The following is a 56,585-nucleotide window of genomic DNA, read 5'->3' as shown; positions in this document are numbered from 1 at the left end:
CTGCCTGTGGCTTGGCGGGCGCCGCTCCGCGGGCCTACTTCGCGGAACCTGCCATCATGCCCTGCGAAGTAGCGCTGGAACGCGAATAAGAGGATCAGCGGCAGGAAGGCGCCGGACGACAGGGTGTCGACGTTGTTCCCGGCCTGCCGCATCTGCGACTGCAATGCCTTATCTATCGACTGGGCCTCCGGGTTGGCGAAGACCAGGGCGATGAGCAGCAGAGCCACCAACGCCGACCTGGACACCCCGCGATAGATCATCTCTGCGCGGCCGCCTTGCGTGGCTGGCCCGCCCTCGCCGGACCTCGCCGGCGGAAGATCATTCCAAAATTGCAGACTGCCCGGATCGGGGAAGGGTGTAGCTCGAACGCAGTGGAGCGCCATCAAGCCCACAACAGCCCAGCTCACATACTGTCACCATGACGTTCGAGCTAGACCCCGACACATGGGAACGAACGGGCTAGGAGAAGAACTCAGCGAGCTGTGGGGCGATGGCCGTTGCTTCGACATCGTGGGTTTGTCCGGGAAGGACTGTGTGGCGGGCTGCGGGCAGTGCCTGGGTGAGGGCCTCAGCGGACTGGGTCAGCCAGGGGGTCGTTCCGCCTTCGAGGACGAGTGTCGGCACGGTGAGCTCGGGCAGTCCGGCCGGTAGTGACCAGTCGCCGATGATGGTCGCGTCATAGATCAAGGTGTGCGCGATGCGTTCCATGGAGGGCCAGAAGGGCGCGTCGCGCATAGGGGTGACGAACTCGACGGGCATGCCCACAGCGTCGACCATGAAGGATTCGATCATGTCGCCGCGGCGGTTTTCTGTGAGCAGCTTCTCCAGGTTCTGCCGGTAGTCGGCGCGGACCGGCGGACGGCTGCCTTCGAGGATGAACGGGGCCTCCCAGATGGCGAGCCGGCCGATGTCGGCGCCCCACGCGGCGGCCTTGAGGGCGAGGATCCCGCCGCCGGATGAGCCGAAAACCCTGGCGTCACCGCCCGCCTCCGTGATGAGCGCCTGCAGGTCTTCGTACTCGCGCTCGGGGGCGTAGGAGGCGGAGTCTCCGCTGTCGCCCCGGCCGCGCCGGTCGTAGTTGAAGACGGTGAAGTCCTCGGAGAGGAGTTCGGCGATGCCTGCCAGGGCCCAGTGGTCGGTGGGTCCGGCGGCCATCATGATGATTACGGGTCCGCTGCCGGAGCGGTCGTAGGCGATCTCGGTGCCGTCCTTGGAGACGACTGTCTGCATGTTCATCGCGGTGCCTTTCAGGCGCGGGTGTAGGTGAGGTTGGGGACGCCGGTGCTGAGGAGCTTTGGAGGGGCGGTCGGGTAGTGCGGTTCCTCTGGGGACCTCAGATGTTGGGCCGTCACTTGCGGTTTCGGTAGGCGTCACTGACATACCAGGGGGTCCGACTGCTCGGCGGGGTCGCGGCCCTAGGGCCGGTTGTCTTTCCCGTCGATCCAGAGCGTGTCGGTCTCGTCTCGGTGGGTGCCGCTGGTTCCGATGTGCTTGGCGTCGATCTTCACTCCCTTCTTGATCACATGGACCAGAGCCATCGCGTGCCTGCGGCCCAGGCCATGGTCCTTTTTGAGCCATTCCACAATGGCCCCGGCCTTCGTCGCCGGATCATCGAAGCCGCGCTCGTGGGCGAGTGCGATGAACTGCCGGGGTGTCAGCCCGGTCTTGTCCTCGATCGAATCAAGGTATGCCTGGAATGACATGGGATGTCTCCGTTCTTGTGACGTCAGGCCGGCTGATAGGTCATGTCGACCACACCGGTGGAGAAGGTGGCCGAGCGGGCGAGCGTGAGCGGCACCTGCCTCATGCCTTCGGGGAAGAGCCGCTGTCCGGTGCCCAGCACGATCGGGTGCACCAGCAGTCGCAGCTCGTCGATGAGCCCGGCCTCCAGGAGTGCCCGGGTGAGGCTGATGCTGCCGGAGAGGTTGATGTTCTTACCCGGCTGCTCCTTGAGCTGGGTGACTGCGGCGATGACGTCGCCGTCGATCAGGGCCGAGTTGTGCCAGTCGGCCTTGTCCAGGGTGGCCGAGACCACCAGCTTGCGGATGCCGTTGATCTGGTCGGCCAGCTCGCCGGTCCGTCGCGGCCAGGCCGCGGCGAAGGTCTCGTAGGTCACCCGGCCCATCAGCAGGGTGTCGGCCTCGGCGTGCATGGAGCCGACCGCCGCGCCCATCTCCTCGTTCAGGTAGGGGAAGTGCCACTTCTCCGGTGCTTCGACGACGCCGTCCAGCGACATGAACAGCCCGGCCACGATCTTGCGCGCGGAAGTCATCGTTGAGTACTCCTCAAGGGTGCGGTACCAGGGGTTCTTCCTGGTCACCGTCTTTACGATCCACCGTTGCGGTGGAATGGATCAACACATGATCGCGTTACGGTCGTTTAGTTGAGCTCAAGGGTTGGAGGGGCATGCTGGAGCGGCAGGAGGCCGAGGTGTTCCTGACGCTCGCCGAGGAGTTGCACTTCGGGCGTACGGCCGAGCGGGTGGGGATCACCACCGGCAGGGTGAGCCAGACGATCAAGAAGATGGAACGCCTCGTCGGCGCGGTGCTGTTCGAACGCACCAGCCGCCAGGTCCTGCTGACCCCGATCGGCCGGCAGCTGGCCGATGACCTGAGGCCGCTGGTGGACGGCATGAACGACGCGGTGCGCCGGGCCATCGACTCCGGACGCGGGGTCACCGGAGACCTGCACGTCGGATATCTGAGCGCCACCGCCGGGCAGCTGCTGCTCAAGGCGGTCGCGCTGTTCGCCGCCCGCCACCCCGACTGCGAGGTGCACATCCGTGAGGCCCAGGGCCACGACGCCCTCGCCCGGCTCCGCGGCGGCGACATCGACGTCCTGATCACCGACCTGCTCATCGCCTCCCCACCCGACCTGATCGCCGGCCCGGTCCTGCTGTCGGAGAAGAAGATGCTGGCGGTGGCAGCCGGCCACGCACTGGCCCAGCACGCCTCGGTATCGATGGAGGCGCTCGCCGATCACCCCGTCACGCTGGTGGCGGAGGAGCTGCCCGAGGCGTTCCAGCGGGACCGCAACCCCACGCACACCCCGGCCGGGAAACCCATCCCGCGGGGACCGCGAGCGGCCAGCTTCAACGAGCACCTCACCCTTGTCGCGGCCGGCCGGGGCGTCTTCCCCGTGGGCGAGAACACCCCCCGGTTCTACCCCCGCCCCGACATCGCCTACATCCCCATCACCGACGCCCCGCCACTGCGCTGGGGCCCCCTGTGGCTCAACACCAACACCACCCAACGCGTCCGCGCGTTCGTCCAAGCCGCCCACGACGCCTGCCAAACCACTCCCTAGCGCACACCGCCCCGGCTGCAGGAACGCCCCCGCTCTCTCAGCCCGGGGCCAGCCGGCTGAGATGTTCCCAGGCCCGGTACAGCTCGGCCCGCTCCTGGTCCAGCCGCTGGACCTGGTCGTAGGACCGGCTGCCGACGATGAGGCGCCGGGGCGGATCCGGGAGCGCGGCCAGTCAAGCGCCACCTTGCCCGCGCCGTAGAACCCGACTGTGGCCATGCCGCCGGTGCTGCCCATCGAGGTGACCTACAGGATGCGGCCGGACTGCTGCGCGCGCAGGTGGGGCAACACGGCCTGGGACACCCAGACGGCGCCGAAGAAGTTGACGTCGAGATGGGCCCGGACCTGCTCCTCGGCGGCTTCCTCCACCATCCCGTACAGCAGGCCGCCTGGCGTTGTTGACCACGTCGAGTCGGCGGAAGGCGGCCGCCGCCCGTTCCACTCCGTCGAATAGGGCTTGGCGGTCGGAGACGTCCAGCGACAGCCGGACCAGATCGTCCGGATGCTCGCCGGCCAGATCCTCCAGCGGCTTGATGTTGCGGGCGGCGGTCACCACCCGATCCCCGGCGGAGAGAGCCGCCTCGGTGAACGCTCTGCCCAGACCTCGGGAAGCACCGGTGATGAACCACACTTTGGCGGTCGTCATGGGTCCTATCTCCTCATTCCTGCACATGAGACGGTACGTCTCGGTCCGCTCAGTGTGGGCGCCCGCGTCACCCTTATCAAAACGAACCGGTCCGTCTCGTTTAGGTGTAGTCTGGGCGTATGCCCAACGTCAGGAACCAGGACCACTCCCGGCGCAGCGAACGCTCGCGGCAGGCGATCCTCGAGGCCACCCGCGCGCTGATCTCCGAAGTGGGATACGGGAAGGTCTCGATCGAGGCCATCGCCGCACGGGCGGGCGTCGGCAAGCAGACGATCTACCGGTGGTGGCCGTCCAAAGGCGCCGTGATCTTCGACTCGATCCTGGCGCTCAGCCAGGACGCCGAAGGAGAGGGCATGGCGCTGCCGGACACCGGTGACCTCGAAGCCGACCTGAAGCTGGTGATGCGCGCGACGGCCGCCGAGTTCGCCGACCCTGACTTCGAGCAGCCGATCCGGGCGCTCAACACCGAGATCATCAACGATCCCGACCTCGCCGCCGAGTACCACGACAAGCTGGCCCGTCCCGCGGACGAGGCCAAGAAGGCGCGTTTGCGCAGCGCGCAGCAGGCGGGCCAACTCGCCCCGGACGCCGACCTCGACCTGGTCCTGGAAACGCTCTACGCCCCCCTCTTCCTGCGGTGGCTGCACCGTTCGGGCCCGCTCACCGCCGAGTACGCCGACTCCCTTGTCGACATCACCCTCAGGGCCTTCCGCCCCTGACGACCTCCTTCACGTCAATCTAGGGAGAAGGCGGAGCTGCGCGGCCGTTAGTTCGTCGTCCTCTCCAGAGCGGACGACGACGCGGACAGGCTCGCCGTCCGGCCCGGGGGCCGGGACGTCGTTCGAGCCAAGCGAAAAGGGCATGACGCGCGGCCGTTCCGTAGGGGGATTCCCAAACGGAACACCATAGGTGCCCGTACCGCCCTAGCTAGAGCATCCGGCGATGAAGGGCGTTCGGGCCAACCTGTCGGAGCTCGACTGCTAGTGGGATGTCCGGCTCCTGCCAGGTTGTCGGGCCAGCACGTACCCCAAGGCGATCATCCCGATGCCGAGGAACAGGTGCAGCCAGTTGTCGGCGGTGTTGAGCGGCACGAAGTTGGCCGGGCTCTCAGGGTTGATCACCATGCCGTAGAGCCACAACAGCAGGTAGACGATACCGCCGCCAATCAGATAGGTGCGGGCGCCGTTCCTCGTACGGGCCAGCAGAATGCCGGCGACGCCGAACAGCAGGTGGACGATGTTGTGCAGGATCGACACCTGGAACAGCCCAAGCAGCAGGGCGTCGGAGTGGTGGCCGGCGAACTGCAGGCTGTCGTAGTTGGTGGTGATGCCAGGCACAAACCCCAGGACGCCCACCAGCAGGAACACCAGGCCGACCACGAGCGCGGCGAGTTGAACCGGCGAGCGGGCCACGTGTGCATGTGACGTGCTCATACGAGCCCTCCCCCCTCGAGAGGCTTTGAGAACCTGCCTCTACCCACCGCCAGCACCGGCACACCGAGAAGCCCGCTAACGCGGCGAGGTCAGGGCGCGGGCCGACAGAATTCCGGCGATGCTGCGCGCGGCTGCCAGCGTCCATGTAATACCAACAGACTGCCCAATTGTCATTTAACTTCGCATACGCCCCTCTCTGTCGGGTACCGGCGAGCGCCAGAGAGGAGTAGCCATGACAATGGACGTCATCAACATGATCACCGCAGACCATCGCGACGTGGAGCGGCTTTTCGACCAGCTCAAGAAGAACACCGAGGACCGTCCCGCGCTGCTGGCCGAACTGGCAGCCAAGTTCGTCGCCCACTCCAGAGGGGAGGAGGAACTGGTCTACCCGGAGATCGCCAAGAGGGTCCCCAGCGAGAAGGACCAGGTCCGAGAGGGAGCGGAAGAACACCATGAGGCCGAGCGGATGCTGCTCAGCCTCCTGGACGTCGACCCCGACACGGAGCAGTTCGACACCCTGCTGAACGAGCTCGTCCAGGCGGTCACCCACCACGTGCAGGAGGAGGAAGGCGAGATCCTGCCCGCGCTCAAGAAGGCGGTTCCCTCCCAGCGCCTGGAGGAACTCGGCCGAGCCTTCAGCGAGCGCAAGGCACAGGAGATCCAGCACGGTCTCCCTGCGGGGATCGGTAAGAAATCCGGCACGCGAAATCGGGCAGAGAGCGGCAGCAGCTCCAAGAGGCCGAGCAAGGAGGAGCTGTACCACCGAGCCCAGCAAGCCAAGATCCCGGGCCGCTCATCCATGACCAAGGAAGAACTCACCGAGGCCCTGCAGAAAAGCGGCAAGACCTGACAGCCAGTGGTCAACCCCTGCTGGGCAACACGCCCCAGCAGGGGTCGATCCGGCCATCCGGCTGCTGGCCGCGGTTGATCACGGCGGCGAAGGCAAGATCTACACCGACGCGGTCACTGCGATAACGGTGATCACTGCGACCGCTGATGTGCAGGCCGCCTTTACCGCCGCGGCCCAGATCAGTGGTCTGCTACGGGAGCCGGAGAAAGACCTCGCCGCCCGGCGCGCCAAACTGGCCTCAGAAACCCGGAAGAGCTTGATCGAATCGGCCGTCCCCAGAGGTGACACGTCGACCAGCCGTACCGCAGCGAAAGCCCCGATGGAGCTTCCGCTGCAGTGAGTGTCGGCGAGAGTCACTCCTTCTTGAAGGCGTCCTTCACTTTCTCTCCCGCCTGCTTGAGGTCGGCCTTTGCCTTTTCGGCCTTGCCTTTGGCCTGGAGTGACTTGTTATCGGTTGCTTCTCCGATGCGTTGCTTTATTCTGCCTTTGACTTCTTCGGCCTTCGCCTTTGCTTTGTCTTTCCCGGCCATGCCTTGACCTCCCTTGCCGGACATATTCCACAGAGCATTATAATTCAGCGCATATGGCTTAGCGTCATCAGCACGGAGCGCGGCGGGCCGGCAGCGATCAATTCCCATTGCCGAACCATCAGCGTCACAGAAAGAGGGAGCGCGGCGCGACCCGGCACCCACAGGAGCCGGGGTCGGGGGTGCGCCATCGGATCGCGCCATACCCTGGTCGCTTACTAGTAATTAAAGTTCTGGCAAGAATTGTCGTTCACATCAGAAGGGGCTCTGGCGCGCCGAATTCCTATGGCCGAGCAGGGAAAGCGCGGTCCGGTCAAATCTGTCCAGAAATATGGCCAATAAGGTAAATCGGGGCTCCAGGTGCGGCTCGGGTTGCCGTTCCAGCGGTGCCGGGCCTTGGGGCCGACAAGCCGGGCACCCGCAAGCCGCCCCGAGCCCAGCAGCATGTCCATTTTTACCCACTAAGCGTTTGTCTGTCCTGTTCGAGGGGAGCATTCCGTTGGCTCGTGGGAGTTGCTTCTTCTCTAGCGGCAGATCAGCTCCTGTGATCGCTTTCCCCCTCCAGCAGCACTTGCTGGGTGAGCCGGCGGAGGCGGACAGGAAGGCAAGGAGCGCTAATCATGAAAGACAGAACCCGGGTGGCGGTGGCCATCGTGGCCGGCTATTACCTCGGCCGGCGTCACAAGCTGCGCCTGGCGGCCGCACTCGTAGCGGCCGGGGTAGCCGGTCGGCTGCAGCAGAAGAACGGTGGCCTGTTCGAGGGGGCCATGAAGGTCCTCAGTGCTTCCCCCGAGCTGGAACGCATCGCCGATCGTCTTCGTGGAGACCTGATGCAGGTCGGTAAGGCGGCGGCCGTCGCCGCGACGAGTCGGCAGGTCGACTCGCTGAGTTCAAAGCTCCGTGACCGCGCCGAGGGGCTGCGCCACCCCCCCACGGGTGGGGAAGAGGAGGAGTACGAAGAGGAGCAGCCCAACGAGGAGGAAGAGCGCGAGGAGAAGCCCCCCGCCAGGAAGCCGCGTGGAGCGGCGCCCAAGACCGGGCGTAGCCCCGTGACACGGACAGCAGGCAAGGCACGGAGGTGAGCTTAATGGCCCAGAAGTCAACGGGCGAGAAGGTACAGGAAGCCGTAGCAGAACCGCTCGCGAACCAGCTCGCCCAGGTGTTCCAGAACCTTGCCCAGGCCATGGCCGAACGGTTGTTGCTCTCCTTGTCGGACAGAGTCGACGGAGTGACAAGTCGACTCACCGACTACGCGGAAGGCACTGGAACCGGCCTCCTGGCCGCTCTGACCGGATCCAAGGAGTCGGGCGACGAATCATCGACCAAGGGTGGACGCCTCTCACACGTGAAGGAAACCGTCAAAGGATTGGCGGGAGGGCTGAGCAAGGGAGGCAAGAAGCTGCGGCTCACCAACATCGTCGAATCCATCGACATCGGGGCTCCGGTGCGCGTCGTCTACAACCAGTGGACGCAATTCCAGGACTTCCCGAGCTTCATGAAGAAGGTCGAGAACGTCGAGCAGGCCTCCGACGAAAAGGTCACATGGAGCGCGCAAGTCTTCTTGTCCCATCGGACCTGGGAATCGCAGATCGTCGAACAGGTGCCTGACGACCGGATCATCTGGCGGTCAAAGGGTGACAAGGGCTACGTCGACGGCGCCGTGACGTTCCACGAGATTACCCCCAACCTGACCAAAGTCATTCTCGTACTGGAGTACCACCCGAGAGGCGTGGTCGAGCGGGTGGGGAACATCTGGCGCGCGCAAGGCAGGCGGGCACGTCTCGAGTTCAGGCATTTCGGGCGGCACGTCATGACCGAGACCATGCTCCGGCCCGAGGAGATGGAAGAGAACGGCTGGCGCGGCGAGATACACGACGGCGAGATCGTCGAGGAGCAGGAAGAGGCACCCGAGGAGGAAGAAGAAGAGGAAGGAGAGGAAGAGGAGGCGCCCGAGGAGGGAGAGGAAGAAGAAGCCGAGGAGGAGGAAGAAGAGCCCGAGGAGGAAGAGGAGCCCGAGGAGGAAGAGGAGCCCGAGGAGGAAGAGGAGGAAGCCGAAGAAGAGGAGGAAGAGGAGGAGGAGAAGCCCAAGGAGCGCCCCCAGCGAGGGCGCGCCGGCCGGACTCCGCAGCAGAAGCAGCCGGTTCGCCGCAAGGCTCGAGCTTGACGCGGCCGGGAAAGTAGTGAAGATCGGGGGAACGAATGACGGTGCAACCCGCGTCAGCCGGACCGGCCGGCGGTCCATCAGGCCTGGCCGACGTCATCGACACGATCCTCGACAAGGGGCTTGTCATCGACGCGTACGTCAGGGTCTCGCTCATCGGTATCGAGATTCTGACCGTCGATGCGCGCATCGTCGTCGCCAGCGTTGACACCTACTTGCGCTTCGCCGAAGCAGTGAACCGGCTCGATCTTACGGAGACGGCAGGTCCGGGGCTGCCTGATCTCGTGGGGAACGTGCAGCAAGGCCAAATCAGCGACAAGAGCAAGGAGATGGCTCAAGGCGTGCTGGAGGCGGCCGGAGAAAAGCTGCACGACTTCGTCGGCGACCACGCGAGCGGAGACGAGAAGGCACGGCACCGAGGGCGTAAGGAGGGGTGACATGGCGCAGCCTGTCAAAGCTTCGCAAGCCGCCGATCAGGGCGTCGGGGTCTACATCTACGGCCTGGTACCCGAGGACGTCGAGGTGTCCCCAGACGCGCGCGGCGTGGGCGACGAGCCGGGACAGGTCAGGGTCGTACGGCACGGCGAGATCGCCGCATTGGTGAGTGACATCTCTCCCGACCGCCCACTCGGCACGCCCGACGACCTGCTACGGCACCAGGGACTGCTGGATGCCACGGCCGCCGAGGTCCCTGTGCTGCCGCTCCGTTTCGGCGCCGTGATGACGAGCGTCGAAGCGGTCGTCGACGAACTGCTGACACCTCATCACGACGAGTTCCTCGCCGCCCTGAACGAAATGGAGGGACGAGCCGAGTACGTCGTCAAAGGCCGCTACGTCGAGCAAGCCCTACTGCGCGAGATACTGGACGAAGTCCCCGAGGTTGCGCGACTGCGTGAGGAGATCCAGGGTCTCCCCGAAGAGGCGACTCGCGACGCACGGATCCAACTCGGGGAGTTGATCGAGAAGTCGGTCGCGGCCAAGCGCGAAGCCGACACCGAAACGCTGCTGGAGGATCTCACTTCGGTGTTCGTCTTCGCCGTCATTCGGGATCCTTCTCACGAGCAAGATGCCGTACACCTGGCACTTCTCGTCGATGTGGACCGGCAGGACGACCTTACGCAGGTGGTGAACGAGTTCGCGGAGCGGTGGGCCGGACGGGTCGAGATCCGCCTGCTCGGGCCGCTGGCGCCTTACGACTTCGTCATGACCAGGGCGCCGGGTGATGGCTGATGGGCCTGATCAGCCTCATTTTCGGGTGGCCGCTCGCTCCGGTCCAGGGCGTGATCCGGCTTGGAGAGCTGATTCAGGAACAGATCGAACGAGAACTGCGTGACCCGGCCGTGATCCGACGTCAGTTGGAAGAGATCGAGGAGCGGGCGGCCTACGGGGAGATCTCGGAGGAGGAAGCAGCCCAGGCGGTGGAGCGGATCTTCGAGCAGCTAGCCGGCCGAGAAGGAGAAGAGAGGAGATGATCCTGTGCCTACCAGGCGGGATGTTCCAGAAGGACGGACGGCCGAGAGGGCCAGGAGAGACGATGTCGCCTTCGATGAGAGCCGGAAGAAGCTGAAACGCCGCCCCCGTCCGCTGTCGGCGGCGGCGGCCGGCGATGCGGGTCTGCGGCACATCACCGATCTGACCACCAGCGAGGCACTGGGCGTCACGCTCGTGCAACCGCATGACGACGGATGGCAGGTACAGGTGGAAGTGGTGGAAGACCGCCGCATCCCCTCCTCCGGCGACATCCTGGCGCTCTACGAGACCGAGTTGGACGCCGAGGGAAACCTGCTCTCGTACCGCAGAGTGCGGCGCTACAGGCGTGGAAGCAGCGACATCGGCGGAGCGTCCTGACATGGCCGACTCAAGCCCCGTCGTGCGTCAGCCCTACTCTCCCGCTGGGCGGGAGCCGGCGAACCTGGGTGACATTCTGGAACGAGTCCTCGACAGAGGGATAGTCATCGCGGGCGACATCCGGGTGAATCTCCTGGACATCGAACTGCTGACCATCAAGCTACGGCTGATCATCGCCTCGGTGGACACCGCGCGGGAAATGGGCATCGACTGGTGGGAGCACGATCCGTGGCTCACCGGGAAGAACCGGGAGCTGCTGGAGGAGAACCGTCGGCTCCGTGACCGGCTCGCCATCGCGGAAGGAACTCCGCGCCGCTCGTCGGCAGTGGAGGTGGAATACATCGACGAGACCTCACCCGAAGTGGAAGAGTCCGATGAATGACGTGGGTACGTACCTCTACGCGGTCGCGCCCGAGCCTGGCTCTCCAACTCCAGAAGGCTTGACCGGGGTCGCCGGCGAGCCGGTGCGGACGATCAGCAGTGCCGGTCTCATCGCCTATGTGAGCACCGTTCCTCTGGAGGAGTTCGGCGAAGAGCCTCTACGGCGATCTTTGGAAGATCTGGACTGGCTCGGGAGAACCGCTCGCCTTCACCATCATGTGGTGGAGGCGGTGGCGGAGGCCACTCCTACCGCTCCGGTCCGGCTCGTCACCGTCTACAACGACGAGGAGCAGGTACGCGAGCTTCTGGAGCGGAAGCACGACGATTTCATCGAGGTGCTCTCCCGCATCGCCGATCGCCAGGAATGGGGGGTCAAAGCGTATGTCGATCCGGCAGTGCCGCCTCCCGCCGGGGGACAGGGCGAGGCTGCCACGAAGTCGAGCAGTCCAGGGACGGCGTACCTCAAAAAGCGTCAGGCCAGCTTGCGTACTCGCGAGGAAGAGTGGCGTAAGGCGACCGGGCGTGCCGAACACATCCACGACGTTCTCAGGTCCGTCGCCGTGGCAAGCCGGCGGCATCATCCCCAGGACCCTGAGTTGTCGGGCCGTACCGAATGGATGGCTCTCAACGCCTCCTACCTGGTCGACCGCGAGCGCAGCGCAGAATTCGGGCGCCTCGTCGACAGCCTGCGCGGCGAGGGAATCGACGTGGAACTCACCGGTCCGTGGGTGCCGTACTCGTTCACCGCGCCCATCGAGACAGTGGAAGGGAGAGCGCCAGATGACGGACCGTGAACCGCGCGGCGCGGTACTCGCCACCGAAGGCCGCCTGCCACCGGAACGAGTGGCGCTGGTGGACCTGCTGGATCGGCTGCTCGCGGGCGGGGTCGTCGTGAGCGGGGACCTGGTCATCTCGATCGCGGAGATCGATCTCGTCCGCATCTCACTGCGCGCGTTGATCATGTCCGTACGGGAGGCCGACACGATAGAGGGCGCGAGACGACATGACTAGCACCGTGGGCCCTCGGCCCCCACAGTCGAAACGCATCCGCATCGAGGCGGACTCCGAAGCGGTGCAACGAGACCTGTCACGCCTCGTTCTCACTCTTGTCGAACTCATCCGCCAGCTCGTGGAGCGCCAGTCCGTCCGGCGGATGGAACAGGGAGATCTGTCGGACGAACAGATAGAAGCGCTGGGCGTGACCTTGATGCGCCTGGAAGAGGCCATGACCGAGCTGTGCGAGCGATTCGAGCTGTCCCCATCAGACCTGAACCTCGACCTGGGACCACTCGGCACCCTCCTGCCCCGCTCTTGAGACGGGCTTATGGGACGCCGAAAGCATCAGCCGGTCGAGGCAGGGATATCGAAGAGGAGAAGGTCATGCCGCGAGGATCCAGTGCCAAGCGGGAGCGACAGTACGAGCACATCAAGGAGAGCGCGAAGAAGCGGGGAGAGAGCACAAAGCGGGCGAAGGAGATCGCGGCTCGCACGGTGAACAAGGAAAGGGCCCGTGCCGGGGAGTCGCGCACGGCCAGCCGTACCTCGATCGAGGACATCTCCTCTGGCCGGCGCGGCGGCCTGCGCTCGCATTCCGGCGCCGGTGGCCGTACAAAGGAGCAGTTGTACGCCGAGGCCAGGCGGCGGGGCATCAAGGGCCGTTCGTCTATGAACAAGGCGCAGCTGGAGAAGGCCCTCAGCTGAGCGGCAGACGCGTCAAACCAGCCCTGAAGGTGCCTAGGTGCCGTCCGGTGCGTGCTGGCGAACGCGATGGGTACCCGGCTAGAGGACGACTCCCTGGGGAAGACCGAGGTCGCGGTGGCCGTCGTGGAAGGCGTTGGCGGCCTCGATGGTACGCATCCAGTCGTAGAACACTTCCTTCACCGTCAGCGTTTCGATGCCCTGGGCGTCCAGGCGTCGCAAGCCGGCCTCGTGCGCGGGGCCGGGCGAAAAGGTGGCGTCGTGGACGACGGCCACGCGCTTGCCGGCTTCGTGGAGCCGGATCGCCGAGTGGGCGACGCAGATGTCGGTCTCCAGGCCGACCAGGACCAGCGTGCCGCGTCCTGTGGCGTTGATGGCGGCGGCGATGTCGGGGTTGTCCCACGCGGAGAAGGCGTTCTTCGGCAAGGTCACCGCGCTGGATGGCAGTGCCTTCCTGATGGCTTCCTCGGTGTGGTCGTTCCAGGCCGGGTCCTCCTCGGTGACCACGACGGGAACGCCCAGGCTGCTTGCCACCTTGGTGAGCCAGGCGATCCGTTCGACGATGTGGTGGAACTGCAGCCGGTCCACATCCAGCCGCTTGGGGCGGTAGAAGTTGGTCTGGACGTCAATGATCACCAGGGCGGAGTCGTCACGGTCGAGCAGCGGCATGGTCGTTCTTCCTCATCGGGTCGGCTCAGGCCACCCAGCTTAGGGATGCCCGCAGGTCCAGGACTCGTGTGGCGATACGAACCGGCCGCAACCGGTTCGTCGCCACTGCCAAGATGCGCTGGTTGTGCCGGAAATAGGGTTGCCGCCTACCCATCCCGGACGGTGACGAGGGGCTCGCTCCTCGGTAGCGAGCCCCGGAGTCCGGCGTCACGATTGGTGCATGATTCGGCCGGCCTTCATCACCAGCTTCAGGTGCTTGTCCGGTCGGGCCAGTACGGCGATGTCATTCAGCGGGTCGCCCTCCACCATCAGGATGTCGGCACAGGCACCGGGTGTGATCTCGCCGATGCGGCCCTGCAGTCCGACGAGTCGTGCGGCGACGGACGTGGCGGAGCGGATGACGTCGATGGTGGGTTGAACCGCAGCGCGGATACTGAACTCCTCGCTCTGGTGCGGGTGCATGCCGCCCAGAAGGTCGCTGCCGAAAACGATCTCGACACCTCCGCGGTGGGCCAGCTCCAGGGCGCGGAGTCCGTGTTCGAGCACGTCGGAGACCTTGCGATGGCTGCCTTCCGGCAGGCCGTGCCGCGGCCCCTCCTCGGCCAGCGCCCGGTAGGTGACCAGGGTCGGGACGTAGAAAGCACCCTGCTGCTTGAACAGCTCGATGCTGGTCTCGTCGAGAAGATTGCCGTGTTCGATACTGCGTACGCCGCAGAGCAGCGCGCGATTGATGGCACGTGCGGTGTAGGCGTGCCCCGCGACGTACCGGTTGGCCGCCTCCGCTTCTTCGACGGCGGCCCGGATCTCGTCCAGCGACAGCTGGGTGGAGTCCACCCGGTCGGTCGGGGAGGCCACCCCGCCTGACAGCATCAGTTTGATGTGGTGCGCGCCGGTACGCAGTTGCTCGCGAGCGGCCTTGCGGACCTCGTCAGCGCCGTCGCACACCACGCCCACCCCGGCGCGACAGGGATGATCGTCGGTCACGATCCGGCTGGGATGGCGCATGTCTCCGTGACCGCCGGTCTGCGAGAGCGCCTTACCGCCGAACAGCAGGCGCGGACCGGGGAAGTACCCCTCCCGGACGGCGTCGGCCAGGCCATGGTCGGCGCCGCCCATGTCGCGCACGGTGGTGAAGCCGCGGTGCAGCATGTCCCGCAGGATGTGGCCGGCCCGAGCGGCCACATAGGTCGGTGACCATTCGGCCAGCGCGGACATGTCAGCGGTGGAGGCGGTCACATGCACGTGGCCGTCGATGAGCCCGGGAAGGACGGTGCGCCCTTTCGCGTCTATGACGATGCTCTCGGGAAGCGCCTTGATCTCACCCCCGCCGATCTCCGCGATCGAGTCATCGGCAATGAGGATGTTCGTCCCCTCGAGGTACTCGCCTCCGTGTACATCGAGCACCCTGGCGTTGGTGATCAGAACACTGGTCATGACGCCGCCTTTCCGAGCGGGCTCGTGCGTACACCCGGGCGCAGGCGTCGCCAGGGCAAGTCGGCCGGGTCGGCGGCGACGGGGCCGGGTGCCGCGGCGACAAGGACGGCTTCGGCGCCGGCGGTGAAGTCGGCGCGGAAATGAACCGAGCTCTTGAGCACGACGATTCGTTCCCGTTCCGGCCGGATGCCGAGCATGCGGAGCTGTGCACGGTCTATGAGCTGCACCTTCGTACTGATCACCCCCACTCGCACCGGGCCGATGCGCAGGCAGGCGCTCGGCCCGGAATCGATCTCGGTGCCGTGCATCATCGGGCCCTCGAAACGGCACCGGCCGTCGGAAAGATGCTCGATCACAAACATCCCTTCGTATGGCTCCGCGCCGGTGATGCCCGGATGCCCGCCGAGCGCGATGCCGATGGTCGCGCCCGGTCCTGCGGCATGGGCCGCCGCCGCCGCGGCGGGATCCCAGATCGCGGCCAAGGCGGCAGGCGCGTCGGCGTTCACCAGCGCGCGGAGCATGCCGGTCGTACGGGCGTCCCCGCCGGCGCCGGGATTGTCCTGGGTGTCGGCGATCACCACCGGACGGGAGGCGCCGTCGGCGATTCTGCTCGCTTCGGCGATCGCCTCGGCGGGCGACAGCAGGCTGACCCGCCAGTCGGCCTCGCGCCGGACGATGTCCTCGTAGAGCGTGTCGAGCTTGCCGCGCAACGCGTCGGCGTCGGTGCCGTACCCCCACACGGCGGGGCCGCATTCGGGGAAGTCCGTGGCCGGAAAGCCCGCCGCGAAGGACAGGCAGGTGCCGTCCCGGTTCAGCCGATCGAGGCTGCCGTAGACGCTACGGGCGGGTTCCAGCTCGGTGCACCCACTGTTGACCGGGATGAGGAAGGGGATCCGGCGCCACTCCAGGTGAAGGCGTTCGCCAGAGCACAACCGCAGCAGCAGTTCGGCTGCCCTACGACCGGTCTCGGCCATGTCGACGTGCGGGTATGTACGGAGTCCCACCGCGGCGTCCACGGTGGACATCATGCGCTCGGTGACGTTGGCGTGCAGATCCAGGCTCACCACGATCGGGACGTCACCGCCCACGATCGCGCGCAGCCGGGTGAGCAGTTCGCCTTCGCCGTCGTCGAGGTGCTCGGCCGCCATCGCGCCGTGCAGGTCGAGGTAGATCGCGGCCGGACGGATGGTTCGCGCCGCGTCGAGGATCTCCCCGGCGATGCGCTCATAGGCGTCGCGGGTGACTCGCCCGGACGGGCAGGTTCCCGCCCAGATCACGGGTACGACGTCGTGGCCGTGCGCTCGCATGGCGGTGAGAAACCCGCCCATCGCGATGTTGACCTCTTCCAGCTGGTAGAGCGCCTCTCCCCGGCGCAGCGCGGGAAATCCTTCTCCGTTGACGAAGCTGTCGTAGGTCGCCGGTGTCGTGGCGAAGGTGTTGGTCTCGTGCTGGAACCCGGCGACCATGATGCGCACGGTCGATCCTCTCTGTGATGGTGAACGTCGGTGGTGAACGCCGTCAGCGGGTTCGGGCGGGAAGGCGGGTGGCGGCGATGCCGATGCCGCTGGCCAGCAACATCCCGACCAGGACGAGCAGCCCTGCGAGGTCGCCGCCGGTGGCTTCCCTGAGGAAGCCGAGCAGCGACGGGCTGACGAAACCGCCCAGCAGCCCGATGCTGTTGATCAGTGCGATGCCTCCCGCGGCGGCCGTCCCGGACAGATACAGCGAGGGAATCGACCAGAACACCGCATAGGATCCCCAGCTGCACGCGGTCGAGATCACGATCGCCGTCAACGCGATGGCGAGCTGGTCGGTGGTGAACGCGGCGATGGCCATGGCCACCGCGCCGACGATCGCGGGAACCGCGCTGTGCAGGCGACGTTCACCGCGCCGGTCGGAGCGCCTGCTCAGCACGATCATCATGACGATCGAAGCGGCGTACGGCAGCGCCGAATACAGGCCGACGGCCCTGATGCTCTCGACTCCGCTGTCGGCCAGGATCGTCGGCAACCAGAAGATCGCCCCGTACATTCCGCTGATCAGGAAGAAGTAGCTCACCGCGAGGCCGTAGACGCGCGGGTCGCGCAGGACCTGACGGAACTCGTGCTTCCCTTGCGGATTACGCGCCGCGTCGACGTCCTGCTTCACCAGCGCCTTCTCCTCGTCGCTGAGCCACCGGGCCTGGGCGGGCGAGTCGGCGAGGGTGCGCCACACGACGAACCCCAGCAGTACCGTGGGCAGCCCTTCGAGGACGAACATCCACTGCCACCCGGCCAAGCCCCACGCGCCGTCGAATGCGGTCATGATCCATGTGGAGACCACTCCACCGAACATGGAGCTGATGGGACCTGCGAGCATGAACAACGCCGTGGGCGCGGCCAGCCGTACGGCTGGATACCAGTAGCTGAGGAAGAAGATGATGCCCGGCGCGAAGCCGGCCTCGAACACGCCGAGCAGGAATCGCAGGACCAGGAAGCTGGTCATGTCCTGCACGAACATCATCCCGGCGGAGGTCAGACCCCAGAGGATCATGATCCGCATGATGGTCTTGCGGGTGCCGATCTTGGTCAGCATCAGGTTGCTGGGCACTTCGAACAGGACGTAGCCGAGGAAGAAGATCCCAGCGCCGAGGCCGTAGGCAGCCTCGCTGATCCCGATGTCCTCGCTCATCTGGAGCTTCGCGAAGCTGAGGTTGACGCGGTCCAAAGCCGCGAATACGTAGCAGACCAGCAGCAGCGGCAGCAGTCGCGTGCCGATCTTGCGGTAAAGCGCGTCACGGCGGCTGTCGCGCCGAGTGTCGCTGGGGGTGTTGGCCATGGTGCACTCCGTCCTGGTGTCGTCGCCGAGTGGGGCGTCGTCAAAGCGTGCACGCAATGTCGGATATGGTGCGGAAACTGATGGATACCGACTGATGGCCTGATCTAAATGTTGAGAAATGACAGCGAGACCGGGCTGTTGGACGAGACCGATCTGGCTCTGGTGGACGCGTTGCAGATCAACCCGCGGGTGAGCTGGACCAAGCTCGGTCGCGTGCTGGGGGTGGCTCCGATCACCCTGGCCCGTCGATGGCAGCGGCTCGAGGACGCCGGCGCGGCGTGGGTGAGCATCGCGAACAGCAACGCGCGCGCCCACGGCGGGATCATCGAACTCACCTGCTCGCCCGGCACCGAGATGGAGGTCGCCACGCGTCTGGCGGAACTGCCCTATGTCAGCACGGTCGGCATCACCAGCGGCGAATACCACGTCTTCGCCAACATCGTCGCGTCGACCCTGGCCGCCACGACGAACGTCCTGCTGAACGGCTTGCCGCGGTTGCCGCACGTGATCCGGATGCGCAGCCACGTGTTCGGCGGTCTCTTCGGCGGAATGGTCTGGCGCCTGGGCGTGATGAACAGTACGCAGACCGAGCAGATACGTGAGGCCATCGGCCCGCCGCCGCAGGAGATCCGCCCGTTCGGGCTACTTGACCGAGCGTTGTTCCTGGCCCTCAGCCGCGACGGGCGGCGTACTTACACCGATCTCGCCGAGGAACTCGGTACCACTCCGCAGGCGGTCCGGCGCCGGCTCGACCGGCTCCAGCGCAACGGTGACATCGCCTTCCGCTGTGACGTCGCGCGGAGGCTCGCCGGATGGCACTCGATGGCGTTCCTGTGGCTGACCATCCCGGACACCGACCTGCGAGCCGTGGGGTCCCGCCTGGCCGACTGGCCGGAGACCCGGATGTGCGCGGCCGTCGCCAGTTCGACCAACCTCGCTCTCATCGTCAACCTGCGCTCCTTCGAGCACCTCGAGGAGCTGCTGATCCGGCTCACCAGGGGATTCCCCAGCGTTTCCGTCACCGAACGACGGCTGATCCTGCGGCAAGTGAAGATCTACGGCCGCATGGTGGACGAGGACGGGCGGTGCGTCCAAGTGATCCCGGCCGACCCGTGGGCCGCGATCGACCCTCGGCAAGGCGTCGCTTTGGAGCCTGTGTCCAAAGGAACTGATGGCTGAGTACATCTAGGCGAGCGCCCAGGCGACATCCCTGAGCAGGGCGTGTCGCCATCCCGCTCGATCGTGGCCGGAGGCCGACCGCGAGACCCGCACGGTCGCGCCGGCCTGTTCGGCCAGGGTCTCGACCAGTTCGCAGTGCGGCAGCATCCGCGTCTCGTGTTCCCCCACGTCGAACGCGACCCGCAGTCCGGACAGATCGGGGCGCTCCCGCAGGCGCGTGGCGATGGCACCGCCGACCGGGCCGCTCATGGGGTCCGCCAGGTTCACGGCGTCGGGCGTCCACCAGAACGACGCCGACTGGCATGCGACGCCGGACACGAGATCCGGGAACTCCAGTGCCCCGTACATCGCGCTCAGTCCGCCGAGGCTCTGCCCGGTGACCACCAGCCGGTCGCGGTCTGCAGGTACGCCGCTTTCGGCTACCAGCGGCAGCAGTTCGTCCCGGATCGCCTCCCACAGTTCGGGCCTGCATCCGAACTCGGCGTCCCTGGCCTGGGCGGGCAGGAAGATGAGCGTGACGGCGGGCATCTCGCCTTGGGCGATGGCCGAGTCGAACGCGGTCATGGCCGGGTGCAGGTACAGCCAGTCGTCCCCGTCGAGCAGCAGGACCATCGGTCCGCCACCGCCCGCCGGGTGGACTCGCACGGTGCGCCGTCCGCCGAGCCGTTCGCTGGTCCAGCGGAGGCGGGTGCGCGGGAGGGGCAGGACGTCGGCGGCGCCGATGGCAGGCCAGTGCGGCTGGGCAGGGGCGTCCGGGGTCGCGGCGATGGACCGGTCACCGCCCGCGCCGACCGGGTTGAACGGGTCGGCGTACGCCGCGTCGTCTGTGCGGAACCGGTAGGTCACCCGCAGCCGCGCGGGCATGACCACCTCGGCGTACCAGCAGTCCGTGTCGCCCCATCGGCGTAGCGGTACCGGCTCCGACCAGCTCTCGAAGCCGATGCTCGCCGGGGAGCCGCGCCACAGGAACAGGGTCACCCACCCGCCGCCGTCGCCGGCGGGTACGGACACGGGTGTCCTCGCCGCCGCCCAGAACTCGTCGGTACCGGGTTTCCCGGCAAGCCCGAACCTGGCGAAGGTGTTCTCCATGCGCACTCCCCTACTCCTTCGGCGCCAACCAAGGATAGCTTTACCTAAATTGATGGGGAGCGGATGGTGGCTGCGGTTCTGCCCCAGTGGCCGTGCGTCCCCGGTGGATCGAAGGGATGACGTACGTCGACATGGTTGCGACTGTGGAGAAACGTCCCGCGGCCGGGGCCATGGAGACCCGCTGGCGGCGGGTTGTGGGGGTGGGCGCGCTTGTCGTGATCCTCGTGGTCGCGGGGGCGGTGTCGATGGCGGTCGGCGCGCGCGCGTTGAGTCCCGCGGAGGTGTGGCAGGGGTTGTTCGCGGTGCCGGGCTCCGACCAGCGGCTCACCGAGATCACGCTCATCGTGCAGTCCGTACGGGTGCCCCGGACCGTGCTCGCGATCGTGGCGGGCGTCGCCTTGGGGGTCGCCGGGGCGTTGATCCAGGGGTACACGCGTAACCCGATCGCCGACACAGGGTTGCTGGGGCTGAACGCCGGAGCCTCGTTCGCCGTGGTATCGGTGATCAGCCTGTTCGGGCTCACCAATCCGTACCAGTACGTCTGGTTCGCCTTCCTCGGGGCGGGGGTCGCCGGTGTCATCGTGTTCGGGCTGGCGAGCATCGGCCAGGGGGCGGGGAGCCCGTTGACGCTCGCGCTGGCCGGGCAGGGGATCGCGGTCTTCCTGGCGGCGATGACCACGGCGGTCTCGCTGACGGACCAGGCGTCGCTGAACGCGCTGCGGTTCTGGAACGCGGGCACGGTGGCCGGTGTCGGATTCGACGTCATCTGGCCGGTGGTCGCGTTCGTCGTGGTCGGGTTGGTGCTGGCGCTGACCACACTGCCCGCCCTCAACCTGCTCAACCTGGGTGACGATGTGGCGCGCGGGCTGGGGGTGAACATCGCGCTGAGCCGGACCATCGGGATCGTCGCCATCACCCTGCTGGCGGGCGCGACGACGGCAGCGTGCGGCCCTATCGCGTTTCTCGGGCTCATGGTGGCCCACTTCGCCCGGTATCTCACCGGGCCGGACTATCGCTGGCTGGTGCCGTACGCGGGGCTGCTCGGCGCGGTTGTCCTGCTGGTCTGTGACATGGTGGGGCGCGTGGTGACGCGGCCGGGTGAGTTGCAGGCGGGCATCGTCGTCGCTCTCGTCGGCGCCCCGTTCTTCGCGGCGCTGGTGTGGCGCGGAAAGTTCAAGAAGGCATGAACGAGACAACGGTGAAGCGGTCGGTGGCACCAGGCGTACGGCTCGGCCGCGCGTCGTTCGTGTGGCGGCCCTGGATGGTGTTCGTCACGCTGCTGCTGATGGCGGCGACCTTTCTGGTGTTCTGCCTGTCCATCGGCGTCGGGGACTTCCCCATCGGCCTGCCCCAGGTGATCGCCACGATCTTCGGCCAGGGTGAGCGGGTCGACGAGTTCGTGGTCATGGACCTGCGGATGCCGCGTGCCCTGGCCGGGCTCATCGTGGGGGTCGCGCTGGGGGTGTCCGGGGCGATCACGCAGTCCATCGCGCGCAACCCGTTGGCCAGCCCGGACATTCTGGGGATCACCGGGGGCGCGAGCGCGGTCGCGGTGTTCCTGGTGACGGTGTCGGGTGGGGCCGCCGCGGCGATCGTCAGCTCCGTGGGCCTGTCCGCGGCGGCACTCGCGGGCGGGCTCGGCACGGGTCTGCTGGTGTACTTCCTGGCGTGGCGGCGCGGGATCGACGGCCTCCGGCTCATCCTCATCGGCATCTCGGTGAGCGCTGTGATGGAGGCGATCAGGGTCTGGCTGCTGGTCACGGCCGACATCCGGGACGTGGCCCGGGCCCAGGCGTGGTTGGTCGGCTCGCTGGACAACCGATCGTGGGGCGAGGTCTGGGTGGCACTGTGGTGCACGCTCGCCCTCATGGCCATCGTGTCGTATGTCGCGTTCCACCTGAGGCCGATGCACTTCGGTGACGAGGTCGCGGCGGGCCTGGGTGTCCGATACTCGATGGTGCGGGCGGTCCTGCTGTTGTGCGCGGTGCTGCTGGCCGGTGTGGCGGTGAGCGCGGCGGGCCCGGTCCCGTTCGTCGCGCTGGTGGCGCCGCAGGTGGCGATGCGGCTGTCGCGGTACCCGACGCCACCGCTGCTGGCCTCCGGGCTGGTGGGCGCGCTGCTGTTGATCGGCTCGGACCTGGTGGCGCGTACGGCGCTGCCGGTCACTCTCCCGGTCGGCGTGGTCACCGCCGCGATCGGCGGCCCCTTCCTCGTCTACCTGCTGGTTCGGGCGAACCTCAGAAAAGGGATGTGAAGTTAGGCTAACCTAAGTAAAGTGGGCCTGTGATCACGCATAACCTCACCGAAGTCAAGTTCGGGCTCAAGGACGTCTCACGACTGGCGGCCAAGGGTGTCACCGTCGGCTACGGCGGCCGGGTCGTCATCGACAACCTCGACGTGGTGATCCCGCCAGGCGTGATCACCACGATCATCGGCCCCAACGGCTGCGGGAAGTCCACCCTGTTGCGGACCCTGTCGCGACTGCTCAAGGCGACCAAGGGGACGGTCGTGCTGGACGGTGAGGACATCGTCAAGCTCAAGACCAGGGATGTCGCGAAGAAGCTCGGCCTGCTCCCCCAGGCCCCGGTCGCGCCGGAGGGGCTGACGGTGGCCGACCTGGTCGCCAGGGGGCGCCATCCGCACCAGAGTTGGCTGCGGCAGTGGTCATCGGACGATGCCGCCGTCGTGGAGCGCGCGCTGGCCATGACCGGGGTGTCCGACCTGGCCGACCGCCCGGTCGACGCGCTGTCCGGTGGACAGCGTCAGCGCGTCTGGATCTCGATGACCCTGGCCCAGGGCACCGACCTGCTGTTGCTGGACGAGCCGACCACCTATCTGGACCTGGCGCACGCGATCGATGTGATCGACCTGGTGGACGACCTGCACGAGTCGGGGTGCACCGTGGTCATGGTGCTGCACGACCTCAACCTGGCCACGCGCTACAGCGACAACCTGATCGTGATGAAGTCGGGGTCGATTCTGGCGCAGGGGCACCCGCGTGACGTGATCACCGCTGACCTGCTGCACGAGGCGTTCGGGTTGCGTGCCAGGGTGATCGACGATCCGGTGAGTGACCGGCCGCTCATCGTGCCGATCGGTCGCAGCCATGTCAGCCTCGACAAGAGACAGTGAGGTTAGCCTAACCTAATCCCTGCGTGTTACGGTTTGCCTGCCCTTTGTCAGGGCCGCAGCGGATAGCACGAAAGCAAGGGATTCCGGATGCTTCTCCACCGAACGACAGTTACGACGACCTTGCGGCGGTTTGTGGCAGCGCTGTCCACCGCGGCCCTCGGCGTCGGCCTCCTCGCGGGATGCGGTTCCGACTCGGCGGACAAGCCGACGGTCACCACCGCGGCCACCACGGGCGGCGCGTTCCCGGTCACCGTGGAGCACGCGTTCGGGTCCACCCAGATCACCAAGGCCCCCCAGCGGGTCGTCTCCGTCGGCTACACCGATGACCAGGCCATCCTGGCGCTCGGCGTGAAGCCGGTCGGCATGGTCGACCAGTACGCGAACCCGCCGGGCAAGACTCCCGACATCAACACGCAGTGGCCTTGGGTGAAGGACAAGTGGGGCGACACCCGCCCCGAGGTCGTCATGAACAACGGGGACTCCGGCCCGAACTACGAGAAGATCGCCGCCCTGCGACCGGACCTGATCATCGCGGTCTACTCCGAAATCGACCAGGCCGCCTACGACCGGCTCTCCAAGATCGCCCCGACGGTGGGCCGTACCAAGACCGAGGCGGAGCCGTTCAGCGCGCCGTGGCAGGACAACGCGGTGCACATCGCCAAGGCGCTCGGCAAGGCGGACGAGGGCGCGAAGCTGGTCAAGGGCATCGAGGACAAGCTCGACGCGGCCCGTAAGGCGAACCCGGAGTTCGCGAACCAGACCGCGGTCGCGGTGTCCTGGTACAAGAACTCGGTCGCGCCGTTCACCACCACCGACGTGCGCGGACGCATGGTGTCGGGCATCGGCTTCAAGGGCGCGACGGCGATCGACGAGATCGCCGGCGGCAGCTTCTACACCGTGCTGTCCCCTGAGCGCATCGACCTGATCGACGTCGACCGCATCTTCGTCATCGCCGACCAGGCGGACCAGGACGCGCTGAAGAAGTTCAAGCTGTTCGCCAACCTGCCCGCGGTCAAGGGCGGCAAGGTGTCGTACCTGCTGGACAGCGAGGGCCCGGCGATCGGCGCGGCCATGTCGCAGGGCACCCTGCTGTCCCTGCCGTACGCGATCGACGAGCTCGTCAAGTCGGTCGGCTAGATGCCGGTGAACGCGTTCTGTCCAGTGGTCTGGATGTGAGCACCACCGACACGCCCGTCGCCTCGGCCATCCTGCGCACGGCGACCGGACGCGAGGCCACCCGATGGGTCGCGGCGCACTGCCGCGAGGTGCCATGGCTGACGATCGCCACCGCCCTCACCACGGTGGCCGGGGCAGCGCTCCAAGTGCTGCCGGTCCTCCTGCTCGGCCAGGTGGTCGACGGGGTGGTCGGGGGCGAACCGCGGTCGATCCTGGTCACGATCGGGGTGCTGATGGTGGTCGCCGTGTTGCTCGGCGCGGCGGCCACCGCGGCGTCGACGTACCTGATCGGGCGGCTGGGCGCGGATCTGCTCGCGCGGCTGCGGGAAGGCGCCGTCCGGGCGGTGCTGGGCATGCCGAGCGCACGGATCGAGCAGGTTGGCCGGGGCGATGTGCTGTCCAGGGTCGGTGACGATGTGGCCGTGGTGTCCAAGGGCATCCGGGCGGCCGTCCCCACGGTGCTCTCGGCGGGAGTGCTGGTCGTCATCGCCACGGCCGGCATGTTCGGGCTGGACTGGCGGCTCGGTCTGGCGGGCGCCGGCGCGCTGCCCGCGTACGGGCTGGCCCTCCGCTGGTATCTCCCCCGGTCCGCGCCGCTCTACCAGCGGCAGCGGGAAGCCCAGGCCGACCGCGCGCAGGCGCTGATCAGCGGCCTGAACGGGATCGACACCGTCCGGGCGTACCGCCTTGAGTGCGCCGTCCGCGAGAAGGTCACCAGCGAGTCGTGGCGGGTGCGCGATCTCGGCGTCGAGGTGTTCCGGTACTTCGGCCGGTTCGTCGGCAGGGAGAACCGCGCCGAGTTCATCGGGCTGGTCCTGATCATCGTGGTGGGGTACCTCCTGCTGGAGGCCGATGCCGCCACCCTGGGCGAGGTGTCGGTGGCCCCGCTGCTGTTCCACCGGCTGTTCACCCCGTTGGGCGCCATCCTGTTCACCTTCGACGAGGCGCAGAAGTCGGGCGCGAGCCTGACCCGGCTGGTCGGGGTGCTGGGCGAGGCCCCGGACGAACGGCTGGTGGGCGATGTGGCCGTCGCGCCGGCGGAGGCCGGGCCGTACCCGGTGACGGTGGAAGGGGTGACGTTCAGCTATCCCGATTCCGAGGGGCCGGTCCTGCGGGACGTCGACCTGGCGATCCCGGCGGGCGGTTCGCTCGCGCTGGTGGGGGCGACGGGCGCGGGCAAGACGACCCTGGCGGCGCTGATCGCGGGCATCGGAACCCCGCAGGCCGGGTCGGTGCGCATCGGATCGACCGACCTCGCCGGCCTGAACGAGGCCGAGGCGCGGGCCTTGGTGAGCATCCTGACGCAGGAGACGCACGTGTTCTCCGGTCCGCTCGCCGACGACCTGCGGCTGGCCGCGCCGAAGGCGACCGATGCCGAGCTGATGGACGCGTTGCGCACGGTCGGCGCCGATACGTGGGTGGCGGCGCTGCACGACGGGCTGGACACGGTGGTCGGCGAGGGCGGTGAGCGCCTGGACGGCACCAAGGTGGCCCAGATCGCCCTGGCTCGGCTGGTGCTGGGCCGATCGCCGGTGGTGGTGCTGGACGAGTCGACCGCCGAGGCGGGCAGCCAGGGCGCCGCCGAGTTGGAGCGGGCCGTGTCGGCCGCGTGCCGGGGCCGCACCACGCTGTTCGTGGCACACCGGCTGACCCAGGCGATGGCGGCGGACCGAATCGCCGTGCTGGACGCGGGACGCGTGGTGGAGCAGGGAACCCATGAGGAATTGCTGGCTCTGGGCGGCCGGTACGCGCGACTGTGGCGTGCGTGGCGCGAAGGCAACTAAGGTAAGGCTAACCTTATTTGGAAGGACGGCTGAGTCTTCGATGATGGAACCGAGCACTCGTCTGGCACTGCTTTCTCCCGCGCGCCTGGCCGACGTGCGCCGGCGAACCGGCGAATATCCCGACAGGACCATCACCGAAGCGTGCGCCATCGGGCTGGCCTACTGGGCGACGGGTCAGAGCCCCGACGGCCTCGACCTCATCCCCGGCACCCTGTTCGCCGACGTCCTCGGGTGGGTCGACAACGGCGGGGACGGGGCCGACTGCTGGGAGGTCGGCGCGGACGACCGGAGCATCACCGTCCCCGAGGGCGTCGTGCTGACCGACGCGCAGCTCGCGCTGGACGACCTGGCCGACTTCCCGGACCGGCCCCTGGGCACCGTCAGCCCGTCCAGCGTGGCGGCGCGGCTCGAGGCGCTGGCCGAGTGGAACGACAACAAGGTCGACCGGGTCCGCCCGACCATCGTGGAGATGTTCCGCGAGCAGGCCCGGACCAGGCCGGACGCCATCGCCATCGTCGACGAACACCGGTCGCTGACCTACCGTGAAGCGGCCGAGCTGTCCAACCAGCTGGCCCACCACCTGATCGACCGCGGGCTCACCGCCGAACAGGTGGTCGGGATCTCGCTGGGCCGCTCCGCCGAGATGGTCATCGGTCTGCTGGGCGTGCTCCAGGCGGGGTGCGCGTTCGTGCCGCTCGATCCGCAGTGGCCCGCCGCGCGCCGAGCGGTCGTCGTCGCCGACGCCCGGGTCGTGGTGCAGCTCAACGACTCCGGCGAGCACGACGCGGGTGAACCCGAAGCCGTGGCCGTCGACCTCGGCGACTGGCGGTTCGGTTCGTACTCCACCGAGAGGACCGAGGTCGCCATCCCCGGCCCCGCCCTGGCGTACGTGATCTTCACGTCCGGTTCCACCGGGCGGCCCAAGGGCGCGATGATCCGGCACGAGGCGATCAGCGAGCGCCTGCTGTGGCAGGGCAACGAGATCCTGGGCTTCGGCCACGACGACGCGTCGCTGTTCAAGGCGCCGCTGTCGTTCGACATCTCCATCAATGAGATCTTCCTGCCTCTGGTGTGCGGCGGCAGGCTGGTGGTCCTGCGACCCGGCGGCGAACGCGACCCGCACCACCTGCTGAGCGTGATCGCCGAGCAGCGCGTCACCTTCACCTACCTGGTGTCGTCCATGCTGGACGTGCTGCTGGAGATCGCGGGCGACTCCGGGCGGCTGGACAGCCTGCGGCACGTGTGGTGCGGCGGCGAGGTGCTGACCCCGGAGCTGTACGAACGGTTCCGCACCCGGCTCGACATCCCCATGTACCACGGCTACGGCCCGGCCGAGACGACGATCGGCGTCTCGCACGTCATCTACCGGTGGGCGGCGGAACGCCTGTCGACGTCGATCGGCAAGGCCAACCCCAACACCGAGTTGTACGTGCTGGACGAGGAGCTGCGCCCGGTCCCGGTCGGCGTCGGCGGCGAGCTGTACGTGGGCGGGTTCCTCCTGGGGCGCGGGTACGTCAACGCGCCCGGCCTGACGGCGTCCCAGTTCGTGGCGAACCCCTTCGCCGGGGACGGGTCCCGGCTGTACCGGACCGGTGACCTCGCGCGGTTCGCCCCGGACGGGTCGCTGGACTTCCTCGGCCGGGCCGACAACCAGATCAAGATCCGCGGCATGCGGCTGGAGATCGAGGACGTCGAGGTCGGTCTCGCGGAGCACCCCCGGGTACGGCACACCTGTGTCGTCGCGAAGAAGAACGCGGCGGGCGGCACATACCTGGTGGGGTATGTGATCCCGGCGGCCGGGAGCGAGGACCTGCGGGCGGACGAGGTCACGGCGTGGGCCGTCGAGCACCTGGTCGAGTACATGGTGCCCGCGCACATCGTCGTACTGAAGGAGTTCCCCCTCACGCCGAACGGCAAGCTGGACCGGCGCGCGTTGCCGGAGCCGGTGATCAACGCGGGTACGCTCATCCCGCCCGCCACCGAGAACGAGCGCGTGGTGTGCGCGGCGGTCGCGTCGGTGTTACGGCTGGACGAGGTCGGTGTCGACCAGAACTTCTTCACGCTCGGCGGCGACAGCATTCTGGCGATCTCGCTGTTGAGCGCGCTGCGCGACGCGGGACTCTACGTCACGGCGAGGCAGATCTTCACCAACACCACTGTGGGGGCGCTGGCGGCGGTGGCGAGCCGAGATGATGTCTCCACAGTGGACCACGGGGATGTCGCGACCGGTTCCGTCACGGGGGCGCCCATCGTGCGGTGGCTCGGCGAGACCACGGACGCGATCGACGGCTTCGTGCAGTCGGTGGTGCTGAACACCCCGGCGGACCTGACCGCCGATGCCCTCGACGCGATTCTCGCCGCCGTGGTCAGGCGGCATGACCTGCTGCGCGCCAAGCTGGTGCGCGGCGACCGCTGGGGCTTCGACGTTCCGGAGGCGGGCCAGGCCGTCGCGGGGTGGCAGGAGAGCGACCGGCCGCTCGACGAGTGCGTCGAGCTCGCCACCGCCGCTCTGGACCCGGACGACGGCGTGATGCATCGTGCTGTCTGGCGGCGCGAGGCACGGCAGTTGGTCGTGGTCGTCCATCACGTGGTGGTCGACGGCGTGTCCTGGCGGGTCCTGATGGAGGACCTGGCCACGGCGTGGCGGCAGCTCGCCTCGGGCACGCCGATCGATTTGCCCCCGGTGGGCACGTCGTTCCGGCGCTGGACGCAGTTGCTGGAGCGCGCGGCGTTCGACGCCGACCGCGGCTACTTCCAGCGTCCCCTGCCGGGAGCGGACGGACCGGTGGGCAGGCGTCCACTGTCCCGAGCCGACACCGTCGCAGGTGAGAGGGTTCAGGCCGTCTCGGTCAACCCCGAGGTCACAGCCGCGCTGCTGGGCGAGATTCCCGCGCGGTTCCACGCGGGCGTCAACGACGTGCTGCTGACCGCGCTCGCCGTCACCCTCGCCCGGTGGCGCCGCGACCTCGGGCAGGATCAGACGTTCGCGCACATCGAACTCGAGGGCCACGGCCGCGAAGGGCGGTTCGTGGCAGGCGCCGCGGGCTTCGAGCCGGAGCTGTCGCGAACCGTGGGCTGGTTCACCACGCTGTTCCCGGTGACCGTGGACCCTGGCGCGGCAGCCGATTTCACCGACCCCGAGTACCTGTCCGCCGCGCTCAAGGCGGTCAAGGAAGACCTCGCCCGGGTGCCGGGCAACGGCGTGTCGTACGGCGCCCTGCGGTACCTGGCCGGCGCCGAGTTCGACGCGTCCGCCCCGCAGGTGTTGTTCAACTACCTCGGCCGCTTCGACGCGGGCGAGTCCGGGGACTGGCAGCTCGCGGGCGCCACAGGGCACCTGGGTGAGAAGCGCGACCCGAGGATGCGCCTGCCGCGCGTCCTGGAGTTCAACGCGATCGCCGAACCCGGCTCGACCGGCGAGTACGAGCTGGTCACCACCATCTCGTGGCCGGCCGGGATGTTCACCGACGAGGACATCGCGACGATCGGCGAGTACTTCCGGGTGGCCTTGGCGGGCCTCGCCGTACTCGACCAGGGCGGCCATTCCCCCAGCGACTTCGGCGCGGTGGCCCTCACACAGGCCGATGTCGACGCCCTGGACGGCCCGGCGCTGCTGGACATCCTGCCGCTGACCCCGTTGCAGGAGGGCCTGTACTTCCACTCGGTCTTCGACGACGACTCGGCGGGCAGCTACGTCGAGCAGCAGCTACTGGCGCTGGACGGCGAGGTGGACGCCGACCGGCTCACGGCGGCGGCCACCCGGTTGCTCACGCTGTACCCGAACCTGGCCGCGCGGTTCGTGGCCCTCGCCGACGGCCGCGTGGTCTCGGTACTGGAGAGCGGTGTGGAGGCGCCGTTCACCGTGCTGGACCGCCCCGGCATCACCGACGACGAGATCCGCGACCACGCCGAGCGGGACCGCCGCGCCGGGTTCGACCTGGCCACCGGCCCGCTGATGCGGTACACGCTCATCCGCGCGGGGTCCGGCGGGACCGTCCTGGTGCAGACCGTGCACCACATCATCGCCGACGGCTGGTCGGTGCCCCCGATGCTGCGCGCGCTGCTGACCGAGTATCACGCGCCGGGGACCGGGTACCCGCGCGGCGGCTTCCCCGACTACGTGCGCCGGCTCGCCGAACGCGACGATGACGAGAGCGACCGGGTCTGGCGCGATCAGCTCGCCGGTCTGCCCGGCCCCGCGCTGGTCGCCGAGGGGCACACCCCGTCCGACCGGTTCGCCGACACCGCCGTGGAGCCGGGTGACGACATCGACGCGGCCGTCCGGTCGGCGGGTGTGCCGCTGAGTGTCGCCGTGCACAGCGCGTGGGCGGTGACGCTGGGCGGCATCGTGCACGGCAAGGACGTGGTGTTCGGCTCGACGGTGTCCGGGCGTGACGCGGATGTGCCCGGCATCGAGGACATGGTGGGTCTGTTCATCAACACGATCCCCGTGCGCGCCCGATGGGCCGGCACCACCACGGCGCGCGAACTGCTCGCCTCCGTGCGGGAACACCAGAGCGCGGTGCTGCCGCACCAGCATGTCTCGCTGACCAGGATCGGCCGCCAGGCCGGCAGCGGTCCCCTGTTCGACACCCTGGTGGTGTTCGACGTCGCCACGGATCTGGACAGTCTGCGGAGGCCCGGCGACGAGCTCGTCATCACCGGCATCGTGAACGAGGGCGCCCCGCACTACCCGTTGACGCTGGTGGTGGAGCGCACACTCGACGGTCGTCCGCGCTTCAACCTGATCTACGACAGCGAGTCGCTGCGGGAGACGAGCGCCCAGGCGATCCTGCGCACGTTCGACCGGACCCTGACCGGCCTGCTCACCCGGCCGGACGAGCTGGTCGACGACCTGGCGCCCGACGACGCCCGACGCCCCGCGCGGATCACCCCGACGACCTTGGGGGGACTGTTCGACGCCGCCGCGAACCGCGACCCGGCCGCCACCGCCGTCACCCGATGCGGTCTCGACGGCAGCACCCGGTCGCTGACCTATGGCGAACTGGCGGACGCGAAGAACGAGCTGGCCTCGGCGCTGCGCGCGGCCGGTGTCGGACCGGGCAAACGGGTCGCCGTCGCCGTTCCGCGTTCCCTTGAGCAGGTCGTAGCGCTGGTCGCGATCGTCTCCGCGGGCGGTGCGTACGTGCCGCTGGATCTGGCGTACCCGGATGAGCGGCTGGAGTACATCCTCGCTGACGCCGCCCCGCAGGTCGTTCTCGTGGAGCGGGGACAGCAGGACCGCTTCACGGAGCTGTCGGCCAGGGCGGGCGTGCCCGCCCGCGTGCTCGTGCAGGGAGACGAACTGCCGCTGGACACCACCGCGCCCGAGGTCAGCCGGCACGACCCGGCGTACGTGATCTACACCTCCGGGTCGACCGGCAGGCCCAAGGGGGTCGTCGTCCCGCACTCCAGCGTGCTGGCGCTGCTCGCGAACACCCAGCCCGACATGGACTTCGGTCCGCGCGACGTGTGGGTCCAGTTCCACTCCTACTCGTTCGACTTCGCGGTGTGGGAGCTGTGGGGCGCGCTGGCGCACGGCGGTGAGCTGCTGGTGCCGGAGTACGGGTTGACCCGCTCTCCGGTCGACTTCCACCGGCTGGTCCGCGAGCGCGGAGTGAGCGTGCTCAACCAGACCCCGTCGGCGTTCTACCAGTTCATCGAGGCCGACCGGCACGCCGGCGAGCCGCTCACCGCACTGCGCCGGATCATCTTCGGCGGCGAGGCGCTGGATCTCGGGCGGCTGCGCGGCTGGGTCGAGCGGCACGGCACCGGCTCGCCCGAGCTGGTCAACATGTACGGCATCACCGAGACCACCGTCCACGTCACGCACCGGGTGCTGACCGACGAGGACTTCGCCTTCGGCGACGACGTCAGCCCGATCGGTGGCCCGATCCCCGGCCTGGTCACCTACCTGCTCGACGATCGGCTCCGGCAGGTGCCGCCGGGCCGGGTGGGCGCCATCTATGTCGCCGGCGACCAGGTGTCGCTCGGCTACCTGGGCAGGCCGGGGCTCACCGCGGGCCGGTTCGTGGCGAACCCGTTCGCGGGCGACGGCTCCCGCATGTACCACACGGGCGACCTCGCCCGCCGTACCCTCGACGGGGAGCTGGAGTTCGCCGGCCGCGCCGACGATCAGGTGCAGCTCAAGGGTTTCCGGATCGAACTCGGCGAGGTGGAGTCCGCGATCAGGGAGCTCGGCGGCGTCGTCGATGTGGCCGTCACCGTGGCCGACAGCGGCGATCACCTGGTCGCGCATGTCGTGGGTCGCGTGCCCGACGACTTCGACGGTCTCCTGTCGGCGAAGCTGCCCGTGCACATGGTGCCGGGCCGGGTGCTGCCGGTCGACGCCCTGCCGCTGACGGTCAACGGCAAGTTGGACCGCAAGGCCCTGATCGAACACGCGGCGCGGGACGACACCCCGGTGGCCACGAGTGACTCCACCCTTGCCGCTCTGGCCGGCATCTTCGCCGAGACGCTACCCGGCTCCGACGCGGACGGCGACACCGACTTCTTCAGGGCCGGGGGCGACAGCATCGTCGCCATCACCGTGGTCAACCGGGCCAGGGCGCTCGGGCTGCCGATCGCCCCGCGAGACGTGTTCCTGTTCAGGACGCCGCGCGCACTCGCCGAGCACCTGGGGACACGCACGCCGCAGGACCCGGCGTCCGCGCCCGCCCGCCACGAGGACGGCCCGCTGACGCCGACGCCGATCATCCTGCGGCAGCGGGAACTGGGCGGCTCCCTCGCCCGGTTCGCCCAGGCCAGGACGCTGGTGGCGGCCGAGGGCACCGGGTTCGCCGACGCCGAGCGCGCCGCGAACGCCGTCGTGGCCGCGCACCCGGCCCTCCGGCTGCGGCTGCGCGTCGAGCACGGGGTGTGGGCCCTGCGCACCGAATCCGCCCGCGCGGTCACCGTCGTCCGTACGGACGCGACCGACGCGACGAGCGCGGCGAACGAAGCCGCCGGGCGGCTCGATCCCGAGTCCGGAGAGGTGATCGCGTTCTCGTGGCTGGCGGCGAGCCGGACCCTGGTGGTCACCGTGCACCACCTCGCCGTCGACTCGGTGTCCTGGCTGATCCTGCTGGACGACCTGGCCGCCGCCATGCGCGGGGCGCCCTTGGCGCCACCGACCACGTCCTACGCCGAGTACGCCGACGCGCTGACCACCCAGTCCGCCCAGGTGGTCGACGACCTCGGGCACTGGGTCGGCACGCTCGAAGCGCCCGTGCTGCTGCCCGTGATCGAAGGGCTGCGGGAGACCATGGTGGAGGTCTCGCCCGACCTGACCGCCCGCGTGACGCGTACCGCGCCCGCCGCGCTCGGCGTCGGTCTCACCGAGTTGCTGTGCGGCGCGCTGCGAACCGCGCTGACGTCCATCCAGCCGTCGCCAGGCGATCTCGCGATCGAGTTGGAGCGGCATGGCCGGGTCCCGGTGCTCGAACACCACGACTACACCCGCACGGTCGGCTGGTTCACCTCCATCGCGCCCGTACGGCTCACGGCGCACACCGACCCCGTCGCGGCGGCGCGCGAGGTCGCGGAGCGCCAGCCGGACGAGCGCGGGCAGGTCGCCTACGGCCAGCTCAGGTACCTCAACCCGCAGACGGCCGCACTGCTGAACGCGCGCCCGCAGGTGCTGTTCAACTACCTCGGCCGGGGCAGCGAGTCCCAGGCGCTGCACCTCGCCGGCGGCGATCAGGGCAGCCCGTACGCCGTCGAGGTCAACGCGTGGATCGACGCGGCCACCGGAAGCCTGCGTGCGGCCTTCACCCTCGCCGAGGGCATCCCCGACGAGCTCACCGAGCACTGGCGGCGCGCGCTGGAGCGGATCGCGGACGCCTCCGAGACTGCCGAGCGGACGGCACCGGTGACCCCGCTTCAAAGGGGCCTGTTCTTCCAGGCCCAGCTGGCGGGCTCGGCCGGACCCTATGTCGCCCAGAGCTACTTCACCTTCGACCGGCGGCTGGACACCGACTCGCTGGCCGAGGCGATGGCGTACGTGATCGCGCGGCACCCGGTCGTGGGAGCCGGTTTCAGCACCGATGCAGGCGGAAACCCGGTCCAGGTCCTCGCAGCGGGTCGGCGGGTCGATGTCCGCACGGTCGTCCTGTCGACGGACGCGGAAGTCGACGCCCTGCGCGCCCATGACCGCGACACGGGCTTCGACCTGGACGAGCCGCCGCTGATCCGGTTGACCGTGGTGCGCCTGCCCGACGACCGCGACGGCCTGCTGCTGAGCTACCACCTGCTGCTGTGGGACGGCTGGTCACGCGAGATCGTGCTGCGGGACCTGTTCTATGCGTATCAGGCCGTTGTCGCGGGAGAGCCGCTGGATCCGGCCCCGGCCACGCCGAGCTTCGAGGACTACGCCCGGGCGCTCGACGCCAAGGACTTCTCCGTGTCGGAACGTTTCTGGGCGGAGCACCTGACCGGACTCCCAGGCCCGACGCTGCTCGCCGGACCGTCACCGTCGCTTTCGGACGAGCTGCCGCGCACACTCGTGCACACGCTCTCCGCCGAACAGTCGGAACTGCTGCGGGAAGCGGCCAAGGTGCACGGTGTCACCCTGAACTCGGTGCTGACCGGCGCGTTCGGCCTGCTGCTGGGCGCACACACCGGCCGGAGTGACGCGGTGTTCGGCGTGACCGTCTCCGGCCGCGAGGGCGAGGGCCTGTCCGGCATCGTCGGCGTGCTGCTCAACACCGTGCCCATGTGGACGCGGGCCCGGCCGGCTGACACGGTACGGGGGTACCTGTCGGCCGTGCAGGCGGCCAGGGTCGCGGCGATGGAGCACGAGCACCTGGGGCTCGGCGAGATCCAGCGGGCCAGTGGGCACGACACCCTGTTCGACAACCTGTTCGTGCTCCAGAACTTCCTGGACCTGGACGCGTTCGCCGAGATGAACGCCAGGCACGGCATCACCGCGGTGCGGGCCGACGACTCCACGCACTACCCGTTCACCTGGGTCGTCACGCCCGGCGACCGGCTCACGGTCAAGCTGGAGTATCGCGACGACGACACGGAGCGCGCCGGTCGTCTCCTGGACGACTACCTGCGCGTGCTCGAGGACCTGGCCCGGTCGACCGGGCCGGTGGGCGCGCTGCGCGGTCTGGGGCAGGAGCCTGAGCCGGCCGAGCGCACGGACGTCGGCACGGACACCGTGGTCGACCGGTTCGACCAGGCGGCGGACCGAAGCCCGGAGCAGGTCGCGCTCGTCGCCCACGGCCGGACCATGACGTTCGCCCAGCTTCGGGACCGCAGTCGCGCGGTGGCGGGTGTGCTCGCCCAGCGCGGCATCGGCCCCGAGATGACCGTGGCTCTCGCGATCCCGCGTTCACTCGACTCGATCGTGGCGCTGTTCGCCGTGCTGCGCGTCGGCGCCGCGTACGTGCCGCTGGAACTGGACCACCCGGACGAGCGGATCGCCGCGATCGTCGCGGACGCCCACCCGGACGCGATCCTCACCGTGAGCGCCGTCTCTCCCCGGCTGAGCGGCGACCTGATCGAGCTGGACCGCCCCCTGCCCGAGGCCGAGCCGTTCGTGACGTTCGCGCCGGACGACCCGGACCGCCTGCGGCACCCCGCCTACACGATCTACACCTCCGGATCGACCGGGAAGCCCAAGGGCGTGGTGACCGAGTACGCCGGGCTCACCAACATGCTGATCAACCACCAGCGTCGGATCTTCGAGCCGGTGCTGGTGGAGCACGCCCACCGGGTCTTCCGGATCGCGCACACCGTGTCGTTCGCGTTCGACATGTCGTGGGAGGAACTGCTGTGGCTCGCCGATGGCCACGAGGTGCACATCTGCGACGAGGAACTGCGCCGCGACGCGCCCCGGCTGGTCGAGTACTGCCTCGAGTACGGGATCGACGTCATCAACGTGACCCCCACCTACGCGCAGCAACTGGTGGCCGAGGGGCTGCTCGACGACCCCGCACGGCGGCCCGCGCTGGTGCTGCTGGGCGGTGAGGCGGTCACCCCGACGTTGTGGCAGCGGCTCACCGAGACCGAGGGGACAGTCGGCTACAACCTGTACGGCCCCACCGAGTACACCATCAACACCCTCGGGGTCGGCACCTTCGAGTGCCAGGACCCGGTGGTGGGCGTGGCGATCGACAACACCGACGTGTACGTGCTGGACCCGTGGCTGCGGCCCGTACCGGACGGGGTGCCCGGGGAGCTGTACGTGTCGGGTGTCGGCATCGCCCGCGGATACCTCGGGCAGCCCGCCCAGACCGCGCACCGGTTCGTCGCGTGCCCGTACGGCGAGCCCGGCGAGCGCATGTACCGCACCGGGGACCTCGTGCTCCGGCGGCCCGACGGGAACCTGATGTACCTGGGCCGCACCGACCAGCAAGTCAAGATCCGGGGGCACCGGGTCGAGCTGGGCGAGGTCGAGGCCGCGTTCGCGGCGCACCCGGCGGTGCGGTTCGCCGCCGCGGTCGCCCAACCCGACCCGCAGGTCGACGGCGCGTACCGGCTGGCCGCGTACCTCGTGCTGGGCGACTCCGACCTGGCGACGGTCGCCGCCGAGGTGGGCACCGGGCTGCCGGACTACCTGCGCCCCACGCACTACGCCCAGGTCGGCACCATCCCGCTGACAGTGAACGGGAAGGCTGACACCAAGGCGTTGCCGACGGCCAAGCCACTGGGCGCGCTGACCTCGTCGGGCGAGCGTGGCCCGGTGACCGAGACCGAGACCGTGGTGTGCGAGTTCTTCGCCGAGGCGCTGGACCTGGATGATGACGAGGTGAGAGCGGTGAGCGACTTCATGTCCCTCGGAGGGCATTCCATGCTGGCGGTGCGGCTGATCGGGCTGCTCCGCCGCGAGTACGGTCCGGTGATCACCATCCGTGATCTGTTCACCCTGCGAACCCCGGAAGCGATTGCCCGGCACCTCGATGACAACTCCTGACGAGCAGCGGCCCCGCACGGGGGCCGACATCCTCTGGACCGCAGTGCGGCGCAACACGGGCCCCATGACCTGGGGCACCGTCCTCATGGGCCTGTACCAGGCGGGCGAGACCGCCTTCCCCATCGCGCTCGGCCTGATAGTCGAATACACGATGCGGGACCGCAGCCTGGGCTCGCTCGGCCTGTCGATCGCCGCGCTGGCCGTGATCATCACGACCGTGTCGCTGTCGTGGCGGTTCGGGATGCGCATCCTGCAGAAGGCCAACACGACCGAGGCACACCGCTGGCGGGTGCAGGTCGCGGCCTGCGGACTCCAGCCGGTGGCCAGGAACGTCGACCTCAAGTCCGGCGAGGTCCTGACCATCGCCACCGAGGACGCCGACCAGACCGCCGACATCATCGAGGTGGTGCCGCTGCTGATCAGCTCGCTCGTCGCGGTGCTGATCACGGCGGTCGCGCTGGGCATGGCCAGCGTCCAGCTCGGCCTGCTGGTGATCGTGGGAACCACCGCGATCCTGTCGATCCTGAGCGTGATGTCCAAGCGGATCGGCGCCAGCACCGGCGAACAGCAGGCCCGGGTGGCGCGGGCGGGTGCGAAGGTCGCCGACCTGATCACCGGCCTGCGCCCGCTGCACGGCTTCGGCGGCAACCACGCGGCGTTCCTGTCCTACCGGAAGGTCAGCACAGAGGCGAAAACCCAGGCGATCACCGTCGCCAGGGTGAACGGCGCGTACGCCGGCACCGCGCTGGCCCTCAACGCGGCCCTCGCCGCCGCTGTGACCCTGACGGCGGGCTGGCTGGCGTTCAACGGCCAGATCACCATCGGGGAGCTCGTCATGGCCGTGGGGCTGGCGCAGTTCATCATGGAACCGCTCAGGCTGTTCTCGGAGATGCCCAAGTACGTGATGATCGCGCGCGCGTCGGCCGAGCGGATGGCGCTGGTGCTGGCCGCGCCACCGGTGATGATCCCGGGGCCGGAGCGCCCGTCCGCGGGCGGAGACCTCGAGGTCGACGGCGTCCGATACGGGTCCCTGCGCGAGCTGAAATTCCACGTGTCCGCCGGCGAGTTCGTGGCGATCGCCGCCTACCAGCCGCGCGCGGCGGCCGACCTCGCGTCCATCCTGGCCGTGAACGTCCCGCCCGACGCGTATGAGGGTGTGGTGCGAGTCGGCGGGCGGGAGCTGGCGGACCTGTCGATCGAGGCGGTCCGCGAGCACCTGCTGGTGAACCCGTACGACGGGGAGATCTTCGCGGGGACCCTCCGCACGAACATCGACCCGGCGGGCGCCAGGCGGAAGGTCCCTGAGGCCGTCGAGGCGTCCATGCTGACCGACGTCGTCGCCCTGCACCGCGACGGACTCGACCACGGTGTCCGCGACCGCGGCGCGAACCTGTCCGGTGGGCAGCGTCAACGGCTGTCCCTGGCCCGCGCCCTCGCCGCCGACACCGACATCCTGGTCCTGCACGACCCGACGACAGCCGTCGACGCGGTCACCGAACAGCTCGTCGCACGCAACATCGCGGAGCTACGCCGGAACCGCACCACCATCGTGATCGCCAGCAGCCCGGCCCTCCTGGACGCCGCCGACCGCGTCCTCGTCCTGGACGACGGCGTCATCACCGCGGAGGACACCCATCGGAACCTCCTCACCACCGACGAGACCTACCGCCTGGCCGTGGCCCGGTGACCTGGACGGGGTGACGGCCTACCTGCGGCACACCCGGGCGTCCTGGATGTCGGCCGGGAGGACGGGCTTGCCGTCCACCGGAGGTGTGGGACCGTCCGGCACCGGCTGGATGCCGCCGGCGGCGATGCGGTCGAGCGCGGCGAGCCCGGCGGCGTCCACCGTGCCGAAGACCGTGTAGTTGGGCGACAGCCCGGAATCACCGTAGACCAGGAAGAACTGGCTGCCGTTGGTGTCGGGGCCGGCGTTGGCCATGGCCAGCACTCCGCGCGCGTACGTCTTGCGCACCCCGGTCGGGTCGCCCGGCCACGGCGGCAGATCCGTGGGCAGTTCGTCCTTGTACCGGTAGCCCGGCCCGCCCTCGCCGGTGAAACCGGGGTCGCCGCACTGCAGCACCTTCAGCCGGTCATACGCGGTGAGCCGGTGGCACGAGGTGACGTCGTAGAACCGATGCCGGATCAGGTGCACGAAGCTCTGCACCGTGCACGGCGCCTTGGCCGGGTCGAGGGCGAGCCCGATGTCGCCGTGGTTGGTCTTGAGCACCGCGGAGACCGGACGCGTGGGGGTGCGGCGCGGGTCCGGCGGCAGCGGCACCTTCCGCACGGCCGGGTCATCGGGGGTCTCGGTGTACTGGCACGGCCCTTTGGTCGTTCTCGGCGGCCTGTCCGAGACCGACGACGAGGCCGGCATCGCGCCGACCGCGATCAGCGAGCCTGTCGTGACTGCGGATAACGCGGCGCGGGCCGCGAGTCGTACCAACGCTCTGCGGGACATCATGTCCTCCACTGCGTGATGATCGCTGGACTTCCTGTGGTCTAGTCGATCTGACCGGCGCAGTCAAGGGTCCTCTTTCCCGGCGGTGTTTGACCGCCACAGCGGTACCTAGGCGCGGCGGTCCTTGACGACGCGGCCGTTCTGGATGACGAGTGTGACGCGGTCGCGGTCGGCGAACAGTTCGGGGGCTTCCAGCGGGTTCCCGGCGAATCCTGCGAGGTCGGCCCGCTTGCCGGCCTCAATGGTGCCGGTCTCCGCCCCGATCCCGAGGATGTCGGCGTTGACCCGCGTGGCCGCGACCAGGGCGGCCATCGGGTCCTCCACCTTGGAGCGCAGCACGAGTTCCTGGCCGCGGCCCTCCTGCCTCGACCCGATGAGGTCGGATCCCGACCCGACGCGCAGCCCCGCCGCCCTGGAGGCGTGGATGGCGTCGATCTGGCCCTGCCAGGCGCCTGCCGCCCGCTCGACGGTCTCCGGCGGCAGGCCGGCCTCGCCCGCGTCATCGAGCAGCGCGCGTATCACCGCCAGGGTGGGCACGTGCGCGACGTCGTGCTCGGCCATCAGGGCGGCCGTCTCGTCGTCGATCTGTGATCCGTGCTCGACGCATCGCGCACCGGCGGCGACCGCGTTGCGGATGCCCGCGTTGTTGTGCGCGTGCACGGTGACGTACGTGCCACGCGCGGCCGCCTCCTCGACGGCGACGGCGATCTCCGCCGTGGACAGCTGCGTGTCGGAGAGCTTGTCGTGCCAGGACACGATGCCGCCGGTGACGCACAACTTCAGGAAGCCGGCACCGCGCCTGAAGGCCTCCCTGGCGTTCTTGCGCATCTCGTCGGGGCCGTCGCACAGCAGGGACAGCGACCGCAGCCCGGGGATCTCGTGATCGGGCCAGTCGGCGGACGGCTCCCACTCGGGCGCGAGGTAGCCGTGCCCGCCGGTTTGGCAGAGGATCGGCCCGCAGTGCAGGATCCGCGGGCCGGGGATCTTCCCGCTCGCCACCAGGCCCGCGAGCCCGGCGTCGATGCCGCCGGTGTCGCGCACGGTGGTGAAGCCCGCGTCGAGCGTCTGCGCGCAGTTCGCGAACATGTCGGCGGCCATCTCGGCCACCGACAGCCGGTTGCCGATGCCGGCCTCGATCGGGCTGGACAGGCCCAGATGGACGTGGGCGTCGATCAGCCCGGGTACGAGCGTCATGCCCGAGCAGTCCAGCACCTCGGCGCCTGCCGGAGGCTGCCCGCCGACCCGGGTGATCCTGCCCTCTTCGACGAGCACGGCCTGCTGGACCGGGTCATGTCCCGATCCGTCGGCGACCGTCGCACCTGTGAGCCACATGTGTTCTCCTGCGGTTGTCGGTCTCATCTGGGGGCGAGGCCCAGCGTCTTCAGGGTGAAGGCCAGCCACTCGGTGTTCTGAGTGATCGCGATCTCTTTGTCCGTCGCCCACCCGTGCCCCACGTCGCTCCACACGCGGACCAGGATCGGCGCTTCGCCGGCGGTGGCGGCCTGCAGCCGCGCCCCGAACTTGCGGGCGTGCCATGGCGGGCAGCGCGGGTCGGTGCCGCCGGCGTCGATGAACACCGCGGGATAGTCGACACCGTCCTTGACCAGGTGGTACGGCGAGAACTCGGCCATCCGCCTGACCTCGCCGGGGTCGGCGGGGTCGGCGAACTCCAGCTCGACCACGTACCTGCCGTAACTGTCACGGCAGGCGCCGACCAGATCGAGTAGCGGCACGCGCGGGACGACCGCCGCCCACAGGCGGGGCCGCTGGGTCAGCGCCACGCCGGACATCAGGCCGCCGTTCGATCCGCCGGTGACCGCGAGCAGGTTCGGGCTGGTGACTCCGGTGGCGACGAGGTCGTGGGCGATGGCGTACAGGTCGGCGTAGCCGTTCTGCTTGTTCGCCAGCCGCCCGCCCTCCCACCAGGCACGACCGAACTCGGCGCCGCCGCGCAGGTGGCAGTGCACGTAGACGCCGCCCGCGGCGACGAAGGCGGCGATGGGGCCGGGGAACTGCGGGGTCCAGGGCACGTTGAAGCCGCCGTAGGCGTACATCAGCGTCGGTCGCGGCCGGTTGAGGGAAACGTCCCTGAGCCGCACGACGTGGTACGGGATCCGGGTGCCGTCCTCCGAGGTGGCCCAGCCGTCCTCGACGACCGCGTTCCCGATCACCACCTCGGGCTCGCGCAGGACCTCCAGCTCCGGCGCCCCCGGCCGGTGGCGGTAGGTGCCCCACGAGCCGACGAGCGTCGAGAACTCGAACAGGTACTCCTCCGCGTGGGCTTTCGCCAGGTTCATCAGCGGGAACGGCTGCTCGGCGAGCGCGCCCCTGCCGGGCAGGGGCACCTGTCCGCGCGCCGCGCCCGCGCCGTCGACGACGCTGACCCTGGCGTAGGTGTCGGCGAGCTCGGACAGGTACAGCAGGTCGCCCACGGGGGTGAGGGTCCTGATCACGGTGTCGGACTCTGGCACGATCTCCCGCCAGGACGCCGGATCGTCCGGGTCCTTGGCGTCCAGGGCGATGGCCACGACCCTGCCGCGCGGCGCGCCGACGTCGGTGACGGCGATCCACTCCTCGCCGACGAGGTGCCCGGCGAGCGTGCCGTCCACCCCGGTGACGAACGGCCGCCACCGCAGCCCGGCCGGGTCGTCCAGGCGGGCCACGGCGACGGGGACCGGGTTCAGCAGGCGCTGAAGGGCCACCGCGTAGGCGCCGTCGCGTGACACCACGACCATGCGGTAGTCCTGCTCCGGCAGCCAGCTCACGCCGTCGACCAGGGTGGTGGAGGGTTCGGGCCCCCTGCGGTGCAGCCACACGTCGTGCCCGACGCTGGTCGGGCTGTCGTCGGTGCCGGTGAAGAAGAAGCCCGTGGAGTCGGGCAGCCAGTGGGCGCCGGCGGTCCAGTTGTCCTTCAGCGGCGTACGCGGCGGATCCTGCAGCGGCGCGCCGGTCTCCGTGTCGATGAGCCTGATGGTGTTGCGCTCGCTCCCGTCGTCGCAGACGCCGACGGCGAGCACGCGGCCGTCGGGCGAGGGGGAGATCCACGACACGTACGGCGGGCGGTCAGGGTTCTCGGCCGCCGGATCGAACAGCACGCGCCCTTCGCCGAAGGGTTCGTCCGCGACGATGACGCGCGCTTGGGAGGCCCCCTCGGCGACGGCGGCGCGGAACCACCGGCCGCCGGCCGTACGCGGGGAGAAGCCGATCCGGGCGACGAAGAAGCGGGCCACGGACTCGCGCAGCCGGTCGAAGTGCGGCCAGTCGCGCACGTAGCTCGCGGTGACCTCCCCCTGCGCGTCCTGCCAGCGCCTGACGTCGTCGCCGTCGCCTTCGAGCCATCGGTAGGGGTCGGGGAAGGTGACGCCGGCCAGTTCGTCGACGTCGTCGGTGACGCGGGTCGTCGGGTACATGTGTGTGAGTCCTTTCGATGCGGGAGCTCATCCCATGACGGTGCCGGAGCTGTCGGCGTTGATCGGCCGCTTCCTGGAGAAGGCACCCAGGTCGACCGTGTGACCGGTGTGCCTGGTGTGGAAGCGCACCGGCTGCCGGTCGTGGTCGGCGCCGTTCTCCACGGCCTGCACCAGCGCCGCCATGAGCCCGCCGACGACCGGCGCGTTCTTGAACTGGTTGCCGCTGGTGCCGATGGCGACGTAGAAGCCGGGCAGTTCCGTCCTGTCGTAGATGGGCGTCCAGTCGTCGGTCACGTCGTAGACACCGACCACGCCTCTGGGCCGGTCCGGCACGCCGAGCGCGGGAAAACGCCGTGCGGCCCTGGTGACCTGGGCACCGAACAGCGCCGCCGTCGGGGCCATGGCCGCCTGCTCCGGGTCCTCCAGCCAGTCGAGCGGGTCGCACTCGGGCTCGGTGCCTCCGATGAGCAGGCCGCCCGCCGCGTCGCCGCGCAGGTAGGTGCCGAGGTCCAGGTCGGCGATGATCGGGCCGAAGCCGGGCGGCGCGGACACGTGGTGGACCTCCTGACGCAGCGGGCGCACTCCCACGGTGAAGTCGGAGCCGACTCCCGCGAGCCGGTTGAGCGCCGCCGACCAGGGGCCGGCCGCGTTGACCACGATCGGGGCGCTGACAAGCGTGCCGTCGGCCAGCCGTACTCCCGTGACCCGGTCGTGCGCGCGCGTCACCTGCACCACCGCCTGCCTGAAGCGGAAGGCGGCACCGCGGCGGGTCGCGGCGGCGGCGAGGTTGGCTGCGGCGAACTGGGGATCGTCGACGAAGCCCGCATCCGGGGTGTAGACGGCGCCCAGCCGCCTGCTCGTCTCCGCCCAGAACCGCTCGTCGTCGAGCCTCGCCGGCGGCCAGTAGCGGCCGGTGTCGATGCCGGGCACCCGGGCGGCCAGCGTGTCCGGGCTCCACTCCTCGTACGCCACGCCCGCCTGGTCGAACAGCGGCAGCACCCGCTCGCGCGGCGCGACCTCGGCGTCCAGCATGGCCAGCCCGGTGCGGTGGTAGCGGGCCAGCGCCTCGCCTTCCGCCGCCCCGAGGTGCTCCCGCCACGCCTCCCAGCAGTGCCTGGACTCCCAGGCGAGCGCCACGCCATCCCAGGTGGAGAAGTTGAATCTGACCACGGCGCTGGACGCTCCGGTCGAGCCGCGCCCGGCGCTGTCGGCCTTGTCCACCACGAGCACGCTCAGGCCGGCGCCTGCCAGCTCGTACGCGATCGACGAGCCGATCACGCCCGCTCCCACGACCACCGCATCCGCGTTCATGCGAGCCAGCCTGCCCCATGGACAGGGCCTCCTTCGACTGACGAATCGATGACCGCCGAGCGCCGCCTTGCGACATCTGTCGCAGAGCGCGGCGCCATCTCGCGACGGTCGCGCATGGTTCGCCCGCAGGTCACTTGCGGAACATGGGGCAAGCCCCCCAGCCGCCCCAAGGAGCGACATATGACGTCCTCGATAACAGACCGAACCTCAGGCAAAAAGATCATCATTGCCAGCGGGATCGGGAACTTCGTCGAATGGTTTGACTTCACCCTCTACGGCTACTCCGCCGTCGTCATCGCCCAGGTCTTCTTCCCGCCCGACGACGGCGCCGCCGCGCTGCTGGCCACCTTCGCCGTGTACGGCGTGGCGTTCCTGACCAGGCCCGCGGGTGCGATCTTCTTCGGCCGGATCGGCGACCGCCTCGGCCGCCGGGGCGCGCTGGCCCTGTCGATCCTGCTCATGGGCGGGGCGACCGCGGCCATCGGCCTCATCCCCGGGTACGCGACGATCGGCGTGGCGGCGCCGATCCTGCTGCTCATCTGCCGCCTGCTCCAGGGGTTCTCCGCGGGCGGCGAGTACTCGGGCGCGGTCACCTTCACCGTCGAGCACGCCCCGGGACAGGGCCGCGGCATGTGGCTGGCGCTGCTCGGCATTTCCACCACGCTGGGGACGGTGGGGGCGACCGCCACCGTGCTCGGATTCAGGCTCGGCCTGGGCGAGGAGGGCTTCACCGCCGGCGGGTGGCGCTGGCCGTTCCTGATCGGCGGGCTCATCTCCCTGGTCGGGCTGTACCTCCGGACGAAGCTGGCCGAGACGCCCGCCTTCGCCGAGGTGGAGCCGGAGCAGCGGCCGCTGACCGAACTCGTGCGCGGCCACTGGCGCGTGATGCTGGTCGTGCTGGTGTACTTCGCGTTCGTCGGCGTCTTCACGCACATAGTCCTCGGCTACATGCCGACGTACCTGATGAAGGCGGTGGACCTGGACCAGACCACCGCGCTCTACCTGACCACCGGGCTGATGCTGATAGGGGTGCCGCTCGCCCCGCTGCTGGGCCTCGTGGTCGACCGGGTGGGCCGTCGCCCGCTCATCCGGATCGGCGTGCTGGGCGGGGTGCTCGCGACGGTGCCGGCCTTCTTGCTCATGGGGACGGGGAACATGGTGGCCGTGTCGGCCGGGCTGCTGGTGCTCCTCGTGGTGATCTTCGGGACCAACGCGGCCGGGACGCTGGCGGTGCTGGAGATGTATCCGACCAAGGTCCGCTTCAGCGGTATGGCGCTGCCGTACAACGTGGCCTATGCGCTCTTCGCCGGCACGGCGCCGCTGGTGAGCGAAGGGCTCATCGGGGCGACCGGCAGCCTGCTGGCCCCGGCCTTCTACGCGACGGCCATCGCGGTGGTGGCCTGCCCGATCCTGTTCCGCGGCATCCCCGAGACCAGGGGCGGCGATCTGCGCACGGGGGTCACCGCAGCTCGATGAGGCGGGCCATCTTGAGCCCGAGGTGCAGGGCGAGGCGGTCGTCGCCGCTGGAGAGCCGTACGCGGGCGATCTCCTCGACCCTGCGCAGCCGGTAGTAGAGGCTGGCGCGGTGGATGCACAGCTCGGCGGCGGTGCGTTTGACGTCGCCCGCGTTGTCGAGGAACGTCTCCAGCGTGCTGATCAGGGTGTCGTTGCCGCCGTCGTGGTCGAGCAGTCGGCGCACGCCCGGGTGCAGGCTGTGGCCGAGCCGCTCGGCGGGCAGCTCGGCCAGCAGGCCGTAGACGCCGAGGCCCGAGTACCACACCACCGGGCCCAGGATCCTGATGATCCTGGCGACGTCGGCGGCCCGCTTGGCCTCGCGGTACGACTCGTGCGCCGCCGACAGTCCCGCGCCGCGCTCGCCCACGCCGATCCAGCACTCCTTGCCGCTCTCCTTGACGATGAGCCGCTGCACGGCGGCGGCGAGGTCGTCGACCTCGCTCGTCGACGGCACCTGCTGGACGAGGACGAGAATGCCGTGGTCGGGCCGTTGGAGGTGGATGGCGCTGCGCGGCGGGACCCTGCGGCGGGCCTGCTCCAGCCCGACGGCCAGAGCCAGGCGGTCCTGCTCGCCCAGCGGCTGGCCGGCCTCGTGCGCGACGGTCGCCACCAGCGCGCACACCTGGCCCGCCACGGCCAGCTCCTCCTCGATCAGGCGCTGCGCCGCCTCGCCTCGCAGCCCCGCGTCGTCCGAGATCAGGTCGCGGACGAGCTCGCGCTCGCGACCCTGGATGAGCTCGCCCAGGAGGAAGTCCCTGTGCAGGATGCGCGCCGCGCTGTCGGCCGCCTGCCGTACGGCCGACGCCTGCTCGCCGGTGACGGGCCCGTCGGACAGCAGCAACCACAGGAATCCCAGCAGCACCTGCTCGTAGCGGACCGGCACGCACACGCGGGCTATGCCGAGCCCGAGGTCGATCCGGACGGGCACGGTGAACGGGTCACGGGCCCGCAGCGCGCCGCTCTCGTGGAGGTAGACCACCAGCTCGGGCGACACCCTCCTTTGCATGATCGACTGCAGGCGGACGTTGTCGACGTCGCCGGTGTGGGAGTTGTAGGCGAGGAGGCGGATGTTCGGGTCGTCGATGGCCACAGACCGGCCCAGGCGCGCGCCCAGGCTGTCGACCAGCTGCTGGAGCTCGGAGGCCACGAGCGCACTCTACGACACACGGCGCGCTATCAGCCGATATTTCACGACATATGCCGATGTGCGCTCTCGAGCCTTGCATCCCTAGTGCGGTAGGCGCAGTCCTGCGATGAGGAGTTCGACCAGTCGGCGTGCGTCGTAGCGGGGATCGTTGTCCGCGCCGATGCAGAGGTTCCCGACGCCACGCATGAGTTCGTAGGCATCCATGTCGGAGCGGATCTCGCCGGCGACGGCCGCGGCTTCGAGCAGCTGGGCGCACACGGGCACGAGCCGGTCGAGGAAGTAGGCGTGCAGCGTGTCGAAGCCGGCGTCGCCGGACTGCAGCACGGCGGCGAGTCCGTGCTTGGTGACCAGGAAGTCCACGAACAGGTTGATCCATCGCCCCAGGGCGGCGTGAGGGGTTTCGCTCCCCGCCAGCAGGGCTGGACCGGCCTCGGCGCAGGCCTCGACCTGGTGCCGGTAGACGGCGATGATGAGATCCGCTCGCGTCGGGAAGTGGCGGTAGATCGTGGCCGTCCCGACGCCGGCCTTGGCCGCGATGTCGCGTACCGGCGCTTCGACGCCTGAGGTGACGAAGATCGCGGCGGCCGCGTCGAGCAGAGTCTCCTCGTTGCGCCGGGCGTCCGCCCGTTTGGGCCGGGCCGCCTGCCCTGTGACCCCGCTGTCGTTCATCGCACTGTTCCCTCCGCTACCGAGCTTGCTAAACGGGACATCGTTCCGTATCGTCAAACGGGACAAGGTTCCGCTTACTCATGATGCCAGAGCGAGCCACGCATTGTCACCACGATTCACCCGCAGTGGAGGAGACACGGTCATGCAGTACCGCACCTTGGGCCGCACTGGTGTGCAGGTCAGCTCCCTCGTGCTCGGCGCGATGAACTTCGGCGCGATCGGGCGCACCACCCAGGACGAGGTCACCGCCATCGTCGACGCCGCCGTCGAGGCCGGGATCAACCTCATCGACACCGCCGACAGGTACGGCGACGGCGAGTCGGAGGAGATGGTCGGCAAGGCCATCGCCGGCCGCCGCGACGACATCGTGCTGGCCACGAAGGCGAGCATGCCGATGGGCGACGAGCGCAACCATCAGGGCAGTTCGCGCCGCTGGCTGGTCACCGAGTTGGACAACAGCCTGCGCCGCCTCGGCGTCGACCACGTCGATCTCTACCAGATCCACCGGTGGGACCCGGCAACCAGCGACGAGGAGACGCTGTCGGCTCTGACCGACCTGCAGCGCGCGGGAAAGATTCGCTACTTCGGCTCCTCGACCTTCCCGGCGTACCGTCTCGTGCAAGCCCAATGGGCCGCCCGAGACCACCACCTGAGTCGTTACGTCACCGAGCAGCCCAGCTACTCGATCCTGCAGCGCGGGATCGAGGCCCACGTACTGCCCGTGGCCGAGCAGTACGGGCTCGGTGTGCTGGTGTGGAGCCCGTTGGCCTCAGGCTGGTTGTCGGGCGCGATCCGCGAGGGCCGGGAGATCGCCACCAACCGCTCGACGTTCATGCCGCAGCGCTTCGACACCTCCCTTCCGTCCAACCGCGCCCGGCTCGACGCGGTCGAGCAACTGGCGAAGGTCGCCGACGAGTCCGGGCTGACGATGATCCAGCTCGCGCTCGGTTTCGCGACCGCGCACCCGGCCGTGACCAGCGCGATCATCGGCCCCCGCACGCTGGACCACCTGCACTCGCAGCTCGCCGCCGCGGACACGGTGCTCTCCGCCGACATCCTGGACGCCGTCGACGCGATCGTCGCACCCGGCGTCGACCTTGCCGCACACGAAAAGCTTGATACTCCGCCCGCCCTGCTCGACCCGTCGCTCCGCCGCCGCCGCTGATCGCTCATGGACGATTGACCAAAGGGCTCGAGATACTCCTCAACGGCATTCGCCAACCGGCAGGCTGACCTCCGGCGGAAACTGATCCTCTAGAAGCGACGCAGTGCCTCTTGCCGGGGAAGTTCGGCGCCGCGGCGGTAGGCCTGCTCGTACCTCGAAGCGCCCAGTTGATCCGCCAGGTCGGCGGCGAGCCGGCCGAGCTCCGGGTCGCCCGCGTCGAAGGCGCCGCGGATGACCTCGCTCATTCCCAGCGCCGTGGCCGCCTCCTCGGGACGGCCCTCCAGCCGCAACAGCCATGCCAGCAACTGCGCGGCCGTCGCGATGTCGCGCACGGCGTTCGCGCCGCGGATCGCGGACGCGCCGAGCACCGCGTCGGGCAGCAGCGTCCGGGCCTTCGCCGCGTCCCCGCCGGACAGGCGGTTGGCCATTCTGGCCGGGGCGACGCGGGCGGCGACCGCCTCCGCCGGCAGCGACAGCTCACCCGCGACCATCTCAAGCCGGTCGAGCGCCTGATCGGCGCGGTCGAGGTCCCCGGCGCGCCGGTGCAGGTCGGCGACGCACAGGAGCAGCTCGATCTCCGAATGCAGCGGCCCACGCCCGCCCGCTCTGCGCTTCGCCTCCTCGATCTCACGCCATGCTCCCGCCAGGTCGCCCAGGCGGGCGTGCTCGAAGGCCAGCGCGGTACGGAAGTACAGCTCCTCCTCGAACAGCCTCAACGGCACCACCAGGTCGAGACTCTTGGTAAGCGCGGCGATGGCCGAGGAATGGTCTCCGGCCATGGAATGAGCCCTGGCGATCCCGGCCAGCGTGACCGCGTGGCCGTACCGTTCGCCGAGCTGCTCGTACAGCGACAAGGCCCGGTCGCGTGACCGGACGCTGCCCGCCCAGTCGCCCCGGTCGCCACGGATGAAGGACTCCACCCAGTGCGCGCACGCCCGCGCCCAGGTGTCCGGCCGCTCCTTGGCCTGGGCGAGCTCGCGTTCGGCGAGCTCGTGGAGGCCGAGGAAGTACGCCATGGGCAGGATCACCAGGAGCAGCGTCGGATAGCGGTCCATGGCCCTGGCGCGGACGCAGTCCTCGATGGCCGACGGACTCGGCTGCCCCTTGATGACCAGCAGGTCGATCGCGGTGAACGCGGCGCGTACGTCGTCGGGCAGCGCGTCGCCGAACCGCAGCACCTCGCCGACGAGCGTGCCGAACCTGGCGTCGTAGCGGAGGTTCCAGTGCGCGTACAGCGATCCGAGCAACCGCCAGGCCGTCTCGGCTGAGCCGTCGTCGATGGCGGCGCGCAACGCGAACACCATGTTGTCGCGTTCGGCGTCGAACACCGACAGCCAGGTCACCTGGTCACGCGAGCGCACCGTCGGCTCCTGCTCCTGCGCCAACGTCACGAAATAGCGGGAGAAACGCTGGAGGAGCCGAGGGCGCTCCTCCGCCTCAAGCAGGCGGCTTGCCGCATATGCCCGGACGGTCTCCAGCATGCGATAACGCCCGTCGCTCGCCACCACGAGCGACTTGTCGACCAGCGAGCCGAGCACGTAGACGACGTCCACCTCCGGCAGCAGCTCGTCGGCGCACACCGCCTCGACGGCCGCGTCACTCGCGGAGGCGGGAAAGATCGACATGCGGCGTGCGAGCACCCGCTCCTGCTCGGTCAGCAGGTCCCAGCTCCACTCGATCACCGCGAGCAGCGTCCGCTGGCGCGGCATCGCCGCCCTGTTGCCCGAGCTCAGCAGCCGGAACCTGTCGTCGAGCCGCTGGGCGATCTGCCCCACGTCCATCGACCGCAGCCGGGCGGCCGCCAGCTCCAGCGCCAGCGGCAGCCCATCGAGCCTGCGGCAGATGTCGACGACCGGCCCGCTGCTCGACTCATCCAGCGCGAAGCCGGGCCGCATGGCGACGGCCCGGTCGACGAACAGGCGTACGGCTGTCGCCTCGTCCAGCGGGCCGAGCGGGCACAGCGCCTCACCGGCGATGCCCAGCGACTCCCTGCTGGTGGCCAGGATGACGAGTTGCGGCAGCCGTTCGAGCAGTTGGTCGCAGAGAGCGGCCGCCGCCTCGACCAGGTGCTCGCAGTTGTCCAGCACCAGCAGTGCCGCCTCGGCGCCGAGCAGGTCGGCCACCTGGTCGATGGCCGGTCCGCGCCCGGTCTCCGGCGGCCGGAAGTCCCGCGGGCTGAGTACGCCGAGGATCTCCTCCGCGAGCCGTTCCGGGTGGCTCACCCCGGCGAGCGCCACGAACCACGCCCGCCCGCGGCGGTGCGCCGCGTGCCTGTGCACCGTCTCCACAGCCAGCCTGGTCTTGCCCGCCCCGCCCGGTCCCACGATGGTGACCAGCCGCGACCTGTCGATCAGCTCGGCGAGCATCGCCAGCTCGTCGTCCCTGCCGACGAAGCTGGTCAGCCGGGACGGCAGGCGTCCAGGCGGCGCCTCGGACCGCGCCTGCGGCTGATCGAGCTCGCCGCGCAGCACCGCGAGATGGGTCCGCCGCAGCTCGGCGGAGGGGTCGACGCCCAGCTCGTCGGCGAGCCTGGCGCGGATCTCCTCGTACGCCCCCAGTGCGTCCGACTGCCTGCCCACCGCGTAGCTGGCCCGCATCCGCAGGCCGGCCAGCCGTTCGCGCAGTGGGTGGGCCGCGACGGCCGACTCCAGCTCGGGCAGGAGCGCGGCGTGCCGTCCCAGCAGCAGCTCCGCCTCGAACCTGTCCTCCATCGCCGCGAGCCGCAGCTCGGCCAGCCGTACGGCGGGCGGCCCCGCGAAGGACGCCAGGGCGGGCAGATCACCGAGCGCGTCCCCCTTCCACAGCCCGAGCGCCTCGGTGAGCACCCGCGCCGCCTCCTGCGCCCGGCCCGCGGCCAGCTCCCGCCTGCCCAGCGCGCTCAGTTCCTCGAACCGGTGCGCGTCGACCTGTTCAGCGGTGACCGGTAGCCGGTAGCCGCCCCTGACCGAGTCGACGCTCACCACGCCGCGCAGTGCCCGCCGCAGCCGCGAGACCGCCGCCTGCAGGGCGTTGGCGGCGTCCTGCGGAGGGTCCTCCCCCCACAGCCCGTCGACGAGCGAGTCGACCGTCACCGCGCGCCCGGGGTCGAGCGCCAGCCTTGCCAGCAGCATCCGCAGCCGCGCCCCGCCCACGTCGACGGGGCGACCGTCGTCGTCGTGGACCATCACGGGCCCGAGGAGTTGGATCCGCATCGCGGTGGCCTCTCTGCACTGGTTAGCGGTTGTACAGCTTCTTGGCCCACACGTAGCCGCCGACGCCGATGATCGCGCTCCAGAGTAGGGCCAGCCACACGCTGTTCCCAGGCGGGGTGCCCGTGACGAGGCTGCGCACCGCTTCGATGATCGGCGTGAACGGCTGGTTCTCCGCGAACCACCGCAGCCCGCCCGGCATGGAGGCGGTGGGGACGAACCCGCTGCCCAGCATCGGCAGCAGCATGAGCGGCAGCGGCAGGTTGCTGGCGATCTCCACGGTGCCCGCGATCAGCCCGAGCGCGACGGAGAACCAGGTGAAGGCGAGGGAGACGGCGAGCAGTACGCCACCGGCGGCGAGCCAGCCGGTGAGGTCGGCGGGTGAGCGGAACCCGATGAGCAGCGCCACCCCGACCACGACGACCATGCTGAACACCGTCTGGAGGATGCTGCCGACCACGTGCCCGGTGAGCACGGAGACACGGGCGATGGCCATGGTGCGGAACCTGGCGACGATGCCCTCGGTCATGTCGGTGGCGACGGAGGTCGCCGTGCTCTGAGCCGCTCCGGCCACGGCCATGATCAAGATGCCGGGGGTGATGTAGTTGATGTACTCGGCGCGGCCGCCCAGGCCGCCGAGCCCGTCGCCGAGTGTCCCGCCGAAGACATAGACGAACAGCAGCAGGAAGATCACCGGGGTGCCCATGGTCATCATGGTCAGCGCCGGGTAGCGGCTGAGGTGCTTGATCTGGCGGCGCAGCATCGTGGCGGAGTCGAGGATGGCGTTCATCAGGCAGGGTGCCTTTCCGAGGTGAGGGCGAGGAACACGTCGTCGAGGTCGGGGGTGCGGATCTGCAGGTCGGCTACGGTGATCGAGTCGCGGTCGAGCCGGTCGAGCAGCTCGCGCAACGCGCGCACGCCGCCGTCGCTCGGCACGTGCAGGGTGAGCGCCTCGTGGTCGCGCGTGGCCAGGTCGAGCGTGCGTGCGGCCGCCTCGAATCCGATCTCGTCGGCGAACCGCAGCGTGACGTGGCCGCCGGGCACCAGTCGCTTGAGCTCGTCGGCCGAGCCCTGGGCGACCAGGTTGCCGCGGTTGAGCACCGCGATGTGGTCGGCGAGCTGGTCGGCCTCCTCCAGGTACTGCGTGGTCAGGAAGATCGTGACGCCCTGCCGTACGAGCTCGCGGATGATCTCCCACATGGCTCGGCGGCTGCGCGGGTCGAGTCCGGTGGTCGGCTCGTCGAGGAAGATCACGCGGGGGCTGCCGACCAGCGTCATGGCGAGGTCGAGCCTGCGCCGCATTCCGCCCGAGTAGGCGGCCGCCGGCTTGCGTGCCGCCTCGACCAGGTCGAACTGCCGGAGCAGCTCCGCCGTACGGCTGCGCCCGGCCGCTCGGCCGAGGTGGAGCAGGTCGGCCATGAGCCGGAGATTCTCCTCGCCGGTGAGCAGGCCGTCGACGGCCGAGAACTGGCCGGTCACGCCGATGGCGGCGCGCACGGCGTCGGGCTCGCGGTTCACGTCGTGGCCCGCGACCAGCAGCTCGCCGCCGTCCGCCGAGATGAGCGTGGACAGGATGTGGACCATCGTGGTCTTGCCCGCGCCGTTCGGGCCGAGCAAAGAGAAGATCGTTCCTGCTGCGACCCGCAGGTCGACGCCGTCGAGCACGGTGTGCTCGCCGTACGCCTTGCGCAGGCCGGAGATTTCGATCGCGTGGTCGGTCATGATCAGCTCCTGGGGTGGGTGCGGCGGATGAGGATGTTGCCGTGGAGGCTGACGGCCCTGACGTCGACCGTGTCCGTGGCCGAGGCGCGTTCGTCGAGGAGGTTTCGCACGGTGCCGTGCTTGGCGTCGACGTCCAGGTGGGCGGTGACGCCCTCGCTGACGCCCAGTTCCATCTGGCCGGAGCCGCATTCCAGCGTCACGGTGCCGCGTACCACCTCGCCGATGCGGATGTTCCCGTACTTGCTCGATGCCGTGACGTCGGCGTGGGCGTGCTCGACGGCGATCTCACCCGATCCCGATTCGGCGCGCAGGGCGCCCGCGACCGTGCCGATGCGGATGTGGCGGTAGGTGGTCTCGGCGCGGGCGTCCGCGTGGACGAGCCCGACGACGACGTCCCCCGAGTCCGCCTTGACGTCGATCGTGTCCGCTTCGCCGAGCTGGACGTGTCCGTGCGCGCTGTGGATCCGCACCTGGCCCAGACGTCCGTCGCAGCTCAGGTCGGCGGCGGCGGCGATCCTGGCGTTGAGGTCGGAACCGGTCGGCACGTCGAGCATCACCCTGATCGAGCCGCCGCGCCCGAGCCAGGCGCGCGACTCGACGCCGGGATCGGTGACTCGGAGGCGGCCTCCGGCGTACTCGACGAGCGTGCGCTCGGCCGCCTTCACGTCCTTGTGCGAGGTGGGGTCGGTGGGCAGGACCTGGACGACGGCTTCGTGGCGGTCGTTCGCGGTGATCTGTACGGTGCCGAAGCTGACGTCGAGGGTGACGCCGATGGGCTCAGAGGTGGTGAACCTGGGCATGGCGCTCCTCGTTCTCGGTTGCCGTGGCGCGAACGATCACGGTCGCGGCCGCGGCCAGGACGACCAGCGCCACGGTCGCGAAGGCGGCGAGGGTCATGGCATCGGGGTGGATCAGCGACTGGCCGCGGTGCGCCTGCCAGTTGACGACCGCGAACAACCCCGTGTAGCCGAGGCAGGCGATACCGACCAGCCGGGCACGGACCCGCTCGTCGCGCAGCCAGACGAACCGGGCGGAGAGGGCGACCAGCAGGGCCGCGAACAGCAGCAGCACCTGAATGCCGTGAAGCCCGACAAAGTGCGCCACCCGCCAGTCGCCGCCGGTCACGCTCCAGTTGGTGAGGGGCATACCGTGCCCGTCGGGGTCACCGATGCCGTGCCCCTGGTACATCTGCACCTGTACGCCGTTGGCGTCGGTCACCGTACGCGGGTAGATGCCGGTGACCAGGTAGAACACCGGTACGAGCATGCCGAGGATGGCCAGCCAGATTCCCGCGCGCATCGCCCTGGTCATGGCGCGGTCGATGACCCGCTGACGCAGCACCAGGAACGCCATGACCAGGTTCGCGATGAACAGAGCCCCCACGCCGAACGTGAAGATCGGCGTCAGCACCAGCGTGACCGGGTCGGTGTCGGCGTTGAAATGGCTGAACGTCCCGCGCGCCGCCTGGGCGGTGATCGCGGCCAGCTCGACCACGGCGCTCACCGCGAACACCGTGCCGAGCCACCATCCGAACCGCTTGGCCCGGGTCAGCCGGGTGAGCAGCCAGGCGAGTGTGCCGCAGTACATCGCGAAGGCGAAACCGAACTTGGCGGGCTTCAGCCAGACGGACTCGGCCAGTAGCCGCCGGTCGTCGACCATCATGCCGATGGCGCCGGCCAGCGTCAGAAGGATGAAGAGGCCGACGGCGACCATCAGCGGGCGGTGCCACCGTCGCCAGGGGGTGAGCAGGATGTTCATGGCGCTTCCTCCGAAAGGGGCTCTGATGCGCCTGACGATGCGCGAGCGACCTGACGGAGCCCTGACGCCCCGATCATGATCTTGTCAGCGCCCCAGGGCGGCGCGTCAGAAGCGTGTGGTGCGCCAACTCTTTGAGCAGCGACATGCCACCCGTATTCGGGACTCTGGGCTAGAGGGGCGCGGCGGGTTTATGTGGGCTCCCCCAAAGGCGCGCCATACACACTTAGTAATGGATATTCAACGCCTTGTAATGATCCCGCCTTCATGGCAACGTCTCATTTGACTCTAGGTAGTTGAGTCGTCGCTTTCCATGACGAAAGGAAGGTCTCGACATGGCTCATTGGCAACACATCCCCGGCGGCCTGGCCCGGATCTCGGCCGGATCCAGGAACAACGTGTGGGGCGTCAACGCCACCGGAGGCATCTACCGCTACACCAACGACGACGCCAACCCCTGGGTACAGATCCCCGGCGGCCTCAGCGACATCGGCGCAGCCGCCGACGGGACCGTCTGGGGCGTCAACGCCGACGGCGCCATCTTCCGCTACACCGGAGACCAGGGCTCCACCCACTGGGCCCACATCCCCGGCGGCCTGGCCCGAATCTCAGTCGGGTCCAGAAGCAACGTCTGGGGCGTCAACGCCACCGGAGGCATCTACCGCTACACCAACGACGACGCCAACCCCTGGGTACAGATCCCCGGCGGCCTCAGCGACATCGGCGCAGCCGCCGACGGCACCGTCTGGGGCGTCAACGCCGACGGCGCCATCTTCCGCTACACCGGAGACCAGGGCTCCACCCACTGGGCCCACATCCCCGGCGGCCTGGCCCAGATCTCGGCCGGATCCAGAAGCAACGTGTGGGGCGTCAACGCCACCGGAGGCATCTACCGCTACACCAACGACGACGCCAACCCCTGGGTACAGATCCCCGGCGGCCTCAGCGACATCGGCGCAGCCGCCGACGGCACCGTCTGGGGCGTCAACGCCGACGGCGCCATCTTCCGCTACACCGGAGACCAGCCAGGCTAAATCCGGTAACTCGGGATCTCCGCCCCGGCAGGCGCCTGGGGCGGAGATCGGGTCCACACCCTCACTCGCCGATGTGGAGTACGGCGGCGCCGGTGACGCGGTCGGCGGCCAGGTCGGCCAAGGCCCGATCGGCTTCGTCCAGGCCGTAGGGAACGGTGGC

The 56,585-nt window shown here is 69.3% G+C and carries 48 protein-coding genes and 2 pseudogenes; 26 read left to right on the top strand and 24 right to left on the bottom strand.

The annotated features are described in order from the left end of the window. Positions 1-34: 34 nt before the first annotated feature. The 4 genes and pseudogenes from ABZ911_RS36575 to ABZ911_RS36560 all read right to left on the bottom strand — a co-directional run. Positions 35-218 (bottom strand): annotated as a pseudogene (locus ABZ911_RS36575) (carbohydrate ABC transporter permease); the annotation flags it as partial. A 241-nt stretch (positions 219-459) separates the two neighbouring features. Continuing rightward, the gene (locus tag ABZ911_RS36570) at positions 460-1,236 is read right to left on the bottom strand and encodes an alpha/beta hydrolase (protein WP_358066920.1); all 777 of its coding nucleotides are present in this window, start codon (positions 1,234-1,236) and stop codon (positions 460-462) included. A 179-nt stretch (positions 1,237-1,415) separates the two neighbouring features. Next, positions 1,416-1,703: a DUF4287 domain-containing protein gene (locus ABZ911_RS36565; protein WP_358066917.1), complete on the bottom strand. Its 288-nt coding sequence runs from the start codon at positions 1,701-1,703 to the stop codon at positions 1,416-1,418. A gap of 23 nt (positions 1,704-1,726) precedes the next feature. Further along, on the bottom strand, positions 1,727-2,272 hold the full coding sequence (locus tag ABZ911_RS36560; RefSeq protein ID WP_358066914.1) for a dihydrofolate reductase family protein: 546 nt from the start codon (positions 2,270-2,272) through the stop codon (positions 1,727-1,729). A gap of 134 nt (positions 2,273-2,406) precedes the next feature. On the opposite strand from ABZ911_RS36560, the gene ABZ911_RS36555 reads away from it, so the two are divergent. After that, positions 2,407-3,306 carry a LysR family transcriptional regulator gene (locus ABZ911_RS36555; protein WP_358066912.1) on the top strand — a complete coding sequence of 300 codons (900 nt, stop codon included), beginning with the start codon at positions 2,407-2,409 and terminating at the stop codon, positions 3,304-3,306. A gap of 243 nt (positions 3,307-3,549) precedes the next feature. Here ABZ911_RS36555 and ABZ911_RS36550 read toward each other — a convergent pair whose 3' ends face one another. After that, complete coding sequence (locus ABZ911_RS36550; RefSeq protein ID WP_358066909.1) at positions 3,550-3,675, bottom strand: SDR family NAD(P)-dependent oxidoreductase; 126 nt, start codon at positions 3,673-3,675, stop codon at positions 3,550-3,552. A 31-nt stretch (positions 3,676-3,706) separates the two neighbouring features. Then, positions 3,707-3,949 (bottom strand): annotated as a pseudogene (locus ABZ911_RS36545) (SDR family NAD(P)-dependent oxidoreductase); the annotation flags it as partial. Positions 3,950-4,068: 119 nt separating this feature from the next. On the opposite strand from ABZ911_RS36545, the gene ABZ911_RS36540 reads away from it, so the two are divergent. Next, complete coding sequence (locus tag ABZ911_RS36540; RefSeq protein WP_358066906.1) at positions 4,069-4,668, top strand: TetR/AcrR family transcriptional regulator; 600 nt, start codon at positions 4,069-4,071, stop codon at positions 4,666-4,668. A gap of 261 nt (positions 4,669-4,929) precedes the next feature. Here the strand turns inward: ABZ911_RS36540 and ABZ911_RS36535 are convergent, their stop codons facing one another. Next, positions 4,930-5,382 (bottom strand): DUF4383 domain-containing protein, encoded by a 453-nt coding sequence (locus ABZ911_RS36535; protein ID WP_358066904.1) that lies wholly within the window; start codon positions 5,380-5,382, stop codon positions 4,930-4,932. A gap of 232 nt (positions 5,383-5,614) precedes the next feature. Here ABZ911_RS36535 and ABZ911_RS36530 point away from each other — a divergent pair, with 232 nt between their 5' ends. Both ABZ911_RS36530 and ABZ911_RS36525 read left to right on the top strand, forming a co-directional pair. Then, complete coding sequence (locus tag ABZ911_RS36530) at positions 5,615-6,235, top strand: hemerythrin domain-containing protein (protein WP_358066901.1); 621 nt, start codon at positions 5,615-5,617, stop codon at positions 6,233-6,235. Positions 6,236-6,362: 127 nt separating this feature from the next. After that, positions 6,363-6,575, top strand: a complete 213-nt coding sequence (locus ABZ911_RS36525) for a hypothetical protein (RefSeq protein ID WP_358066899.1) — start codon at positions 6,363-6,365, stop codon at positions 6,573-6,575. 13 nt (positions 6,576-6,588) lie between these two features. On the opposite strand, the gene ABZ911_RS36520 is transcribed toward ABZ911_RS36525, so the two are convergent. Next, positions 6,589-6,873: a CsbD family protein gene (locus tag ABZ911_RS36520; protein ID WP_358066896.1), complete on the bottom strand. Its 285-nt coding sequence runs from the start codon at positions 6,871-6,873 to the stop codon at positions 6,589-6,591. Between the two features lie 509 nt (positions 6,874-7,382). Here ABZ911_RS36520 and ABZ911_RS36515 point away from each other — a divergent pair. From ABZ911_RS36515 to ABZ911_RS36465, 11 genes are all read left to right on the top strand, one after another. Further along, a complete protein-coding gene (locus ABZ911_RS36515) occupies positions 7,383-7,844 on the top strand; it encodes a hypothetical protein (RefSeq protein ID WP_358066894.1) in 462 nt (153 codons plus the stop codon). A 5-nt stretch (positions 7,845-7,849) separates the two neighbouring features. Further along, entirely contained in the window at positions 7,850-8,926 is a 1,077-nt protein-coding gene (locus ABZ911_RS36510; RefSeq protein WP_358066891.1) for an SRPBCC family protein, read from the top strand. A 35-nt stretch (positions 8,927-8,961) separates the two neighbouring features. Further along, entirely contained in the window at positions 8,962-9,360 is a 399-nt protein-coding gene (gvpJ, locus tag ABZ911_RS36505) for a gas vesicle protein GvpJ (protein WP_358066888.1), read from the top strand. Between the two features lies 1 nt (position 9,361). Then, on the top strand, positions 9,362-10,153 hold the full coding sequence (locus tag ABZ911_RS36500; RefSeq protein ID WP_358066885.1) for a GvpL/GvpF family gas vesicle protein: 792 nt from the start codon (positions 9,362-9,364) through the stop codon (positions 10,151-10,153). Next, positions 10,153-10,395, top strand: a complete 243-nt coding sequence (locus tag ABZ911_RS36495; protein WP_358066882.1) for a gas vesicle protein GvpG — start codon at positions 10,153-10,155, stop codon at positions 10,393-10,395. The genes ABZ911_RS36500 and ABZ911_RS36495 overlap by 1 nt, the downstream gene beginning before the upstream one ends. Before the next feature lie 4 nt (positions 10,396-10,399). Beyond that, positions 10,400-10,771 (top strand): gas vesicle protein GvpO, encoded by a 372-nt coding sequence (gvpO, locus tag ABZ911_RS36490; RefSeq protein WP_358066879.1) that lies wholly within the window; start codon positions 10,400-10,402, stop codon positions 10,769-10,771. Between the two features lies 1 nt (position 10,772). After that, the gene (gene gvpJ, locus ABZ911_RS36485; RefSeq protein WP_358066876.1) at positions 10,773-11,153 is read left to right on the top strand and encodes a gas vesicle protein GvpJ; all 381 of its coding nucleotides are present in this window, start codon (positions 10,773-10,775) and stop codon (positions 11,151-11,153) included. Further along, entirely contained in the window at positions 11,146-11,946 is an 801-nt protein-coding gene (locus tag ABZ911_RS36480; protein WP_358066873.1) for a GvpL/GvpF family gas vesicle protein, read from the top strand. The genes gvpJ (ABZ911_RS36485) and ABZ911_RS36480 overlap by 8 nt, the downstream gene beginning before the upstream one ends. Beyond that, positions 11,933-12,163 carry a gas vesicle protein gene (locus ABZ911_RS36475; RefSeq protein ID WP_358066870.1) on the top strand — a complete coding sequence of 77 codons (231 nt, stop codon included), beginning with the start codon at positions 11,933-11,935 and terminating at the stop codon, positions 12,161-12,163. Before ABZ911_RS36480 ends, ABZ911_RS36475 begins: the two co-directional genes overlap by 14 nt. Beyond that, positions 12,156-12,467 carry a gas vesicle protein K gene (locus ABZ911_RS36470; protein ID WP_358066867.1) on the top strand — a complete coding sequence of 104 codons (312 nt, stop codon included), beginning with the start codon at positions 12,156-12,158 and terminating at the stop codon, positions 12,465-12,467. Before ABZ911_RS36475 ends, ABZ911_RS36470 begins: the two co-directional genes overlap by 8 nt. Positions 12,468-12,532: 65 nt before the next feature. Next, complete coding sequence (locus ABZ911_RS36465; protein ID WP_358066865.1) at positions 12,533-12,853, top strand: plasmid stabilization protein; 321 nt, start codon at positions 12,533-12,535, stop codon at positions 12,851-12,853. 78 nt (positions 12,854-12,931) lie between these two features. Here ABZ911_RS36465 and ABZ911_RS36460 read toward each other — a convergent pair whose 3' ends face one another. The 4 genes from ABZ911_RS36460 to ABZ911_RS36445 all read right to left on the bottom strand — a co-directional run bounded on the left by ABZ911_RS36460 (position 12,932) and on the right by ABZ911_RS36445 (position 17,827). Next, complete coding sequence (locus ABZ911_RS36460; protein WP_358066862.1) at positions 12,932-13,519, bottom strand: isochorismatase family protein; 588 nt, start codon at positions 13,517-13,519, stop codon at positions 12,932-12,934. A 207-nt stretch (positions 13,520-13,726) separates the two neighbouring features. Next, on the bottom strand, positions 13,727-14,953 hold the full coding sequence (locus tag ABZ911_RS36455; RefSeq protein ID WP_358066859.1) for an amidohydrolase family protein: 1,227 nt from the start codon (positions 14,951-14,953) through the stop codon (positions 13,727-13,729). Then, entirely contained in the window at positions 14,950-16,419 is a 1,470-nt protein-coding gene (locus ABZ911_RS36450) for a M81 family metallopeptidase (RefSeq protein ID WP_358066939.1), read from the bottom strand. The genes ABZ911_RS36455 and ABZ911_RS36450 overlap by 4 nt, the downstream gene beginning before the upstream one ends. A 52-nt stretch (positions 16,420-16,471) precedes the next feature. Beyond that, on the bottom strand, positions 16,472-17,827 hold the full coding sequence (locus ABZ911_RS36445) for an MFS transporter (RefSeq protein ID WP_358066856.1): 1,356 nt from the start codon (positions 17,825-17,827) through the stop codon (positions 16,472-16,474). A gap of 81 nt (positions 17,828-17,908) precedes the next feature. On the opposite strand from ABZ911_RS36445, the gene ABZ911_RS36440 reads away from it, so the two are divergent. Beyond that, entirely contained in the window at positions 17,909-18,949 is a 1,041-nt protein-coding gene (locus ABZ911_RS36440; protein ID WP_358066854.1) for an AsnC family transcriptional regulator, read from the top strand. A 6-nt stretch (positions 18,950-18,955) separates the two neighbouring features. Here ABZ911_RS36440 and ABZ911_RS36435 read toward each other — a convergent pair whose 3' ends face one another. Further along, positions 18,956-20,038 (bottom strand): alpha/beta hydrolase-fold protein, encoded by a 1,083-nt coding sequence (locus ABZ911_RS36435; RefSeq protein WP_358066851.1) that lies wholly within the window; start codon positions 20,036-20,038, stop codon positions 18,956-18,958. A 143-nt stretch (positions 20,039-20,181) separates the two neighbouring features. Here ABZ911_RS36435 and ABZ911_RS36430 point away from each other — a divergent pair, with 143 nt between their 5' ends. The 7 genes from ABZ911_RS36430 to ABZ911_RS36400 all read left to right on the top strand — a co-directional run bounded on the left by ABZ911_RS36430 (position 20,182) and on the right by ABZ911_RS36400 (position 38,738). After that, the gene (locus tag ABZ911_RS36430) at positions 20,182-21,225 is read left to right on the top strand and encodes an iron ABC transporter permease (RefSeq protein WP_358066848.1); all 1,044 of its coding nucleotides are present in this window, start codon (positions 20,182-20,184) and stop codon (positions 21,223-21,225) included. Further along, positions 21,222-22,292, top strand: a complete 1,071-nt coding sequence (locus ABZ911_RS36425; protein WP_358066846.1) for an iron chelate uptake ABC transporter family permease subunit — start codon at positions 21,222-21,224, stop codon at positions 22,290-22,292. Before ABZ911_RS36430 ends, ABZ911_RS36425 begins: the two co-directional genes overlap by 4 nt. 29 nt (positions 22,293-22,321) lie before the next feature. After that, on the top strand, positions 22,322-23,170 hold the full coding sequence (locus tag ABZ911_RS36420; RefSeq protein WP_358066843.1) for an ABC transporter ATP-binding protein: 849 nt from the start codon (positions 22,322-22,324) through the stop codon (positions 23,168-23,170). A gap of 132 nt (positions 23,171-23,302) precedes the next feature. Beyond that, positions 23,303-24,307 carry an iron-siderophore ABC transporter substrate-binding protein gene (locus ABZ911_RS36415; protein WP_358066840.1) on the top strand — a complete coding sequence of 335 codons (1,005 nt, stop codon included), beginning with the start codon at positions 23,303-23,305 and terminating at the stop codon, positions 24,305-24,307. A gap of 35 nt (positions 24,308-24,342) precedes the next feature. Continuing rightward, positions 24,343-26,130: an ABC transporter ATP-binding protein gene (locus ABZ911_RS36410; RefSeq protein ID WP_358066837.1), complete on the top strand. Its 1,788-nt coding sequence runs from the start codon at positions 24,343-24,345 to the stop codon at positions 26,128-26,130. A gap of 43 nt (positions 26,131-26,173) precedes the next feature. Continuing rightward, complete coding sequence (locus ABZ911_RS36405) at positions 26,174-37,051, top strand: amino acid adenylation domain-containing protein (protein WP_358066834.1); 10,878 nt, start codon at positions 26,174-26,176, stop codon at positions 37,049-37,051. Then, positions 37,038-38,738, top strand: coding sequence for an ABC transporter ATP-binding protein (locus ABZ911_RS36400; protein WP_358066831.1), 1,701 nt, complete (start codon positions 37,038-37,040; stop codon positions 38,736-38,738). Before ABZ911_RS36405 ends, ABZ911_RS36400 begins: the two co-directional genes overlap by 14 nt. 18 nt (positions 38,739-38,756) lie before the next feature. Here the strand turns inward: ABZ911_RS36400 and ABZ911_RS36395 are convergent, their stop codons facing one another. The 4 genes from ABZ911_RS36395 to ABZ911_RS36380 all read right to left on the bottom strand — a co-directional run bounded on the left by ABZ911_RS36395 (position 38,757) and on the right by ABZ911_RS36380 (position 44,230). Further along, on the bottom strand, positions 38,757-39,509 hold the full coding sequence (locus ABZ911_RS36395) for a peptidylprolyl isomerase (RefSeq protein WP_358066829.1): 753 nt from the start codon (positions 39,507-39,509) through the stop codon (positions 38,757-38,759). Positions 39,510-39,617: 108 nt separating this feature from the next. Then, the gene (locus ABZ911_RS36390) at positions 39,618-40,841 is read right to left on the bottom strand and encodes an amidohydrolase family protein (RefSeq protein ID WP_358066826.1); all 1,224 of its coding nucleotides are present in this window, start codon (positions 40,839-40,841) and stop codon (positions 39,618-39,620) included. A gap of 23 nt (positions 40,842-40,864) precedes the next feature. After that, positions 40,865-42,919 carry a prolyl oligopeptidase family serine peptidase gene (locus ABZ911_RS36385; protein ID WP_358066823.1) on the bottom strand — a complete coding sequence of 685 codons (2,055 nt, stop codon included), beginning with the start codon at positions 42,917-42,919 and terminating at the stop codon, positions 40,865-40,867. A 27-nt stretch (positions 42,920-42,946) separates the two neighbouring features. Then, entirely contained in the window at positions 42,947-44,230 is a 1,284-nt protein-coding gene (locus tag ABZ911_RS36380; protein WP_358066820.1) for an FAD-dependent oxidoreductase, read from the bottom strand. Between the two features lie 180 nt (positions 44,231-44,410). On the opposite strand from ABZ911_RS36380, the gene ABZ911_RS36375 reads away from it, so the two are divergent. Beyond that, positions 44,411-45,706: an MFS transporter gene (locus ABZ911_RS36375; RefSeq protein ID WP_358066817.1), complete on the top strand. Its 1,296-nt coding sequence runs from the start codon at positions 44,411-44,413 to the stop codon at positions 45,704-45,706. On the opposite strand, the gene ABZ911_RS36370 is transcribed toward ABZ911_RS36375, so the two are convergent. Both ABZ911_RS36370 and ABZ911_RS36365 read right to left on the bottom strand, forming a co-directional pair. Further along, positions 45,690-46,892, bottom strand: a complete 1,203-nt coding sequence (locus tag ABZ911_RS36370; RefSeq protein ID WP_358066814.1) for a helix-turn-helix domain-containing protein — start codon at positions 46,890-46,892, stop codon at positions 45,690-45,692. The two genes, ABZ911_RS36375 and ABZ911_RS36370, sit on opposite strands and share 17 nt — an antisense overlap. A gap of 81 nt (positions 46,893-46,973) precedes the next feature. Then, positions 46,974-47,561, bottom strand: a complete 588-nt coding sequence (locus ABZ911_RS36365; RefSeq protein WP_358066811.1) for a TetR/AcrR family transcriptional regulator — start codon at positions 47,559-47,561, stop codon at positions 46,974-46,976. 142 nt (positions 47,562-47,703) lie between these two features. On the opposite strand from ABZ911_RS36365, the gene ABZ911_RS36360 reads away from it, so the two are divergent. After that, positions 47,704-48,726: an aldo/keto reductase gene (locus tag ABZ911_RS36360; RefSeq protein ID WP_358066808.1), complete on the top strand. Its 1,023-nt coding sequence runs from the start codon at positions 47,704-47,706 to the stop codon at positions 48,724-48,726. An 89-nt stretch (positions 48,727-48,815) separates the two neighbouring features. Here ABZ911_RS36360 and ABZ911_RS36355 read toward each other — a convergent pair whose 3' ends face one another. From ABZ911_RS36355 to ABZ911_RS36335, 5 genes are read right to left on the bottom strand one after another with little or no spacing between them, the layout of a single operon-like run. Then, positions 48,816-51,917, bottom strand: a complete 3,102-nt coding sequence (locus ABZ911_RS36355; RefSeq protein ID WP_358066805.1) for a BTAD domain-containing putative transcriptional regulator — start codon at positions 51,915-51,917, stop codon at positions 48,816-48,818. A gap of 22 nt (positions 51,918-51,939) precedes the next feature. After that, on the bottom strand, positions 51,940-52,704 hold the full coding sequence (locus ABZ911_RS36350; protein WP_358066802.1) for an ABC transporter permease: 765 nt from the start codon (positions 52,702-52,704) through the stop codon (positions 51,940-51,942). Continuing rightward, positions 52,704-53,636, bottom strand: coding sequence for an ATP-binding cassette domain-containing protein (locus tag ABZ911_RS36345; RefSeq protein ID WP_358066799.1), 933 nt, complete (start codon positions 53,634-53,636; stop codon positions 52,704-52,706). Before ABZ911_RS36345 ends, ABZ911_RS36350 begins: the two co-directional genes overlap by 1 nt. Positions 53,637-53,638: 2 nt before the next feature. Then, positions 53,639-54,436, bottom strand: coding sequence for a DUF4097 family beta strand repeat-containing protein (locus tag ABZ911_RS36340; RefSeq protein WP_358066796.1), 798 nt, complete (start codon positions 54,434-54,436; stop codon positions 53,639-53,641). Next, positions 54,414-55,394, bottom strand: coding sequence for a hypothetical protein (locus ABZ911_RS36335; RefSeq protein ID WP_358066793.1), 981 nt, complete (start codon positions 55,392-55,394; stop codon positions 54,414-54,416). The genes ABZ911_RS36340 and ABZ911_RS36335 overlap by 23 nt, the downstream gene beginning before the upstream one ends. A gap of 332 nt (positions 55,395-55,726) precedes the next feature. Here ABZ911_RS36335 and ABZ911_RS36330 point away from each other — a divergent pair, with 332 nt between their 5' ends. After that, positions 55,727-56,425: a tectonin domain-containing protein gene (locus tag ABZ911_RS36330; protein WP_358066790.1), complete on the top strand. Its 699-nt coding sequence runs from the start codon at positions 55,727-55,729 to the stop codon at positions 56,423-56,425. Positions 56,426-56,585 lie beyond the last annotated feature (160 nt).

The sequence above is a fragment of the Nonomuraea sp. NPDC046570 genome (assembly GCF_040645915.1).
In the GTDB taxonomy this organism is placed as follows: domain Bacteria; phylum Actinomycetota; class Actinomycetes; order Streptosporangiales; family Streptosporangiaceae; genus Nonomuraea.
The sequence above is the reverse complement of the archived record's forward strand: the minus strand, read 5'-3'. Positions and strand labels throughout refer to the sequence as shown.

Bases quoted from the DNA above. Each gene is read 5' to 3' on its own strand.
- ABZ911_RS36570 (WP_358066920.1), bottom strand. From the start codon at position 1,236: ATGAACATGCAGACAGTCGTCTCCAAGGACGGCACCGAGATCGCCTAC.
- ABZ911_RS36565 (WP_358066917.1), bottom strand. From the start codon at position 1,703: ATGTCATTCCAGGCATACCTTGATTCGATCGAGGACAAGACCGGGCTG.
- ABZ911_RS36560 (WP_358066914.1), bottom strand. From the start codon at position 2,272: ATGACTTCCGCGCGCAAGATCGTGGCCGGGCTGTTCATGTCGCTGGAC.
- ABZ911_RS36555 (WP_358066912.1), top strand. From the start codon at position 2,407: ATGCTGGAGCGGCAGGAGGCCGAGGTGTTCCTGACGCTCGCCGAGGAG.
- ABZ911_RS36550 (WP_358066909.1), bottom strand. From the start codon at position 3,675: ATGGTGGAGGAAGCCGCCGAGGAGCAGGTCCGGGCCCATCTCGACGTC.
- ABZ911_RS36540 (WP_358066906.1), top strand. From the start codon at position 4,069: ATGCCCAACGTCAGGAACCAGGACCACTCCCGGCGCAGCGAACGCTCG.
- ABZ911_RS36535 (WP_358066904.1), bottom strand. From the start codon at position 5,382: ATGAGCACGTCACATGCACACGTGGCCCGCTCGCCGGTTCAACTCGCC.
- ABZ911_RS36530 (WP_358066901.1), top strand. From the start codon at position 5,615: ATGACAATGGACGTCATCAACATGATCACCGCAGACCATCGCGACGTG.
- ABZ911_RS36520 (WP_358066896.1), bottom strand. From the start codon at position 6,873: ATGGGAATTGATCGCTGCCGGCCCGCCGCGCTCCGTGCTGATGACGCT.
- ABZ911_RS36515 (WP_358066894.1), top strand. From the start codon at position 7,383: ATGAAAGACAGAACCCGGGTGGCGGTGGCCATCGTGGCCGGCTATTAC.
- ABZ911_RS36510 (WP_358066891.1), top strand. From the start codon at position 7,850: ATGGCCCAGAAGTCAACGGGCGAGAAGGTACAGGAAGCCGTAGCAGAA.
- gvpJ (WP_358066888.1), top strand. From the start codon at position 8,962: ATGACGGTGCAACCCGCGTCAGCCGGACCGGCCGGCGGTCCATCAGGC.
- ABZ911_RS36500 (WP_358066885.1), top strand. From the start codon at position 9,362: ATGGCGCAGCCTGTCAAAGCTTCGCAAGCCGCCGATCAGGGCGTCGGG.
- ABZ911_RS36495 (WP_358066882.1), top strand. From the start codon at position 10,153: ATGGGCCTGATCAGCCTCATTTTCGGGTGGCCGCTCGCTCCGGTCCAG.
- gvpJ (WP_358066876.1), top strand. From the start codon at position 10,773: ATGGCCGACTCAAGCCCCGTCGTGCGTCAGCCCTACTCTCCCGCTGGG.
- ABZ911_RS36480 (WP_358066873.1), top strand. From the start codon at position 11,146: ATGAATGACGTGGGTACGTACCTCTACGCGGTCGCGCCCGAGCCTGGC.
- ABZ911_RS36475 (WP_358066870.1), top strand. From the start codon at position 11,933: ATGACGGACCGTGAACCGCGCGGCGCGGTACTCGCCACCGAAGGCCGC.
- ABZ911_RS36470 (WP_358066867.1), top strand. From the start codon at position 12,156: ATGACTAGCACCGTGGGCCCTCGGCCCCCACAGTCGAAACGCATCCGC.
- ABZ911_RS36465 (WP_358066865.1), top strand. From the start codon at position 12,533: ATGCCGCGAGGATCCAGTGCCAAGCGGGAGCGACAGTACGAGCACATC.
- ABZ911_RS36460 (WP_358066862.1), bottom strand. From the start codon at position 13,519: ATGCCGCTGCTCGACCGTGACGACTCCGCCCTGGTGATCATTGACGTC.
- ABZ911_RS36455 (WP_358066859.1), bottom strand. From the start codon at position 14,953: ATGACCAGTGTTCTGATCACCAACGCCAGGGTGCTCGATGTACACGGA.
- ABZ911_RS36450 (WP_358066939.1), bottom strand. From the start codon at position 16,419: ATGGTCGCCGGGTTCCAGCACGAGACCAACACCTTCGCCACGACACCG.
- ABZ911_RS36435 (WP_358066851.1), bottom strand. From the start codon at position 20,038: ATGGAGAACACCTTCGCCAGGTTCGGGCTTGCCGGGAAACCCGGTACC.
- ABZ911_RS36425 (WP_358066846.1), top strand. From the start codon at position 21,222: ATGAACGAGACAACGGTGAAGCGGTCGGTGGCACCAGGCGTACGGCTC.
- ABZ911_RS36405 (WP_358066834.1), top strand. From the start codon at position 26,174: ATGGAACCGAGCACTCGTCTGGCACTGCTTTCTCCCGCGCGCCTGGCC.
- ABZ911_RS36400 (WP_358066831.1), top strand. From the start codon at position 37,038: ATGACAACTCCTGACGAGCAGCGGCCCCGCACGGGGGCCGACATCCTC.
- ABZ911_RS36395 (WP_358066829.1), bottom strand. From the start codon at position 39,509: ATGTCCCGCAGAGCGTTGGTACGACTCGCGGCCCGCGCCGCGTTATCC.
- ABZ911_RS36390 (WP_358066826.1), bottom strand. From the start codon at position 40,841: ATGTGGCTCACAGGTGCGACGGTCGCCGACGGATCGGGACATGACCCG.
- ABZ911_RS36385 (WP_358066823.1), bottom strand. From the start codon at position 42,919: ATGTACCCGACGACCCGCGTCACCGACGACGTCGACGAACTGGCCGGC.
- ABZ911_RS36380 (WP_358066820.1), bottom strand. From the start codon at position 44,230: ATGAACGCGGATGCGGTGGTCGTGGGAGCGGGCGTGATCGGCTCGTCG.
- ABZ911_RS36375 (WP_358066817.1), top strand. From the start codon at position 44,411: ATGACGTCCTCGATAACAGACCGAACCTCAGGCAAAAAGATCATCATT.
- ABZ911_RS36365 (WP_358066811.1), bottom strand. From the start codon at position 47,561: ATGAACGACAGCGGGGTCACAGGGCAGGCGGCCCGGCCCAAACGGGCG.
- ABZ911_RS36360 (WP_358066808.1), top strand. From the start codon at position 47,704: ATGCAGTACCGCACCTTGGGCCGCACTGGTGTGCAGGTCAGCTCCCTC.
- ABZ911_RS36355 (WP_358066805.1), bottom strand. From the start codon at position 51,917: ATGCGGATCCAACTCCTCGGGCCCGTGATGGTCCACGACGACGACGGT.
- ABZ911_RS36350 (WP_358066802.1), bottom strand. From the start codon at position 52,704: ATGAACGCCATCCTCGACTCCGCCACGATGCTGCGCCGCCAGATCAAG.
- ABZ911_RS36345 (WP_358066799.1), bottom strand. From the start codon at position 53,636: ATGACCGACCACGCGATCGAAATCTCCGGCCTGCGCAAGGCGTACGGC.
- ABZ911_RS36340 (WP_358066796.1), bottom strand. From the start codon at position 54,436: ATGCCCAGGTTCACCACCTCTGAGCCCATCGGCGTCACCCTCGACGTC.
- ABZ911_RS36335 (WP_358066793.1), bottom strand. From the start codon at position 55,394: ATGAACATCCTGCTCACCCCCTGGCGACGGTGGCACCGCCCGCTGATG.
- ABZ911_RS36330 (WP_358066790.1), top strand. From the start codon at position 55,727: ATGGCTCATTGGCAACACATCCCCGGCGGCCTGGCCCGGATCTCGGCC.